We start from the raw sequence: 56,071 nt of genomic DNA, 5'->3' as shown, positions 1-56,071 counted from the left end.
GCACCATCGACGGTTGCCGACTTCAGCAGCTGCGCTGCCGGGAGCGTTGTCAGAGAATGCCCTGAATCACAGCAGTGCTGCTTATGCATACCCATTACTCGCTGCAGATAGAACGCCACGCGCATTTCCATAAACATATCTGTGCTGTAAGACGTTTCGTTATCCACGCTCAGGCCAGGATTGATGCCATGGCGCTGCGCGGCCTCAATGGCAAACATCCCGCTTTCAATGCCATAGTGCGAATCTGAGCGCGGACAGACGTTCACTCGTACGCCGGCTTCACGCAGGATTTCCCAGCCCTCATCAGGCAGTGCTGTGCAGTGATTGAAGATATTGTCCGGGCCCAGCAGGCCCTGCTGATGCAGTGATTTAAGCTCTGAAGCCATTTCAGCGCCAAAGAATTCGGTCACGATTGGCAGCCCGAGCCGGCGGGCCTCGGCCCACAATTCCGGCTCCAGCTGGGCCATGACGCCCAGAGAAACCAGTCCCTCAGGATTGTCTTTGAAATATTTTTCCTGCAGACGCTGCCAGTTACCCGGCCAGTGCGCTCTGTCCCATTCGCCTGCTACCGGCGCGCCGGAAGCATGAATAGCGCGAATTCCGGCATCAAGCAGGGCTTCAACGGCGGCGTCTGCATGTGCTGCGGTACGGCTGTTGTGCGAGTTATCAATCATGGTAGTGATACCCGCATCAATCGCGCCCAGCGCCGTCAGGAGATTACCGACATAGATATCTGCGGGCCGATAGTATTTCGCAAACGAGAAGTGCGTGGCATTGCTATAGTCGTCCAGACAGGTGGCGTTTGGGTTGATGCGGCGCAGCTGGCCTTCCCAGGCGTGACGATGAGAATCGACCATCCCCGGCATGGCAATCATATTTGTGGCATCAATGACGTGAGCACCCTCGGCGTTCAGGTCCTTACCGATGGCGGTGATGGTTGACCCTGTGACAAGAATATCGCCACGTTCATGGTTACCAACATTCTCATCCATACTCAGTATGGTTGCACCGCTGATCAGCGTTACCGGAGCATTTGCCGTCTGATTGTTAACAATATTTCTGCAGTAATCGGTCATTTGAATTGTCTCTTTCAGGTTCAGAAGGAAAACAATACGCCTCCTGTTTAAGCTGAAAAAGATGACTAACGTGTTTTCATCATTCAGAATTTGCGAATAATGATGGTTATCACCGTCACATGCTATTCAGGAGCGCAATCAGGTGGATCGTATTCAGGCTATGCAGGTTTTTATAAGGGTGGCTGAGGCCGGAAGCTTTGTCCGGGCAGCGGAAACACTGTCCCTGCCTTCTTCTACTGTTACCAGCACCATCAAAAACCTGGAGAAATATCTGCAGGTGCGTCTGCTGAACCGGACCACAAGACGTGTCAGCCTGACTCCGGAAGGTATGCAGTATCTGGCGCAGTGCCGGGAAATTCTGGCCTTAATTGAACATACGGAAGCCAGTCTGGCCGATTCGAACAGGCGCCCCCGTGGTCGTTTACGCGTTGATATGCCCGGCGGTATAGCGCACTTCCTCGTGATGCCAAACCTGAAAGAGTTCTACAGCCGTTATCCTGATATTTACCTGATGATCGGCGTCAGCGACCGGCAGGTTGACCTGGTTCAGGAGGGCGTGGACTGCGTGATCAGAACCGGAGAGTTACTTAACTCCACGCTTGTAGCCCGTCCGCTCGGAGAATTTCGCTGGATCACCTGCGCCTCTCCCGATTATCTCAGGGAGTACGGTATTCCGCAGTCACCTGAAGATTTATCTCATCACCGGGCTATTCATTATTTTTCCGGACAAAGCCGGCGTACAGACGAATTGCGTTTTGTAAAGGGAACAGAAACGCTGTCCGTACCCGTCAGGGGGCAGGCAGCCGTCAACGAGACGGGACTCTATATAAAAATGTGCCTCGAAGGATTCGGGCTGGCGCAGCTTGCTGAGAACGTTGTAGCAGAACACCTTCAGAAAGGAACGCTGGTTGAAGTCCTGGCCGACTGGCAGCCGTCGTCTGTTCCTGTCGCATTGCTTTATCCCCATCAGCGTTTTCTTTCACCCGCCGTACGTGCATTTGCAGACTGGATAGATGAAATATTCAGTTGATACGTCTGTCACAGCTCCCCGTTGCATACTAAAAGTCAGCAGTATTCAGGGGACCTGAAAGAACGGCAGACTTTATTTCGCGGATATGAGCATCCCGGAGCAGCGACTTCCCGGAGAAAGGCTGTACCCAGAAATTCACATCTCCGGTTTACGGGGGGACGCCGGCTAAGAGCGCCAGCCACATCCGGGCCCTCTTTTAACTAAAGTGTCTGAGTAAAATATTTTCAAGGATGTGAAAAACGGTCCTGATGCGCTGTGGTACCAGGGTCTGATAGGGCCGGTAAAGATAAAGCTGCCAGGTTTCCAGTTTCAGTTCCGGCAGGACATTCACCAGCCTGCCGTCTTCAAGGTATTCCCTGCAGGCCAGATTACTCGACTGAATCACGGCTTTACCGGTTAACGCAGCCTGAATCTCAGACTGGGAGTCGGTGGTAAAAAACTCCAGGTGCCGGGGAATAAAGGTATTGACGCCGTCGAGCATAAATTCAAACACCTTGCCGGTTTCAGGGTTAAGCAGACCGCTGAAAGGGTAACGCTGACGCAGGTCTTCAAAATTTTTCGGTGCGCCCAGCCTGTCAATGAGCCGGGGAGAAGTCATCAGGGCATGATGAACCAGCGTAATGGGCCTGACGATAAAATTCGGGTTTGGCTCCCGCTCTATACGGATCCCCATATCAATACGGTTCTGGACAGTATCCAGCTTCATCATGTCTAACCGCCAGTCAATAAACAGCTCAGGATAGGGATCGAGAGCGGTCAGAAGCTCATATAACACCTGCTCGTGGCCGGGAAACCGGAATAGCGTGATCCTCACAACACCCTTCATCTCATTGTCATCTCTGGCCGTCTGGAAAAGGGCCTCTGAGTCTTCAAGCAGCCGCATGGCACGGGGCAAGAAAAACTCACCAAAGCTGGTCAGCACAATGGATCGGGTATTGCGCTTAAAAAGCGGTTCGCCAAGCTGATGTTCCAGATCAGCAATCGTGCGTGTCACCACGGATGGAGAAATGGCCAGCCTGACTGCCGCTTCGCGAAAATTCATTGTTTCTGCAGCAGTAACAAAAAATCTCAGGGCATCGAGTTTATTCATAATAATTGTGATTTTAGCAATTCTGATTTTCTAAATTAACAATTTTTCAGCAATAAATCCAACCGTATACTTAGCATCTAAGAATAGTTAATACCTTAAAGAAGGGTGAAATAATCGTGAAAATTAGAAGGTTAGGTAGCCAGGGGCTTCATGTCTCGGAAATGGGGCTGGGGTGCATGGGCATGGACCATGGCTATGGCTATTCAGTTGAGATCCGGGAAAGGACAAAGCTGATAGACAAGGCTGTAGAGCTGGGCTGCAACCTTTTCGACACTGCCCCCATTTACGGATTTGAAAACGAAAAACTGCTGGGGGTAGCGCTCAGCAAACACAGGGACAACGTTGTCATCGCGACCAAATTCGGCGTGACAGGAATGGAAAATAGTGATGGACAGCTGGTGCCGGTATTAGACAGCCGTCCGGCATCTGTCAGAGAGCAACTGGAAGGTTCCCTCAGGCGCCTGAAGACCGACCATATCGACCTGTTTTATCAGCATCGTGTCGACCCAAAAGTTGAGCCGGAAGTGGTGGCAGGATTAATGAAAGAGCTGATCGCGGAGGGCAAAATAAAGTACTGGGGCTTATCCAATGCGCCCGTATCTTACATACGCCGGGCTCATGCCATCTGCCCGGTCACTGCGGTTGAAGACCAGTATTCAATGATGTGGCGTAAACCTGAACAGGATCTGTTTAAGGTCTGCGATGAACTTGATATTGGTTTTATGGCCTACAGCCCGCTGGGTAATGGATTCCTGAGTGGTCAGGTCACAGCTAATACAACCTACGGGGAAGGCGATTACCGGGGCATGATGGGGCGCTTCAAACCAGAGGTGATGGAAAATAACCAGACGCTTCTTAAGCTAATCGCTGAAATTGCAGAAAGAAACAACGCAACTTCAGCACAGATTGTTCTTGCCTGGGAGCTGGCTCAGAAGCCTTACATTGTGCCGATCCCGGGAACAACAAAACTACACCGGCTGGAAGAGAATTTTCACGCCGCAAATGTTCAGCTCAGTGACGCCGAATTAAATGATATCAACGAAGCCTTATCCCGGCTTGAAATTGACGAAACATTCTTCTGAAAAAATAAGAGATCGCTATGAAAACAACAGTATTTGTTACCCATCCCAACATTAATCAGTCCCGGGTAAACTCAGCCCTGGCAAAAGGTGCAGCATCACTGACAGGCGTTGAAGTGCGTTATCTCTATGACCTGTATCCGGATGGCAAAATCGACGTGGCCGCTGAACAGGCTGCCCTGGAGAAGACGGATCGTGTCGTGCTGCAGTTCCCTATGCAGTGGTACAGCACGCCGCCACTTCTGAAACAGTGGCTTGACGATGTACTGACGTACGGCTGGTCACATGGTGGAGAAACACAGGCGCTGCACGACAAGCAACTCATGCTGGCAGTTTCGCTTGGAGGTGCTGAGTCTGCCTATCAGCCTGATGGCGCTGCCGGACATACGGTAGGAGAGTACCTGCTGTCTTTTGAAACCATCTCCGGGTATCTGGGTATGAACTACATCAAGCCGTTCATTACAGGCGGAAGCGCGACGATAACTGACGAAGAAATCGCAGCTCAGGCCGGACGATACAAAACGGTATTAGCCTGATTATCTTCAGGCGATCATCAGTGTATTAAAACGCCTTCAAATGTGCCGTTGCTGATAACGGCACATTTTTCATTTATGGGAAGGAGAAATCGTGTGTCTTTACAGCCAGTCGAACTGAACAAAGCATATCGATTATTGCAGGTCGGCCCAACTACAATGATTTCCGCTAAGCATAATGGTAATGCCAATGTGATGGCCGCTGCCTGGGTGAGTCTGGTGGGGATCAATAAAGTCATGGCGTATATCGGTCCGCAGGCTTATACCCGTGGATTGGTGGAAGAAAGTGGTCTGTTTGCCGTACAGATCCCCGTAGTCAGCCAGATGGAAACCGTTTTGTACGCAGGTGAGCACAGCTACCGTGACAGGCCTGACAAGAATCATAAAATACCGACGTTCTACCTGAAAGAGTTCGATGTTCCGCTGGTAGAGGGTTGTGCTGGCTGGCTTGTATGTAAGGTAATACCCAACGCGGCATATGAGCTGGAACATAATCTGTTTATGGGAGAAATTGCCGGCGCGTGGAGTGACGATCGGGTTTTTCGCAATGGACACTGGATATTTGATGAAGCACCTGACGAATTACGAACCATACATTATGTCGCCGGGGGGCAGTTTTATGCCATCGGCAAAGGAACCCGGTTTGACCATGGGCCGGGCAAAGACTGAGACGCGAGTGCTTTTTGTACTGATACAACAAACTGCAGGGACTTGTTGTTAAAATGCCTTGCTGTTCCCTCATGGCCAGCAGGCGATACCGCCTCTGAGCCAGCAAGGGAAGTCGCTTTTCGGCGCCTGCAGCCTGCCTTCTTATATGCTCCTGTTAGCCCGCAGCACTCATAAATGAACAATGGCATGTCACATGGAAGGATCAGTGTCTTTAATCAGAAAGTGACAGTTTTGTTCTACCCACCGGTTGAGTTCATTCGCTGCCTGCCAGAGGGACGTTCCCAGTTCCGTGAGTGCATATTCGACTTTGGGCGGTACTTCACGAAAGACAGTGCGCGTAACAAGATTCCTGCTTTCAAGTTCCTTAAGATTCTGTGACAGCACCTTTTCTGATATACCCTGAATTTTTCTTCGCAAATCACCCGGCCTTGATGCACCGTCAGAAAGGGCATGAATAATGAGCAATGTCCATTTGCTCACCAGAACCTCGAGAACTTCACGGGCAGGACATGCCTCCCGCAAAACATTACCGGGTTCTTTGTTGTCCAGTGTAAAACAGTCGTTGAATTTTTCCATACTTACCTTGAGGTGGGTACTTGAAGATAAGTTAGTCTAAATCTACTATAGCGCTGAAATCAAGAGATTTGCATGTGCCATGCTGCTGCGGCTTAACCATCGTAATTATTGAAATAACCAGATAATGAGTTGGTAATGCTGAGTTTGTGACACGATAATGTCATACGTTACGAACACTGATAGCCATTAGCCGCCAGCACGAACAAATAATTTTTTTGTGTAATAACGAAAATTTTATCAAATAATCCGGCTTGCTATATAAGCGCCTGCGCTAATAACAATCAATCCTTATGAATCGGGTTATATCAATGAAATATCATGTACTTTCTGCTTCACTGTTATTTTCACTTCTCTTTACTACTGCTGCACAGGCGAAAACAGCGAGTTATAAACTTGATGAATCGCATACGTCTGTGGTTATTAGCTGGAACCACCTAGGTTTTTCGAACCCGACGGCATCCCTTCATCATGTAGATGGCACAGTTAAGTTCGATCCGGCAACAAAAATTTTATCACTGGTTGATATCAACATTCCTGTAGCCAGTATTGATACCGGCGTTCCAGCACTGAATAAAGAGTTTGGTCAGCCAGATTATTTTGATGCGGAGAAATATCCGGTCGCAAATTTTAAAAGCACCAGCATTGAAATGAATGGTGATAAGTATGACGTACGGGGAAATTTAACCATTAAATCCATAACCCGGCCGGTTATTCTTCATGCAACCCTGAACAAAGCAGGTTTTCAGGCTATGGAGAAGAAAAATGCGGTAGGTTTTAACGCCACCGGTGTGATTAAGAGATCAGACTTTAAAATTGATAAATACGTTCCTTATGTAAGCGATAATATCACACTGACCGTGTCTTCGGAGGCGTATTCAGATTAATAAGATGCGGAGCCGTTAATGCTTCAGAAGCGTGGGCTGATGAAGCATCTTTACTTCCAGTCCAAACTTTTAACAATGTCGCATCCTGTCCGTAATCCTTCGGAAAGCATGCACTAATGAGTCAGCGTGTATTATTGCATGCTGACCCTATCAGTCCAGTCAGAGGGCAAGACGGGGCAAATTACGATGTCAAACAATTCATCTGAGGGCTAATTCATGACAGGTAACTTTTTAGAGCTTGCCAGAAAACGACGCACCATTTATGTACTTGGAAAAGATATTCCTGTCCCGGAGAACGAGCTGATCGGCACTGTCATTGAGGCAGTGAAGCAGGCTCCTTCTGCTTTTAACTCGCAAAGCTCAAGGCTTCTGATTTTACTGGGTGAGCAGCACGCTCGCTTATGGGAACTCACGCGTGAACAGTTACGCAAAATCGTGCCTGCAGAAAGTTTCTCCGGCACCTCAGATAAAATAGACGGGTTTGCAGCGGCTGCCGGCTCAATACTTTTTTTCGAGGATCAGGATGTTGTCAAGTCACTACAGGAGCAGTTTGCGGCCTATGCGGACAATTTCCCGGTATGGTCTGAGCACAGCACAGGTATTGCACAGTATGCTGTCTGGCTGGCGCTGGCTGAAAAAGGAATTGGTGCCAACCTGCAGCATTATAATCCTCTGATCGATGAAGATATTCGCACTGAGTGGAATGTTCCTCCATCATGGAAACTCCGCGCGCATATGAATTTCGGTGCCATCCTTTCACCCGCCAGTGAAAAAGCCTTTATGAGTGATGAAAAGCGATTCATCGTTGCCAAACAGTCATAAGGCTTGTTTATTATATTATTACTGACCGCGATCGCCCTGAGCTTCAGGGCGGCCGCTGAATGTTACGCTCGCCCTGAGCGGCCTTTTCACCGAAAAGTCCGCTCATCGGGATAGTACAGATGGCTCCGGTACCATTAAGACGCTTCAGAACCTCGATGGAAAGCATCCGCCGCAGAGGATCAGCTGGTACCTTGCTGTGTAAACCCATTCAGCCCGGCTGCTGTACAGGTTCCAGGTGCGCATCTCGTCCGGCAGCCATTCCGGTGCAGGCTCCTGCAACTGAGATTGCTGTGGTCATCAGTAATGGCACCGTCCAACCTCCGGACAACTCCTGTACTTTACCCAGCAACAGCGGTCCCATCGCCGCCATCAGATAACCGATACTCTGCGCCATACCTGACAGCGCGGCAGCATCACCAGCGTTTGTAGTGCGCAACCCGATGAAGGTCAGACCCAGCATCATGCTGGCACCCGAGCCGAAGCCGAGGAGTGCAGCCCACAGCATCGCCAGATTTGGCAAATAAAGGATGCCAATAAAGGACACTGCGGTTAACAGGCTGACGCCAGCAGCGGCTAATTTCTGATCGTTAAGACGACGCAGCGTGGCTGCCAGAATCAGGCCGGGAATGGCGGTGGTGAGCTGAAGGATGCCATGTACCTCACCAGCCTGAGCTGAGGAGAGCCCACTGTCTGTCAGAATGGCTGGCAGCCAGCCGACCGCAACATAAAACGGCATCGCATTCAGGCCCATAAACAAGGTGACCTGCCACGCCAGAGACGAGCGCCAGACCGCAACGGTCGCTGCTTTTTTCTCACCTGCTACTGGCAGTTGATGCTTTTTCTTCAACTGCGGCAACCATAAAAGCAACGCAAGGAGCGGTGCAATAACCAACATGGCTAACGCGATGTTCCAGCCCCAGCTCTGCGTCAGAGGAATGACAATGGCAGATCCAATGGCGCCAGCGGCGCCCATGGTGATGGAATATGCTCCCGTCACGGAAGCCACGTTGCCGGAAAAGTCACGTTTGATCAGGCCAGGCAGCAGGACATTGCCCAGGGCAATCCCGATACCAATTAACACTGTTCCGCCATAAAGCGCCCAGACGCTGTCTGTTGAGCGAAGCAGAATCCCCGCTGAAATCACGACCAGGGCACCAAAAAGGGTGCGTTCCAGGCCGTACTTGCGGGAAATCGATGCGCTCAGTGGAGAAAAGGCGGCAAAGGCCAGTAAAGGAAGCGAGTTAAGCAACCCAACGGCTGTGATACTTAGCCCAAAATCATGGCGAATGGACTCTAAAACGGGTGCTATAGCGGTAAAAGGAACACGCAGGTTAATGGCGATAAAAAGGATGCCGGTCACAAGTATGATTGAAGACCACTTGTTCGTAGTGTGGGACATAAGTTTTGCTTTCTCTGAAAAAAGAAAGACTTTAAAGGACGCATGAGTTACAGAATATAGATAACCTGACAACATATAGCTAAATCATGCCAGTTAATAAAAAATCTGTGACCTCGCCGGAAGAGTTTAATGCCGATGATTTCAGTCAGGCCGCTATCGCCCTGCATGTATCATCGTCAGGTGAGTATGCCGGGCAAAGTCCGCACGCTCATCGCAAGGGGCAACTTATTCTCTCTTTGCGCGGTGCAGTGCGCTGTGAGGTTGAGGATGCGCTGTGGCTTGTTCCACCAGGACATGCCGTCTGGGTTCCGGGAGAAATCCCCCACCGTTGCCGGATCACGAAGAATGCAGACACGTGCCTTTTATTCATCGAGCCCGGCACGGCAGCGATGCCGAAAATCTGCTGTACCATAGCGATTACACCTCTGGTTCGCGAGCTTGTTCTGTATCTTGCAGAGCAGGAACATGCTTATTCTCCTGACAGTAAAACCGCCAGGCTTGCAGCGGTGCTGCTGGAGCATATTCCGGATGTGCCGGTTGAAGCACTCCATCTTCCTGTATCAGATCATCCTAAAATCCGGATTATGGCTGAGGCACTTTTTAATGAGCCAGATGACCGGCGAACGTTAAAGCATTGGGCTGCTCATCTGGCCATCAGCGAACGATCTCTGGCCAGGCTGATAAAAGAGGCGACAGGAATGAGCTTTGGTCGCTGGCGTCAGCAGCTGCATTTGATGATTGCCCTGAGCCATCTGTCTGAAGGTCAGCCCGTGCAGCGCGTAGCCGGAACGCTGGGATATGATTCGGTCAGTGCGTTTATTACGATGTTCAGAAAAGCGCTGGGTAAATCACCGACGCAATATTTTTCTTCCCTGGATTAGTGCACAAGCACAGAAGCCGGATTTATTCAAAGAACACCAGCGTCCGCTTCACGCCCTGAGACATTCAACAAGCTTTTTATGGCTTCAGTAAGGGCGAGTGTCGCGCTTCGAGAGCCAGCAAATACTTCGCTTCATCGTACCGAGTTTGGTCTTCCAGCAGCGGTAAATGATCGTTATCCATTTGAAAGCAAGAGCCCGGATTGCAGATTGGTGCGATTTCTCTTTTTCTCGCAGTCCCTGATAATAAAGTCTGGCCCAGTATGATGAGTTAACCGTCTTGGCAGCCCATTCAACAAAAGTCTGCCTGACGAACTTAGCACACTGCCATCGCCAGTGAACCCAGGATTTCTGGCCACTTCGTTCTGTCACCGGTGCAATACCTGCGTAGTTTTGAATTTCTTCAGCGCTGTTGAAGCGGTTGCGGTTATCACCCAGTGCGGCAAGCATCCTTGGACCCATGCACGGTCCCATTCCAGGAAGTGATTTGAACAGTTCTGCATCCGGAAGCGTACCGAATAAGGATTCAATACGTTCGTCGTAGGTTCTGATTAGGTCGCCTGCCAGTTTGATTTGAGATGCGAGTGCTGTTGCCATCAATGCATTTGCCTCTATTACACTTTTATCTGTGGTCAGTGGAATAGCATTGGCAATACTTGCAACCCGCTGTTCGGTATATGCAACAGCAGGACCACCTTTAGCGTTCATAAAATGACGAACAGTATCGCTGCGAGCCCGTTTGAGTTGTTGCAGGCTGGGCCAGCGAATGATTAGCTCGCAGAACAGTGAATTGTCCCGATGGGAGAACCATTCCAGGGGCAGGGGGTAATACTGCTTAAGCGTGTTGATGAGCCGATTTACAAAGCGACGCTTGTCTTCGACCAGCAGTCGGCGCTGCTCAACTAATTGCTGGAGTAACCGGATATCTGCGTTGTCGGGTTCAATGGCTTTTATCTTTTGGGGATAGCGTAGCATTAACTCTAATGCTAGCTCGGCATCCTGCGGGTCATTTTTAGCGCCGCTGGGTGAGAAGGCTTGCCGGTAACGAGCCAGGGACAAAGCGTGGACGGAGAAAACGGTGATAAAGGGATATTTTTGAAGAGCATATACCACGGGGCCCTTCTTCAGCTCGAGAGCTATTGCGATTCTGCCTTTTACCTTCTGGTGTAACTCAGTAAGCCAGATATCAAGCGCTTCTGCCGTATGTTCAATCACATGGAATACGCGTTCACCGTTTTTGAACTGAACACAGACATCGTGTTTTTTATCTGCCCAGTCCAGACCAACATGTGCAGCAAATTGATTAGTCGCAGTCATCACCAACTCCTTTCATCGGGGATTGGTATGCATTCCACGCTCTTCGAAAGAAATATAGTCAGCAGTGTATCTGCATGCCCTGAGTATTCGTTAGCGAACGCGGAGCACCTACTGGTTCGAAAGAGAAGCGGCGATCATCACATGATTCTCGCTCAATATTCGTAACCAGTAAGCGCATACCCTGAATCACTCAAAAGTGTAATTCTCAGGGTTAGAATGACTATAGTTCGCTCATAACTGACCCAATCCGTTTCCGTGGATAGATCTAAATGATAAGCGGACCTCACACTTTCGATTCACGCAGGTCAATTCGGTTAAAGATGCTCATAAACGGCTTAACAATTTCTCCGAGTTGAAGCCAGAAAAATGCCCTACCAGTACAGACTGATACGGCTTTTTTTTGTGGCTTATTCTGTCAGAGGGGTTATCCCATTGTGTAACTGATTTCCTTCCCACAAATATAAGGTGGGGCATACGCTTTCCTGCACATATCCAGATAATCCGACCACCATTGCATCATCGCTTTACGGGAATCGAGATATTCTGCTTTATGGATGTAAGCCGCTCGAACGCTGTTACGCTCCTGATGACTCATCTGCCGTTCAACCGCATCCTGTGCCCACAGGCCAGACTCCATCAGGGCACTACAGGCCATTGCCCGTAATCCGTGGCCGCAGATTTCATTTTTTGTGTCATATCTCATCAGGCGCAACGCCTTGTTGACGGTGTTTTCACACATTGGCTTATACGGATTATGGTCACCGGGGAATATCAGCACGCGATGCCCGGATATTTCCCGTATCTGTTTCAGAATAGCGATGGACTGACGGGAGAGTGGAACGATATGTGGAGTGCGCATTTTTGCACCACGCCCAGAGTAGCGGACACCGGAGATGGCCTCGCGAGTGGCAGGAATGGTCCAGATTCTATTTTTGAAATCGATCTCAGACCAACGGGCGAAACGAAGCTCGCTGGAACGGATGAATAGGTGAAGGGTGAGTAATACGGCCAGGCGGGTTAACTCTCGTCCTTGCTTGTAGTCCTCAATGCGAGCCAACAGTTCCGGTAGCCGCTCCAACTGAAGGGCGGGGTAGTGACGTTTAACGGGCGGGGAGATGATACCCTCCAGATTTGCTGCCGGATTGTTCTCTATCAACTCCTGATGTATGGCATGACGCATGATGTTGCACATATGCTGCCGGGTGCGTGCTGCGACTTCCAGCAGACCTTTTTGCTCAATGCCTTTTAGCAGGTCAATAAAGTGACGAGGTTTTAGTTCTGCTACGGGCAAGTGTCCAATCACAGGGAATATATGATTGTTCATGCTGGCAAGCAGACGGGAGGCGTGGTTCTCTGACCATGTTCGGTTGCTTTTATGCCAGTCCAGTGCCACATACTTGAAAGTTTTGTCTGGCGAGGAAGTGGATCTTTCCGCAGAGCGCTGTTGTGCAGGATTGATATTATGCGCCAGCAATTTACGGATACCATCACGCTGTTGACGAGCATCAGCCAAAGACACATCAGGGTATGCGCCTAAGCCAAGGCGAGATTCTTTTCTATTGATACGATATTTGAGATACCAGAGACGTGAACCGCCTGGATTAACCAGCAGATACAGACCATGGGAATCGGAGACTTTAAAGGGTTTTGCGGATGGTTTTAAGTTGCGGATTTTTGAGTCGTTAAGAGACATTTGGGGGTCACTCCGTCATCGAACCAACTTGACCCCAAATCTGACCACCAAATTCTCCCGATGCGGAGGGAAAACTAAAAATACATCGGGAAGACTTTTCACGCTAACTTATTGAATCTAAATTACATAAGGATTCGCAGAGCGGCATGAAAACAAGAGTTTGGCTCCTCTGACTGGACTCGAACCAGTGACATACGGATTAACAGTCCGCCGTTCTACCGACTGAACTACAGAGGAATCGTGTGAACGGGGCGAATAATAGCGAGGCGCCGTCGGCATGTCAAAGGCGGATTACACATTCTGTGACTGTTTGCTTACAGAATGCGCAACCCGTTGAGTTTTTTGGCAGATTTAGCCCTTGGGCGCCCGCTGCAGGCGCAGCTGATAGCGGTAAACGCCGGCGGTGAGCAGGTAATCCCGGTGCACGCTCGGGCTCCAGGAATCGTCGCCGCCCACCCCCATATGGAAGCCGTCCAGATGCAGCCAGGTGCCTGCTTCCGGCTGCAGCAGATGCTGGTGGCTGCAGGCCATCAGCTGTTGCAGGCCGTAGCGGCTGAGCGAGAAGTGGAAGCGGCCGTCGATGCGCCAGCCGCCGTAGCGCAGGCTGCGGGTGTCGCAGCGCAGGCCGTTCTCGCCGGGGAAAATATACGGCGTGTGCAGATCCGCCAGCGGCAGGCGCCAGCGCCCGTGCTGCGCGGCCAGGCATCGATCCGGGTAGTTCTCGTGCGGGCCCAGGCCCAGCCATTCCGCCTGCGGCTGCACCGTCGCCAGTTGGCAGTGCAGGCCGATGCGCGCCGGCGGCGGCAGGGCGTCGGCCACCTCGACCTCCACGTTCGCGCTCACCGCGCCCAGCGCGTCGAACAGCCACTGTTTGCGGCTGATCAGCAAAATCTCCCCGTCCACGCCGAACTGGTGTTCGCTCACCACCTGCACGCCGTTTTGCAACATATCCGCCTGCAGCCGCGTGCAGCGCTCCTCCAGCCGGTACAGGCCCGCCAGCTTCCAGCGTTCGACCCAGGCGTTGGGATCGATATGGTCCGCTTCGCTGACGCCGATGTCGTTATCGATCGGCGCGCGCGCAAAGCCGTCGCGCAGCGGCGTCAGCAGCTGCGGCTGCTCATTCTGCCACCACTGCGTCAGGTGGCCGCTGCTGCGCTCGAAGCGCCAGCGCTGGTCGCCGTGGGTGAGCGTCAGTCCCTGAGCGTCTTCAATCAGCATGGGTGGCACGCCCTGCGCCGGCGGCGGCGCGGGATGCAGCGCGCGCGGCACCCGCCACTGATCCCAGGCGCTGCGGTGATGCGCTTCGGACCAGTCGGTGGCCTGCGGCTGCACCACCTCCACGTTCAGCCACAGCTCGCCGGGCTGATGCAGCATCGGCAGGCGATCGAGCAGGGTGAAGCGAGTGCTGCCCTGCGGCGGCAGCGCCAGATCGAAGCTGCCGCTGGCGCGCTCCACGCCGTCCAGCTCCAGCCGCCAGTTGAGCTGTTCGTTGTCGGTGTGGCGGAACAGGTAATCGCTGGTGACGGTCAGCGTCAGCGAGGCGGCGTCGAAGGCGAAGCGGAACAGCTGCTGCGCCCGCTGCGCTTCGAACAGCGCCGGGTGAGGGGTGCGATCCGCGAACACCAGCCCGTTCAGGCAGAATTGGCGATCGTTGGGGGTGTCGCCGAAGTCGCCGCCGTAGGCCCAGAACTCTTCGCCGCGCTCGTCGCGTTTGATCAACGCCTGATCGACCCAGTCCCAGACAAAGCCGCCCTGCAGGCGCGGATAGTGGTGGAATGCGCGCCAGTAGCGCTCGAAACCGCCGAAGCTGTTGCCCATTGCATGGGCGTATTCACACAGGATCAGCGGGCGCTGTTCCTCCGGTAGGCCGATCCACTTGCCGATCGCCCATTTGGGCACCGCCGGGAACGGCTGATCCTGATCCACTCGCGCATACATCGGGCAGATGATGTCGGTAGCGGCGGTGTCGGCGCCGCCGCCTTCATATTGCACCGGGCGGGTCGGATCCTGGCTTTTCACCCAGCGGTACAGCGCGTCGTGGTTTACGCCGTGGCCGGACTCGTTGCCCAGCGACCAGATAATGATGCAAGGGTGGTTGCGATCGCGTTGCACCATGCGGGTGACGCGCTCGCTCATCGCCGGCAGCCACAGCGGATCGTCAGCCAACCGGTTCATCGGCTGCATGCCGTGGGTCTCGATATTGGCTTCGTCCACCACGTACAGCCCGTAACGGTCGCACAGCCGGTACCACAGCGGGTGATTGGGGTAATGCGAGCAGCGCACCGCGTTGAAGTTGTGCTGCTTCATCAGCAGGATGTCGTGGCGCATCGTCGCCTCGTCCATCACCTGGCCGTGGCGCGGATGATGCTCGTGGCGGTTAACGCCGCGGATCAGCAGCGGCTGTCCGTTGAGCTTCAGCAACCCGCCGCTGATTTCTACCTGACGGAAGCCGACGTCATAGGCCTCCACCTCGATAATCTCCCCCTCGGGCGAGAGCAGGGCGACGGTGGCGCGATACAGCGCGGGCGTTTCGGCGCTCCACAGCGCCGGGCGTTCCACCGGCAGGCGCAGCGTGGCGCGATCGTCATAGGCGCCGCGCTCGTCCACGATCTCGCTGCCGAGCGGCTGGGTGCGTTCGGCCACCCGCGCGCCATCGCGCCACAGCTGAACCTGCACCTGCAGCGGGCCGGGCCGGTTGGCGCGCGCCGTCACCACCAGTTCGCCGCGGGTAAAGCTGTCATGCAGCGGCGTGGTGATGCGCACATCGCTCAGGTGCGCGGCGGGTTTGTGCAGCAGGCTGACGTCGCGGAAGATGCCGCTCATGCGCCACATGTCCTGATCTTCCAGATAGCTGCCGTCGCACCAGCGCAGCACCATCACCGCCAGCCGGTTTTCACCCGGCCGCAGCCACGGGCTGAGATCGAACTCCGCCGGCAGGCGGCTGTCCTGCGAATAGCCGACCCAGTGGCCGTTGCACCATAAATAGAACGCCGAGTTGACGCCGTCGAAGATAACGCGCGTCTGGCCGGCGGCCAGCCAGGCCGGATCGACGCTGAAGGTGCGCGAGTAGCAGCCGGTCGGGTTGTCTTCCGGCACGCGCGGCGGATCGACCGGGAACGGGTAGCGCACGTTGGTGTAGATCGGCGCATCGTAGCCGGCGAGCTGCCAGTTGCCTGGCACCGTCAGCGGGGCGGCGTCCGGCAGATCCTGCTGCAGCCAGCCTTCCAGTGCCGCCTCTGGGCGCGGGAAATAGCTGAAGCGCCACTCGCCGTTCAGCGACCGGCGGCTGGCGCTGGGGGCATCGTCGCGCGCGTCTTCCACCGTGCGCCAGCTGGCGAACGGCGGGTGAGCGTCCAGCCGGCGGTAGTGGGTGCAGGCCGGGTTTTGCCAGTCACGGCGGGCGAGGATCTCGGTCAGGGAAGCAAGGGGCGCAGCGGGCATCGGCGATCGTCCTGTCGGCTAGGTGATGCTCACCAAGATGCTGACCGGCGCATAAAAAGTAAAGCGGTTACACGCAACCTTGCAAGGGCGATCAAATAACCGTTAATGCGGTTCGCCGGCGCGGTAGATCCGCTGCGGACGGCCGACCTTGCCGTAAATGATCTCGGCGCGCAGCTGCTGCGCGGCGGTGCAAAACTCCAGATAACGGCGCGCGGTGGTGCGGCTGAGCCCCATTTTTTGCGCAACGCTTTCAGCGGTGTGGCGCGCGGCGGGTTCGGCAAACAGCGCGCGGACCTTGCCCAGCGTCAGCTCGTCGATGCCGGCGGGCAGCGCCGCCTGCTGCTCGCCGCGGGCATAGGTGTTGAACATCTCGTCGATGCGGCGCTGGTTGAGGCGCGCTTTGTCCTTCAGCGCTTCGCGGCGTTGGCTGAAGCGCTGCAGGGTCTGGCTCAGCCGGTCATAGGCCAGCGGTTTGATCAGGTAGTCGAACACGCCGTAACGCAACGCCTCGGCCACGGTGGCCATGTCGCTGGCGGCGGTGATGAACACGATGCCGCCGCGATACCCGCTCAGCGTCAGTTCGCGCAGCAGGGTGATGCCCTGGCCGTCCGGCAGAAAGTTGTCCAGCAGAATCAGGTCCGGCTTGAAGCGCTCGGTCATGGCGCGCGCCTGCGCCAGGGTGCCGGCCAGCCAAATCTGGCGGCAGCCGCCGTTCTGGCGGATAAACTCCGCGTGCATTTCCGCCAGCGGCGTTTCGTCTTCAACGATCAGGATGTTCAGCCATTCCATAATGAAACCTACTATTGCAATCAAGATGCTAAATGAATGTAAGTAAACTGCGGCGCCAAATAAAGATTATCTCAATAATAAACACCATAAGATTAATTAAGCAAATAAAGAACATTAAATAACTTATTAACCGGGAACGGTTTGTGAAATAGGTCAATAATCGGCGTTTTTTTTCTGTTTACCATTGCTTTATCGAACGCGAAGCGGCGTTTATCTCCATGGTTTTTAAGGTTTTAATTATCCTTATTGATGTTAATTAAAATGCCTTTTTGTATTTAACTTGTTGTTTGCTAGTTAACCCAGAGAGCGTGTTATGTTAGGCGATGCCGTATTTAATCGGGTAAAGCGATCGGATCATAAAGCGATTTCGGAAATAAGCGCATTCTTGCGCAGTAACGATCTGAATATCGACACCACGGTTGAAATATTTATTACCGTTACCCAGCACGACAAATTGGTCGCCTGCGGCGGCATCGCCGACAATATTATCAAATGCGTCGCCATCAGCCCGCTGATGCGCGGCGAAGGGTTGGCGCTGGCGCTGGCGACCGAGCTGGTGAACCTGGCCTACGAGCGCCATCACACTCAGCTGTTTATCTACACCAAGGTGCAGAACGAGCCGCTGTTCCGCCAGTGCGGTTTCTACCCGATCGCCACCGTGCCGGGCATCGTGGTGCTGATGGAAAACAGCCCGTGCCGCCTGAAGCGCTACGCCGCCCAACTGGCGAGCCAACGTCGGCCGGGCGATACCATCGGCAGCATCGTGATGAACGCCAACCCCTTCACCCGCGGGCATCAGTATCTGGTGCGTCAGGCGGCCAAACGCTGCGACTGGCTGCACCTGTTTCTGGTAAAGGAAAACACCTCGCGCTTCAGCTATGAAGACCGGCGCCGGCTGGTGCTGGCCGGCACCGCCGATATTCCCAACCTCACGGTACACGAAGGCTCGCAGTACGTGATCTCGCGCGCCACCTTCCCCTGTTACTTCATCAAGGATCAGGGCGTGGCCGACGACTGTTACACCGAAATCGATCTGAAGATCTTCCGCCAGTATCTGGCGCCCGCGCTGGGCATTACCCACCGCTTTGTCGGCAACGAGCCGTTCTGCGCGGTGACCGCGAAATACAACCGCGACATGCGCTACTGGCTGGAAACGCCGGCGCTGCCCAGCCCGCCGATCGCGCTGGTGGAAATCGAGCGTTTGCAATATCAGGGCACGGCGATCTCCGCCTCCTGGGTGCGCAAGCTGCTGGCGGCGGGGGACTTCCACGCCGCCGCGCCGCTGGTGCCGCCGGACACCCTGTACTACCTGCAGGATCTGCAAACGCAGCGCCGGGCCAAGGCGGCCCCGCATCCTTTTGAGTCCGCACAATCAGGTGAATGATGAAAATTATCCGAGAAGCAATGGCCGGCACGCTGGAATCCAGCGATGTCATGGTGCGCATCGCGCCCGCCGAGGGGCCGCAGCACGATCTGTTGATCGCCAGCAGCGTGGAAAAACAGTTCGGCACGGCGATCCGCCGCACCCTGCTGGAGGTGCTGCAGCGCTATGAGGTGGAGCCGGTGCAGGTGATCGTCGACGACAAGGGGGCGCTGGACTGCGTGCTGCGCGCCCGGCTGGAAACCGCGCTGATGCGCGCCTGCGAGGGCGGCCAACTGCCGTGGGAGGCGAAAGATGAAAACGCTGAATAAAACCCGGCTGCGCCGCAGCATGCTGTTCGTTCCCGGCGCCAACGCGGCGATGGTCAGCAACGCCTTTATCTACCAGGCCGACGCCCTGATGTTCGATCTGGAAGACTCGGTGATCCTGCGTGAAAAAGACGCGGCGCGCCGGCTGGTGTACCACGCGCTGCAGCATCCGCTGTATCAGGAGGTGGAAACCATCGTGCGCGTCAATGCGCTCGACTCCGCCTACGGCCTGGCGGACCTGCAGGCCGTGGTACGCGGCGGCGCGGACATCGTGCGCCTGCCGAAGACCGACAGCGCGCAGGACGTGGTCGACATGGAGCGCGAGATTGCCGCCATCGAAGCGGCCTGCGGCCGGCCGGTCGGCAGCACCGGGCTGCTGGCGGCGATCGAATCGGCGCAGGGCATCACCCACGCGGTGGCGATCGCGCACGCTTCGCCGCGCCTTATCGGCATCGCGCTGGGGGCGGAAGACTATGTGCGCAACCTGCGCACCGAACGCTCGCCGGAGGGCATCGAGCTGCTGTTCGCCCGCTGCTCGCTGCTGCAGGCGGCGCGCGCCGCCGGCATTCAGGCGTTCGACACCGTGTATTCCGACGCCAACAACGAGGCCGGCTTCCTGCAGGAAGCGGCGCTGATCAAACAGCTCGGCTTCGACGGCAAATCGCTGATCAACCCGCGCCAGATTGAGCTGCTGCACAACCTGTACGCGCCGACCGCCAAAGAGGTGGCGCACGCGCAGCGGGTGGTGGACGCCGCTGAAGCAGCGGAGCGGGAAGGGCGCGGCGTGGTGTCGCTCAACGGAAAAATGGTCGACAGCCCGGTGATTGAACGCGCCCGGCTGGTGCTGGAGCGCGCCGCGCTGTCCGGCTTGCGGGAAGAACCGGCGCAGCACGGGGAGGAAGCATGATGAACCGCCAACAACGATTGATGACCTTCGCCAACCCGGCGGATCTGCCGGGCTATCAGGACGTGTCCAAAGCCAACCTGCAGGCGCGCAAACCGCGCGATCTCAAGCTGTGCGATTCCTTGCAGGAAGCGGTGCGCCGCAGCGGGCTGCAGGACGGCATGACCATCTCCTTCCACCATGCGTTTCGCGGCGGCGATTTGACCCTCAATCAGGTGATGGAGACGCTGGCGGCGATGGGGTTCCGCAACCTGACGCTGGCCTCCAGCTCGCTGACCGACTGCCATGCGCCGCTGGTTGAGCATATCCGCCACGGCGTGGTGAGCCGCATTTACACCTCCGGGCTGCGCGGCCCGCTGGCGGACGCGGTTTCGCGCGGCCTGCTGGCGGAACCGGTGCAAATTCACTCGCACGGCGGCCGGGTCAACCTGATCGAATCCGGCGAGCTGAAGATAGACGTGGCCTTCCTCGGCGTGCCGGCCTGCGATGAGTTCGGCAACGCCAACGGCTACAGCGGTGAAGCCTGCTGCGGCTCGCTCGGCTATGCGCGGGTGGACGCCGAGGCGGCGGGCACCGTGGTGTTGCTGACCGAGCAGCTGGTGCCGTATCCGCATCATCCCGCCAGCCTGGCGCAGGATCGGGTGGATCTGATCGTGCAGTTGGAGCGGGTGGGCGATGCCGACAAGATCGGTGCCGACGCCACGCGCATGACCTCGAACCCGCGCGAGCTGCTGATCGCCCGCCGCGCCGCCGAGGTGATCGCCGGTTCCGGCTACTTCACCGAAGGGTTCTCGCTGCAAACCGGCACCGGCGGCGCCTCGTTGGCGGTGACCCGGTTCCTGGAGGACAAGATGCGCGCCCGTGGCATTCGCGCCGCGTTCGCCCTCGGCGGCATCACTTCGACCATGGTGGATCTGCACGAGAAAGGGCTGATCGGCAAGCTGCTGGACGTGCAGAGCTTCGATCGGGCGGCGGCGATCTCGCTGGCGCGCAACCCGCGCCATATCGAAATCAGCGCCAACCAGTACGCCAACTTCAGCTCCAAGGGCGCGTCGGTCGATCGGCTCGACGTGGTGGTGCTGAGCGCGCTGGAAATCGACACCGGCTTCAACGTTAACGTGCTAACCGGCTCCGACGGCGTGCTGCGCGGCGCATCCGGCGGCCACTGCGACACCGCCGCCGCCGCGCGGCTGGCGATCATCGTTGCGCCGTTGGTGCGCGGGCGCATCCCGACGCTGGTGGAGCAGGTGACTACCTGCGTCACGCCGGGCTCCAGCATCGACATTCTGGTGACCGACCACGGCATCGCCGTCAACCCGGCGCGGCCGGAGCTGGCGCAGCGCCTGCGGGAGGCCGGCCTCGAGGTGGTGAGCATCGACTGGCTGCGCGCCCGTGCGCTGCAGCTGACCGGCGAACCGCAGCCGATCGCCTTTACCGACAAGGTGGTGGCGGTGGTGCGCTACCGCGACGGCTCGGTGATCGACGTGGTGCATCAGGTGGCGGAGTAAACGATGGCCGCCGTCGATCCCCAACTGGCCGCCGAACGTGCGGTCAGCCTGCCGGAGCTGCTCACCAGCCGCGAATGCCGCCAGGCGCGCCAGCAGGCGTGGCTGGCGCAGCACGAGTGCACGCTGCTGGTGCTGACGCTGGTGGTGCCCGGTCCGGTGAAGGACAGCGCGTTGACGCGCGGCATCTTTAACCTGGGGTGGGCGGCGCTGCTGCGGCTGTGCGCCGAACAGGGTTGGCCCAGCCCGCAGGCCGAGGCGCTGGCGCTCGCCACCGGTTGCGAAGGGTTTGTGGCTCTGCGCGCCGATGCCCAGCGGGTGAAAGACTGCGCCATGCAGTTGGAGGTGAGCCGCCCGATCGGCCGACTGTGGGATATCGACGTGCTGGATACGCAGGGGCGCATTTTGTCGCGCCGCGACATCGGCCTGCCGGAACGGCGCTGCCTGTTGTGCGGCCAACCGGCCAAGATCTGCGCCCGCCAGCGGCGGCATAGCAGCGAGCTGCTGCTGCAAGAAATGGAAAGGATGTTCAACGATGCGATCTCTGCCGATTAATCCACCCGCCCGTCACACCGAGCCGGCCTGCGGCTTCGCCCGCGCCGCTTTCCGCGCGCTGCTGGTGGAGGTCAACCTCACGCCCAAACCGGGGCTGGTGGATCGCCATAACACCGGCGCTCACCGCGACATGGATCTTGGGCATTTCTACCGCAGCGCCCGCGCCATCGGCGTGTGGCTGCCGCGCTTTATCCAACGCGGACGGGAAGACGCGGCTTTGCCGGCAGAGCAGCAGCTGGCGCGGCTGCGGCCGCTCGGCATGGCCTGCGAAAACCAGATGTTTCGCGCCACCGGCGGCATTAACACCCACAAGGGCAGCGTGTTCTCACTCGGGTTGCTGTGCACCGCCTTCGGCCGCCTGCAGCAGCAAGGGCAAGCCATCGGCGCGGAGGCGCTGTGCGCCGAGGTGGCGGCGATGTGCAGGGGGCTGGTGGAGCGTGAGCTGCGGCGCAACAACGCCGGGCAGACCGCCGGCCAGCGGCTGTTCGCCGCGCACGGGCTGAGCGGCGCACGCGGCGAGGCGGAGGCGGGTTTCCGGCTGGTCATTGACGGCGCGCTGCCGCTGTATCGGCAACGGCTGGCCGCCGATGGCGACGAACAGCGGGCGCTGCTGGACAGCCTGCTGTGGCTGATGGCCCACAACGACGACACCAACGTCGCCTCGCGCGGCGGCCTGCACGGGCTGCGCTGGTTGCGGCGCCGGGCGGCCTGGCTGCTGGCGCAGGGCGGCTCGGCCGGGGAGGCGGGCCTGGCGCGCCTGCAACGCTTCGATGCCGACTGCATCGCCCGTAACCTCAGCCCCGGCGGCAGCGCCGACCTGTTGATAGTGACCTGGCTGCTGGCGCAGCTGGGTGCCCAAGAATAATAACCAAGCCTTCAGGAGAGTCCCAATGTCCCAAACCCAGGAAAAGATCTGGAAAGCGATAGCGCCGCTGGCGGTGCTCGCGATCCTGTTATTGATACCGGTGCCCGACGGCATGCCGCCGCAGGCCTGGCACTACTTCGCCATCTTCGTGGCGATGATCGTCGGCATGATTTTGGAGCCGATCCCGGCCACCGCCATCAGCTTTATTGCGGTGACCGTCAGCGTGCTCAGCGCCAACTGGGTGCTGTTCGGCGCGCAGGAGCTGGCGGAGCCGGGCTTCAAGGCCGGTAAAGAGGCGCTGAAATGGGGGCTGGCGGGCTTCTCCAGCACCACCGTCTGGCTGGTGTTCGGCGCCTTTATCTTCGCGCTGGGCTACGAGGCCACCGGGCTGGGGCGGCGCATTGCGCTGTTCCTGGTGAAGTTCATGGGCAAGCGCACGCTGACGCTGGGCTATGCGGTGGTGATCATCGATATCCTGCTGGCGCCGTTCACGCCGTCCAACACCGCGCGCACCGGCGGCACGGTGTTCCCGGTGGTGAAAAACCTGCCGCCGCTGTTCGATTCTTTCCCTAACGACCCCTCCTCGCGCCGCATCGGCGGTTACCTGATGTGGATGATGGTGGTCGGCACCAGCATCAGCTCCTCGATGTTCGTCACCGGCGCCGCGCCGAACGTTTTGGGCATCGAGTTCGTCGGCAAGATTGCCGGGGTGCACATCAGCTGGATGCAGTGGTTCCTGGCGTTCCTGCCGGTCGGCCTGCTGCTGCTGATCATCGCGCCGCTGATCTCCTACTACCTGTACAAACCGGGCGTGACCCACAGCAGCGAAGTGGCCGCCTGGGCGGATACCGCGCTGGGGGAAATGGGCAAGCTGACGCGCAAGGAGTACACCCTGATCGGCCTGGTGCTGCTCAGCCTGTGTCTGTGGGTGTTCGGCGGCAAAATGCTGGACGCCACCGCGGTATGCCTGCTGGCGGTGTCGCTGATGCTGGCGCTGCACGTGGTGTCGTGGAAAGAGATCACCAAATACTCCAGCGCCTGGAACACGCTGGTTAACCTGGCGACGCTGGTGGTGATGGCCAACGGCCTAACGCGCTCCGGCTTTATCGACTGGTTCGCCCAGACCATGAGCACCCACCTGGACGGCTTCTCGCCGAACATGACGGTGGTGGCGCTGGTGCTGGTGTTCTACTTCGCCCACTATCTGTTCGCCAGCCTGTCGGCGCATACCGCCACCATGCTGCCGGTGATCCTGGCGGTCGGCAAAGGGCTGCCGGGCGTGCCGATGGAACAGCTGTCGATGCTGCTGGTGCTGTCGATCGGTATCATGGGCGTGCTGACGCCGTACGCCACCGGGCCGGGGGTGATCATCTACGGCTGTGGTTACGTGAAATCGAAAGACTACTGGCGCCTGGGCGGCATTCTCGGCGTGGTGTACATCGCCGCGCTGCTGCTGATCGGCTGGCCGATCATGAGCCTGTGGTACTGAGTTGAAGCCACGCGGCCACCGCCCGGTGGCCGCGGTTACGATCCTTTCCCGTGAACCCTGTCACACACTTGTCACACTAACCCCGCCATCATACGCAGGCAAACGCTAACACCTTAAAAATAATCATTTTCCGGGAGCCTCTGCGGATGAGAAAAAAAACGTTATTGCTGTGCCTGCCTTTGTTATTCACCGGGAACGCGCTGGCGGACGCCGGCGGTTATCAATTGGAACAGGTGCTGGTGATGAGCCGCCATAACCTGCGCGCGCCGCTGGCCAACAACGGCAGCGTGCTGGCGCAGTCCACGCCGAAGGCTTGGCCGGCCTGGGAAACGCCGGGCGGCCAACTGACCACCAAGGGCGGGGTGCTGGAAGTGTATATGGGGCACTACTTCAACGCCTGGCTGAAGCAGACCGGCCTGTTGCCGCAAGAGGGCTGCCCGACCGCCGGCAGCGTGTACGTCTACGCCAACAGCCTGCAGCGCACGGTGGCCACCGCGCAGTTCTTCAGCAACGGTGCGTTCCCTGGCTGCGACGTCAGCGTGCATCATCAGGACAAGATGGGCGAGATGGATCCGACCTTCAACCCGATCATCACTGATACCAGCGAAGCCTTCAACCAGCAGGCGCTGGCGGCGATGAACGCCGCGCTGGGATCGCTGAAGCTGGACGCCTCTTACCAACAGCTGGCGAAGATCATCGACTACAAGGATTCCGCCGCCTGCAAGACCGACAAACACTGTGACCTGACCAAAGAAGCCAGCGTGATGAGCGCGGTGCCGGGCAAAGAGCCGGGCGTCTCCGGCCCGCTGCGGGTGGGCAACTCGCTGGTGGACGCCTTTATGCTGCAGTATTACGAAGGTTTCCCGATGAAAGAGGTGGCCTGGGGCAAAATCGCCACCCCGCATCAGTGGCAGCAGCTGGCGCAGTTGAAAGACGGCTATCAGGATTCGCTGTTCACCTCGCCGGTGGTGGCGCAAAACGTCGCCAAACCGCTGCTGACCTACATCAACAACGCGCTGCTGGGCGAGCGCAAACCGGACGCGCCGAAGTTGACGGTGTTGGTCGGCCACGACTCCAATATCGCCTCGCTGCTGTCGGCCATGCAGTTCCAGCCGTATCAGCTGCCGCAGCAGTACGAGAAAACGCCGATCGGCGGCAAACTGGTGTTCCAGCGCTGGCGCGACGCGCAGAACGACCGTGAATTGCTGAAGATTGAGTACGTCTATCAGTCCACCGAACAGCTGCGCAAGGCGACGCCGCTGACGCTGCAAACCCCGCCGCAGCGCGTGACGCTGGCGCTGAAAGGCTGCCCGATCGACAAAGACGGTTTCTGTGCCTGGAGCGATTTCGAAAAGACCATGAAAGGCATCTTGTAATGCCCGGCCTCTCTTCCGATCGCGGGGGAGAGGTTTCTCCCCATCCCGGCTAACGCGCCGCCATGCCGGCCTTAACGCCATTTATTTTGCCCAGGGTCATTGTTGCAGGCCGGTTCGGGGGCTAACATCATCAGCCTGCCTGCTTATCATGGATATCGCCGTTGCCCACTTTTATCCGCAATATCGAATTTTTCACGCCGGACGGCTATCCGGGCCAGGTGGCGCGCTGCCATTTTGCGCTGGCGGAGTATCGCGACGAGCGTTTTTCCGAGGCAGGCTTTGCGCTGCCGGATCATCTGGCGCGTGCGGTGCCGAAGCGCCGTGCGGAGTATCTGGCCGGGCGTGTTCTGGCGCGGCAACTGTTGGCGCCGCTCGGTTTTGCCGATTTCACCCTGGCGCGCGGCGAAGATCGCGCGCCGCAGTGGCCGCCGGGTATCGCCGGGGCGCTGAGCCATAATTCGGATACCGCGTTGTGCGCCGTACACCGCGAGAGCGGGCTGGGTGGCGTTGGGTTGGATGTGGAGACGCTGCTCTCCGACGTGCGGGCGGAGGAGCTGTGGGGGGCGATCGTTTCGGCGGGGGAGCGCGAGGCGTTACTGCGCGAGGCGCTGCCGTTCAACGAACTGCTGACGCTGACGTTTTCCGCCAAAGAGAGCCTGTTCAAGGCGCTTTATCCGCAGGTGCGCTGTTACTTCGATTTTCTCGATGCGCGCATGGTCGCCGTGGATACGCAGCGGCAGACGTTTGTATTAGCGTTGCTTAAGACCTTGACGCCAAATTGCCCCGCCGGCCGCCGGTTTAACGGGCGTTTTTGGCGTGAAGGTGACGATGTCACGACTTTTATTTTTTGCTAAAACATAATAATAACAGTGTGTTATTTCTTGCGGCGCCGTAACGCGGATGTGCCGCGGCGGGCGGAAAGATTCATTCATCGGAGATTGACCCACGGTGGGGTTCCGGTGTAGTTTATTCTCCTTTTATGGCTAATGATAATTATTCGCATAAACATTATCATTGGTAAGGCGCAACAAAGGAGTGGTCTTGTGGCGACACTGACGACAGAAAACCAAACCTTCCCCGGGTTTGTGTACGCCGAACAATCGACCTTTTTGTACCGGTCCGAATTCCGGTCCCTCTCCGCCGACGGCGTGTTTGAGCGTATCGAAACGCCGGCGTTCGGCGGCGAGCAGGAAGGCAGCGCGCTGGCGCAGCATATTCGCCAGGCGCTGGCGCGCGCCAAAGCCGCCGGCCAAGAGACGCCGGTGGTGGTGGGCGCCATTCCGTTCGATACGCGCCGGCCTTCCTGCCTGTACGTGCCTGAAAACTGCCAGTTTGTCGCCAACGACAGCTTTACCCGCGCCGCGCGCCCGATGCTGCAACAGCCGCATCGCCTGGCCGCCTGCACCAGCATTCCGGACGAACCGCGCTTCAAGCACGCGGTGGCGGAAGCGGTCAGCCGTTTTAAACAAGGCAAGCTGGACAAGGCGGTGCTGTCGCGCATCCTCGACATCGAGCTGGAGCAGCCGGTGGCGGGCCACCAGATCCTCAATAACCTGATGGTGCAGAACCCGACCGGTTATCACTTTTCCCTGCCGCTGGCCGATGGCGGCGTGCTGATCGGCGCCAGCCCGGAGCTGCTGATCCGCAAGCAGGGCGGCGAGATCCACACCAACCCGCTGGCGGGCTCGGCGCGCCGTCAGGACGATCCGCAACAGGATCGCCTCGGCAGCGAGCGCCTGATGCGCTCGACCAAAGACAAATACGAACACAAGCTGGTGATCGACGACATCCGTCGGCACCTGGCGCCGCTGTGCGCCAGCCTGAGCGTGCCCAGCGGCCCGTCGCTGCTCAGTACCGGCACCATGTGGCATTTGTCCACCCGCATTTGCGGCGAGCTGCTGAACCCGAATCTCAACGTGATGCAGCTGGCCTGTCTGCTGCATCCGACGCCGGCGCTGTGCGGCTTCCCGACCGAGAGCGCCCGCCAACTGATCGCCGATCTGGAACCGCACGATCGCGGCCTGTTCAGCGGCATCGTCGGCTGGTGCGACGCCAACGGCGACGGCGAGTGGGCGATCGTCATCCGCAGCGGCCTGCTGCGCGGCAACCGGGTGCGGCTGTTCGCCGGCGCGGGTATCGTCGCCGCCTCGACGCCGCAGTCCGAGTGGCTGGAAACCGCCGCCAAACTGGGCACCATGCTCAACGCTTTCGGCCTGAACAGCGGCGCGCTGTAGGGCCACTTTGCGGCGCAGCGCGCGCCGCATCCTATCCTTTTCGCAGGAGACAACGATGAACAACAATATGACCCGGCTGTGCGCCCGGATGGCGGTGCGCGCATGAGCATTCAGATGGATTTCACCGGCAAACGCGTGTGGGTGACCGGCGCGGCGCGCGGCATCGGCGAGCAGATCACCCGGCATTTTTTGACGCAGGGCGCCGAGGTGGTGGGGTTTGACCGCGAGTTCGCCAACCCGGATTTGCCTTACCCTTGCGTGACGCTGGACATCAGCCGGCCGGAGCAGGTGGAGGCGGTGTGCCGCCAACAGCTGGCGGAGAACCCGCAACTGGACGTGTTGGTCAACGCCGCCGGCATTCTGCGCATGGGCAATACCGAAGATCTGAGCGTGGATGACTGGCATCAGTGCATCAACGTCAATGCCTCGGGGGCGTTTTACCTGTTCCGTGCCGTGCTGCCGCACTTCAAGGCGCAGCGCAGCGGGGCGATCGTCAGCATCGGCTCCAACGCCGCGCACGTACCGCGCGCGCAGATGGCGGCCTACTGCGCTTCCAAGGCGGCGCTGACCAGCCTGAACCACTGCGTGGGGCTGGAAATGGCGCCGTTCGGCGTGCGGTGCAATCTGGTGTCGCCGGGCTCGACCGACACGCCGATGCAGCGCGGCATGTGGCAAACCGACGATGCACAGCAACGCACCATCGCCGGCTTCCCCGAGATGTTCAAGCTGGGGATCCCGCTGGGTAAAATCGCTCGCCCGGACGAGATCGCCAACGCGGTGTTGTTCCTGGCCTCCGACCTGGCCAGCCACATCACCATGCAGGACATCGTGATCGACGGCGGCGCCACGCTGGCCGCCTGAGTCAGACCCGCTGGCGGCGCAGCAGGTGCTGCGCGCCTTCCGCCGCCAGCAGCAGCACCGCCAGCCAGATCGCCAGATAGGTTGGCCATTCGCTTTGGCTGATGCTCTCGCCGAGCAGCAGCGCGACGATCACCAGCAGCACCGGTTCCACATAGCTCAGCAGGCCGAACAGGCTGAACGGCAGCAGGCGGCTGGCGAGGATATAACACACCAATGCCACGGCGCTGATGACGCCGAGTAGCGGAATGCGCCAATACAGCTCGGCATTGATCGACAGCGCCGCCGCGCCGCCGTCGCCGAAGGCGAACCAGGCCGCCGCCGGCAGCATCAGCGCCAGCTCGCACCACAGCCCGCCGAGATTATCGGTGCCGAAACGCCGCCGCAAAATAAAGTAGAGCGGATAGCCCAGCGCCACCACCAGCGTCGGCCATGATACGCCGCCCGCCTGATACAGCTCATTGCCCACCCCCACCATGGCGCACGCCACCGCCAGCTTTTGCAGCAGCGACAGCCGATCGCGGTAGATCAAACGGCCCGCCAGCACCATGGTCAGCGGCAGCAGAAAATAGCCGAGCGATACGTCGAGCGCCTTGCCGTGCAGCGGCGCCCACAGGAACAGCCACAGCTGCACCCCCAGCAGCGCCGAGGTGAGCAGCAGCCCCAGCAGGCGTTGCGGCCGTTGGCCGATCCCGACCAGCGTGTCGCTCACCCTGCGCCAATCGCCGGACAGCGCCATGAACAGCGTCAGGAACGGCAGCGTCAGCAGCGTGCGCCAGCCGTAGACCTGTTCGCCGTTCAGCGGGGTGAGGGTAGAGGTGAAGTAATACATCGCGCCGAACAAGATGGAGGCGACGACCGAAAGAGTGATGCCCTTAATCACACGCATTCCTGGTGAGTGATTGATTTTATGGCGGCTACTGTAGAGAAATTTGCCGCCAACGACAATGGCGTTGCCGGGCGCTGGACAATCGGCGGCGGCGGGTTACAATGACTACTGTGTATTCATACAGGATATGGCGATGACAATCGATCTTTTTGAAGACGCGCTGCCGCCGCCGTGGCGCGAAGAGATCGCCCCCGGCGCGGTGGTGATGCACGGTTTTGTGCGCGATCACGGGCCGGAACTGCTGGCGGCGGTGCAGGGCGTGGTGGCCCAGGTGCCGTGGCAGCACTTGACCACGCCCGGCGGGCACGTGATGTCGGTGGCGATGAGCTGGTGCGGCAACGGCTGGACCAGCGACAGCCGCGGCTACCGCTATTCGGAACGCGACGCGCGCAGCGGCAAACGCTGGCCGGCTATTCCGCCCATCCTGATGGCGCTGGCGGACGAAGCCGCGCAGCTGGCGGGCTTTGGCCCCTTCGTACCGGACTCTTGCCTGATGAACCGTTACGATCCGGGCAGCAAGCTGTCGCTGCATCAGGATAAAGACGAACACGACTTCGGTGCGCCGATCGTCTCGGTGTCGCTCGGGCTGCCGGCGGTGTTTCAGTTCGGCGGCCTGCAACGCAGCGACCGGGCGCAGCGCATCCCATTGGCGCACGGCGACGTGGTGGTGTGGGGCGGCCCATCGCGGCTCTGTTTTCACGGCATTCTGCCGGTCAAGGAAGGCTACCACTCGCTGGTGGGGCCGCACCGCATCAACATCACGCTACGCAAGGCGCTTTAACTGCGGCTCCTGCGCCAGGCAGGCGACGAGATAGTCGATAAACACCCGCAGTTTGGGCGGCAGATACTGGTTGGGCGCGTAAAGCAACCACAGGCCGCCGTGATAGCTGCTGAGGAAATCCCATTCCGGCAATACCTGCACGATCTCGCCGCCGTCAAGCGCCTGGCGGGCGGTAAAATACGGCAGGCTGCCGATGCCGATATGCCGTTTCACCGCGTCCAGCCGCACGCCGGTGTGGTTGGCGGCGTAGCGGCCGCGCACGTTGACCGTCACGGTTTTGCCGCTGCGGCGGAACTTCCATTGCGCATCGCTCGGCGTCTCTCCCAGATAGATGCAGCTGTGCGCCGCCAGATCGTGCGGGTGCTGCGGCGTGCCGTGCTGCGCCAGGTAGTGCGGCGTGGCGCACAGCAGATGGTCTATTCTCATCAACTGGCGGCCGATCAACCCGGGCGACGGGCGATCGGTAATGCGCAGCGCCAGATCCACCCGATCGTCGATCAAATCCATGTAGCGATCTTCCAGCCGCAGCCTCACGTCCACCTTTGGGTAGCGGCGCAGGAACTCCGGCATGTGCGGATGCAGCACAAAGCGGCCCACCGCTTTGGGTACGCTGACGCTGACCAGCCCTTCGGGCTCCACGGCGCCGCGCCCGCCGATCGCCATGACCGCGTCGGCCGCCGCTAGCAGGGTGCGGCAGTGCGCAAACGCCTCTTCGCCGCTTTCGCTCAGCCGCAGTTTGCGGGTGGTGCGGTGCAGCAGCTGCAGCGCCAGCGCCTGCTCGAGCTTCGCCACGCTGCGGCTGACGGCGGAAGGCGAAGTGCCCAGCTTGCGGGCGGCGGCAGAAAAACTGCCGCTCTCTACCACCTGAACGAAAATGGCCATTTCGGGCAACAGCGCGTAAGAAAGATTTGTGCTCATGACGCAAAGGTCCATTGTGATGGCGGCGGATTATGCTCCGATTATGACATGAATATAATGGCTCTTCGAACCGAGGAGAAAAATGATGACCGAACGACGTTATTACTACAGCGACGATTTACAGGGCCAGGCACAGGTGTTGAGCTGCGCGCCGGCCGAGGCGGGCGCTTACGCCGTGGAGCTGGACGCCACGCTGTTCCACCCGCAGGGCGGCGGCCAGCCGTCCGATGTGGGAGCGTTAGACGGCGTCGCCGTGCTGCGAGTGCAACAGCAGGGGGATTCCGTGGTGCACTTTACCGCCGCGCCGCTGCCGATCGGGCCGGTCACGATGCAAATCGATGAAGCGCAGCGTCGGCTGCACGCCCGTTGGCACTCCGGCGGGCATCTGATCGGCTGGCTGGGGGAAACCCGGGGGTGGCGGCCGGTCAAGGCGCATCATTGGCCGGGGGAAGGGCGCATCACTTTCGCGCCGGGACCGGATGCACAGACGATAGAAGCGGACTTTTTGCAGGCGGAGCTGGCGCGCTTGATTGCTGCCGATTTACCGCGCCGCCAACAGGCGGTGGCCGGTTTGCGCCAGATCGGTTTCGGCGAGCTGCCCGCCTACGGCTGTGGCGGCACCCATGTCGCCGCGCTGGGCGAGGTGGGCGCGATCGCGATCACCGGCATAAAGATGAAGAAAGGGCAGTTGAATGTGCAGTATGAGCTGGGTTGAATAAGGGAGAGCGGCTCAACGCCCGGCCTGCCGCAGCTGGGTGCAGAATGCGCATTGACATCCCGCTACCGGCACTGCCGCGCAGCTGCCGATGTTCACCGGCTGGGCGTCCATGGCGTGAAAGCCGTAAAACAGATTTTCGATGTTTTGTTCCGCCGCGCGCGCCTGTTCCGGGCGCGGTTCGGGCACTTTTGACTGAAACGCCGCGGCCTTGCCGGCCAACAGGCTGAGAAACAGCAGCGACAGCTGGATTTTCATCGTCGTCTTCCTTTGGCTGAGATTTTGATACTTTATAACAAAATGCATTCGTCGCCAAGCGACGCGTCTTGTGCGATTTACACCATTGGTTAGCGAAATTAGTTCGTTCAATTCCCCACCGATTTGGTTTGTTATCTAACCCATAACTTTCAGAAATAATATGGGTGCGGCGCGAATGTTTAAGTTTTCTTTCAAGGTATTAACCGGTGGAATAGCGGTGGCGTTAGGAGGGGCGGCGGCGATGAGCCCGGCGTTGGCGGCGGTGCAGGGCGGCACGCTGATCTACCTCGAACAGCAGGCGCACACCAATCTTTATCCGCCTTCCGGTGGGTTTTACCCCAACGGCGGTATTCTCAATCAGATCACCGATAAGCTGACTTACCAGAACCCCAAGACGCTGGAAATTGAACCCTGGATCGCCGAGTCCTGGAGCAGCAACGCCGACAAAACCGAATATACCTTCAAGCTGCGCCCCGGCGTGACTTTCTCCGACGGCACGCCACTGGACGCCAACGCAGTGGCGAAGAACTTCGACACTTACGGGCTGGGCAACAAGGAGAAACGCCTGCCGGTTTCCGAGGTAATCAATAACTACCAGCGCAGCGAAGTGGTGGATCCGCTGACGGTTAAATTCTACTTCACGCGGTCGTCGCCGGGTTTCCTGCAGGGCACCGCCACTATTGGCTCCGGGCTGGTATCGCTCGGCACGTTGAACCGCAGCTACGACGAACTGGGCGATGCGCGCCATATCATCGGTTCCGGTCCGTTTGTGGTCAGCGGCGAAACGCTGGGGCGTGAGGTCGAGCTCAGCGCCCGCAAGGATTATGACTGGGGGCCGGCCAAATCGCCCCAACAAGGGCGAGCCAATCTGGACGGCATCAAGGTGATCGTCACCGGTGAGGACAGCGTGCGCATCGGTGCGCTGCAGGCCGGGCAGGCGGATTTTATCCGCCAGATCCAGGCCTATGACGAGAAGCAAACGCAGGATCAGGGCTTTATCATTTATGCCGCACCGACGCGCGGCGTCAACGACAGCATCGCTTTCCGGCCGGATAACCCGCTGGTGGCCGATCTGCGCGTGCGTCAGGCGCTGCTGCATGCCACCGACAGCAAACAGATCGTCGATACGCTGTTCTCCGCCAACTACCCGCAGGCCAAATCGGTGATCGCCTCCTCGGCCGCCGGCTTTGTCGATCTGTCCGACAAGCTGAAATTTGACCCGCAGCAGGCTAACCGGCTGTTGGATGAAGCGGGTTGGAAAAAGGGCGGCGACGGGCTGCGGGAAAAGGACGGCAAGAAGCTGGTGCTGACGGTGTATGAATCGTTGCCGCAGCCGCAGAACAAGGCGGTGTTGCAGCTGGTTTCTCAGCAGTGGGGGAAGGTCGGCGCGCGGCTGAACATTCTGGCGGGCGACGCCGGCAGCCGGGTGGCGGATAATCTCGACCCACAGAAAACCCCGGCGACGGTGGTGGAGGTGGGGCGCGCCGATCCGGACGTGATCAAAAGTCAGTTTTATCCAACCAATCGCGATGGGCTGCTGCAGAAGGGCGGTACCAGCAGCAACAGCAATTTTAGCGATGACAAGCTGAACGCCCTGCTGCTCGGCATTGCCTCCGAGGTTGACGTGCAAAAGCGCCTGCAGACAGCCGGCGAGGCGCAAAACTACCTGATTGACCAGGCCTACGTGATCCCGTTTTTTGAGGAGCCGCAGGTGTTCGCCGGCGCGCCTTATTTGAAGGGGGTGAGCTTCGAAGCGGTCGGCCGCCCGAGCTTCTACGGCGCCTGGTTAGAGAAACATTAAGGGGGCGCAATGAAGCGATATCTGGCGGGGCGCATCGGGCAGGCGGCATTGGTGCTGTGGGCGGCCTTTACCCTGTCGTTCCTCCTGCTGCAGGTGCTGCCGGGCGATGCGATCCTGATCAAATTCCAGAACCCGGACATGGGGCTGAGCCCGGCGCAGATCGCCGACATGCGCGCGGCCTATGGCGCGGATGTCCCCTTGTGGCGGCAGTATCTGCATTCCCTGGGCAGCGTGCTGCATGGCGATTTGGGCTTCTCAATGCAGGCCGGGGTGCCGGTTACCGCGCTGCTGGCGGCTAATCTGCCCGCCACGCTGCAGTTGGCGGTACTGGGCTTTGCGGTGGCGTTGCTGCTGGCGCTGATTATCGCTTTTGCTTCCAACCTGACCGGCTTCGGCTGGCTGCGTTCGGCGCTGCAGATGCTGCCGTCGCTGTTCGTTTCAGTGCCCACCTTCTGGCTGGGCATTGTGCTGATTCAGCTTTTTTCGTTCCGCCTGAAGCTGATCCCGATCATTAACCCCGGCGAGTGGCAGGGGTTGATTTTGCCGATCGCGACGCTGGCGCTGCCGATCTCTGCGCCGTTGGCGCAAATTCTGATCCGCAGCATCGATGCGGTGCAAACCCAGCCGTTCGTCGTGGTAGCGCGGGCCAAGGGCGCCAGCCGCAGCGGGGTGCTATGGCGGCATGTGGCGCGCAACGCCATGCTGCCGGCGCTGACCATCGCCGGCATGCTGTTCGGCGAACTGATCGCCGGGGCGCTGATCACCGAAACCGTGTTTGGCCGCAGCGGCCTGGGGCAATTGACCCAGCAAGCGGTGGTCAACCAGGACGTGGCGGTGCTGCAGGCGATAGTGCTGATCTCGGCCACCGCTTTCGTCATCATCAATTTGCTGGTGGATCTGCTGTTCCCACTGCTGGATCCGCGGCTGAAAACCCAGGCAGGAGCATCCCTATGAGCAGTATCTCCTTTGAAAAAGCCACGGTTCCTGAGCGCGATCTGTCCGGCGCTGAAAGTGAAGGCGCGCTGCCCGCCAGTCGCCCCAGCCGCCGCCGTGTCCCCCTGACGCTTTTGCTGGCCTGGGCGGTCATTGCGCTGGTGGTGCTGTGGGCGTTGGCGCCGCAGCTGTTTACCGCCTACAGCGGCACCGAAGGCATTGCCGGCGCGCAGCGGCTGGCGCCCGGCGGTGACCATTGGCTTGGCACCGATCAGCTGGGACGCGACCTGTATGCGCGCATGGTGTACGGCGCTGCGCAAACCTTGGCCGGCGCGGTAGTGGCGGTGGCGCTGGGGTTGGTGTTCGGCACCGCGCTCGGCCTGATCGCCGGTGCGTTGGGCGGCGTGGCGGACGACGCGGTGATGCGCGTCGTCGATGTGCTGTTGTCGATCCCCGGCCTGCTGCTGTCGCTGAGCATTATCATCCTGCTTGGTTTCGGTACGGTCAACGCCGCCATCGCGGTGGGTGTCACTTCAGTTGCCAACTTTGCCCGTCTGGCACGGGCGGAAGTGGTGCGAGTGCGGCACAGCGATTACGTTGAAGCGGCCTACGGCAGCGGCGGTAGCTTTTGGACGGTGCTGTGGCGGCATATCCTGCCGAACTCGCTGACTTCGGTGATCGCCTTCTCGGCGCTGCAGTTCGGCAGCGCGATCCTGGCGATAGCCACCCTGAGTTTCCTCGGTTACGGCACTCCGCCGCCAACCCCGGAATGGGGGCTGCTGATCGCCGAAGGGCGCAACTACATTTCCACCGCCTGGTGGCTGACCACCTTCCCGGGCATTGTGGTAGTGGCGGTAGTGTTGGCGGCTAACCACATCAGCCGTTCGCTGGGAGGAAAAGTGCGATGAGCATGCAAGCGGCATGGCAACGGGCGGCGCGGCCGCCGGTACTGGCGCTGGACAAGGTTTCCATCGCCTATGAGGGCAACGAAGGCAGGCGAAGGGTGGTGCATGAGGTGTCGTTCACGATTGAGCCGGGCGAGGTGGTGGCGCTGGTTGGCGAATCCGGTTCCGGCAAAACCACCACGGCGCAGGCGATCATCGGCTTGCTGGCCGACAACGGCCACCTTGAACAGGGCACCATCCGGCTGCACGGTACCGATATCGCCGGCTGGTCATCGCGGCGGCTGGATGCGGTGAGAGGGGCGCAAATCAGCCTGATCCCGCAAGATCCCGCCAGCTCGCTCAACCCGGTAAAAACCATCGGCGAGCAGGTGGCGGAGATCGTCAATATTCACCGCCGGTTGCCGCGCGCGCAGGTACAACAGCGGGTGACGGAACTGTTGACTCGCGTCGGGCTGACGCACCCGGAACTGCGGGCGCGCCAGTTTCCGCATCAACTTTCCGGCGGCATGAAGCAGCGGGTATTGATCGCCATCGCTATTGCGCTGCAGCCGGCGTTGATCATTGCCGACGAACCGAGCAGCGCGCTGGACGTGACGGTGCAAAAACGCATTCTCGATCTGATCGACGAGCTGCGGCGCGAATCTGGCACTGCAGTGTTGCTGGTGACGCACGATTTGGGCGTGGCGGCGGAACGCGCCGATCGACTGCTGGTGTTCCGCCACGGCCGGGTGCAGGAACAGGGGGCTACCGCCGAGGTGCTGCGCGCGCCTGCCAGCGCATACACCCGCAAACTGTTTGCCGATGTGCCTTCATTGAGCGGCGCCGTTGCGCCGCCGCCGAAACGCAGCGGGCAGCCGCCGGCGATCGTGGTTCAGGCGCTGGTGAAGGATTTTCGGCTGTCCGGCGGCCAGGGGTTCCGCGCGCTGGATAGTGTGTCGTTTAGCGTGCCGCGCGGCACCACCCATGCGTTGGTAGGAGAGTCCGGGTCGGGCAAAAGCACGCTGGCGCGTTGCCTGCTGGGCTTCGAGCGGCCGGATGCCGGGCAGATCCTGATCGACGGCGTCAACGTTATCGGTCTCAGGGGCGAAGCGCTGCGTCAGTTTCGGCAGCGCATTCAGCTGGTTTATCAGAATCCGTTCAGCTCGCTCGATCCCAAACAGACTCTCTATCGGGTGATTGAAGAACCGCTGCTGAATTTCGCGCCGATCGGCAAACCGGAGCGCGATCGGCGGGTGCGTGAGCTGTTCGAACGGGTTGCGCTGCCGCCCGATTTGCTGAACCGCAGGCCGCACGAGTTGTCCGGCGGCCAGCGTCAGCGGGTGGCGATTGCCCGCGCGCTGGTGCTGCAACCGCGAATATTGGTATTGGATGAGGCCACGTCGGCGCTCGACGTCACGGTGCAGGCGCAGATCTTGCATTTGTTGCAAGAGTTGCAGCAGGAGCGGGACCTGACCTACCTGTTTATTTCTCACGATCTGGCGACGGTGCGGCGGATTTCGCACAGCGTTTCGGTATTGCACCGCGGTGAACGGGTGGACGGCGGCGCCACCGCCGAGCTGTTCGCCATGCAGGGGAGCGATTACACCCGTCAATTGATCGCCGCCATTCCCGGCCGCGCATCGCATGCCGGACAGCCAAAATTCGAGGAGGCGATATGAGCGGAAAAAGACTCGGTTTCTTCACCCGATTGCTGGATCAGGGCAGCGCGCAGGAGCGCTACCGGCTGGCGATCGAACAGATCGTGCACGCCGAACGAGCCGGGTTCGACACCGCTTGGGTGGCGCAGCACCACTTTCATGCTGATGAGGGCGGTCTGCCATCACCGCTGGTGTTTTTGGCGCAGGCGGCGGCACGCACCCGCCGTATCCGGCTGGGCACCGGGGTGATCACGTTGCCGATGGAGTCGGCGCTGCGGGTGGCGGAAGACACTGCGGTGCTGGATCTGTTGTCCGACGGCAGACTGGAGGTGGGCGTGGCCGGCGGCGGCACGCCGTCTTCTTTCGCCGCTTTCGGTCTCGACGCCGGTCAGCGCAACACGGCATTCGCCGAGAATTTGCGCACGTTGCTGAGCGCCTGGCGCGCAGAGGCGTTGGGCGGCGAAGACAACCGGCTGTACCCGGCGGCGCCGCAGCTGGCGCAACGTGTCTGGCAGGCCACGTTCTCGGTGGAAGGGGGGGAACGGGCCGGCCGCGCCGGTGACGGCCTGATGCTGTCGCGCACGCAGCCGCGCCCCGCGGACGCGCCTGACCTGCCGCTGGACGAACTGCAGAATCCGATCATTGACGCTTATCTGGCGGCGCTGCCGCCAGGGGTGGCACCGCGCATCATGGGGTCGCGCACCGCGTTTGTCAGCGAGAACGGCCAGCAGGCGCGCGACTTCGCCACGGCCGGGTTGAGCCGTGGGCTGGAGCGTATGCGCGCCAGCGGCCACCGGTTGGCCGATACGTCGCTCGACGGCCTGATCCGCGCTTTCGACGTGCACTTGGGCACGCCAGATCAGGTGATAGCCTCGCTGCAACGGGACAGCGCGCTGGCGCGCGTCACCGATCTGGCGTTTCAGGTGCACTCTATCGATCCACCGCACGCCCATATTCTGCGTTCTATCGATCTTATCGCCCGCCACGTGGCCCCTGAACTGGGCTGGCGGCGCGGCACGCCTGCCGCTGCTTATGAATATCACGTTGAGGAAAAGCTATGACGACATTATCGCACCAGGTCGATCTGCTGGCCGAACTGGCCGAGATTGCGCCGGATTCCACGCTGGCGCAGGCCAGAGCCACCCGTCAGGCGGCGACCGATGCCGTTCAGTCCAGCTATCTGGCGCTGTTTGCGCCTGCGGACGCCGGCGATTTTCCGCTGGCGCAGCGGCTGCGCTTGGCTCAGCGCATCAGTGAATGGCACGGCGAGCCGCGCTTGGCCGCGCACTACGCTGCTCTGCTGGAACGTCAGGGCGACGCGCCGGAAGACGAGCGGCTGCCGCTGGCGTTGGCGCATGCAGAACGGTTGGCGTTTCAACCGGCCAACGCCAACGCCCAGCACTTGCAGGCGCTGCGGCAGGCCGGCTGGTCGCTGGACGCCATCGTCACATTGTCGCAGTTAATCGCCTTTGTCAGTTTCCAAAGCCGCTTGCTGCGGGGCTACCGGCTGTTGGGCGGCAAGACGGACGACGCTGCGGCGCATCAGCCGGTAACGGCCGGCCGCTGGCGTACGGAGCGCACGACGCGAGGCGGCCGTCACGCGCCGCCGGCGTTTACCCGGCAAGAACTGGGGTGGGAGCCGTGGATCGCCGCCAAACCGTTGGCGGAATTCGATGACGCCGGCCGGGCGTTGCTAGAGCGGTTTGGCCACGCCGATTCCGATTACTTCCGCCTGTTGGCGCGCAACCATCCGGTGCTGGAACAACGCACGCTGGCGGACCGGGCGATTTTTTATACCTCCGGCGGGTTGGCGCGGCAGGATCGCGAGCTGGCGGCAACGGTCGCCAGCAAGGTGAACGGCTGCATCTACTGTGCCTCGGTGCATGCGCGCAAGGCGGCGCAGCTGTCGAAGCGCGAAGCCGAGATAGATCGGTTGCTGGCGGTGGCGCCGGGCGGCGCGTTGAGCCAGGGGCAGGATGACGCCTGGCAAGCGCAGATAACCTTTGCCGCCGCACTATCCGCAACGCCGCCGCAGGCCGACGCCGGGCAGCTGGCGGCGTTGCGCGCTCAGGGCCTGGATGAGCTGGCGCTGTTGGATTTGGTGCAGGCGACGGCGTTTTTTGCCTGGGCCAACCGGTTGATGTTGACGCTGGGCGAACCTTATCTCTGATCCCTGCCATCTTTCAGGTGGCGGCATTGTCGGCTGCAACCTGGAATCCACCGGACATCTGGCGTTGGCGCTTTCGGCAGGGGATCACATCGGCCAAACCGCCTCGCGCACGGCGATCGCTCTGGGCAGCAGCCCGAGGGCGTAGAAGCGGTCGGCGATGCTTTGCTGCTGGCGGATCACCTGTAAATCCATGGCGCGAACCTCGTGGCTGCGGCGCGACAGCGCGAGTTCCAGTGAGGCGCTCGCCAGCCCCAGTTCGTTGGAAAGGTGACGAGCGGCTTCTCTCGGCTGCGCGGCGATGTAGCGGCCGGTGTGCTGCAGCGCCTGCATCAGCGGCCGCAACAGATCGTCCGAACGCTCGGCGAAGCCGCGGCGCGCCAGGTAGAATTGCTGATTGAGCACCCGCTGGGTGCCGTCGGCGATCACGCGCAGTTCCCCGTTGCGCTGCGCGTCGCTGAGCAGCGGATCCCACATCATCCAGGCGTCTACCGCCTGCAGGTCGGTCGCCGACAGCGGATACTTCGGCGGCGCGTAGACGATACGCACGTCGTTCAACGTCAATCCCTGTTCGTCCAGCATCTGCAACAATAAATAGTGCACGTTGGAGCCTTTGTTGAGCGCGATGCGTTTGCCGCGCAGATCGGCGGCGCTGCGTATTGGGCTGTCTTGCGGCACCACCATCGCCACGCTCTGCGGCGCAGGCGGCTCAAAACCGACGTACACCAGCGCATTGCCCTGTGCCTGGGCGAAGATCGGCGGCACTTCGCCGGTGGTGCCGAAGTCTATCTCATCGCCGTCGAGCGCGTGCAGCAGCTGCGGCCCGGCGGGAAACTCGCTCCACAACACGCTGATGCGCTGTGTGGCGAAGAGCTGTTCCAGGCTTTGCCGCGCCTTGAGCACCCCGAGGTTGCCGAACTTTTGATAGCCGATGCGCAGTTCGCGTTCGGGCAGAGACGCTGCGGCGATGGCCGGTGAATGTGCGGGTGCGCCGGCGCTGCGACGGCGCGGTTTGATCAGACCAAGATGTGCCAAATGGGTGCGCAGGGTATTGCGGCTGACGCCAAGCAACGACGCCGCTTGCAGCTGGTTGCCGCCGCTGCTTTCGAAGGCGTTGCGCACCAGCGCATCCAGCACCCGTTGGTAAAGCTGTGCGCTGTCGCCTTGCAACTGCCGCTGCACAAAGCGGTCGATGGCGTCGTCACTGCTGCCGTCGTTATCCGTCAGGCGATGGGTGAGCTGCAGTTGCTGCGGTGCGATCGCCCCCTCCTGGCTCAGCAAGACCACATTATGTAGCGTGTTCTCAAGCTCGCGCACGTTGCCAGGCCAAGGGTAGTCCAGCAGCGCCTGCTGCGCTTCCGCCGTCAACCGCGGCAGTGGCCGTTCCAGACGGCGGGCGTACAGCGCAAGAAAATGTCTGGCCAGCACCGGAATATCCTCCGGCCGCTGGCGCAAGGGCGGTAAAGTCACCGCCGCCACGTTCAGGCGGTAATAGAGATCTTCACGGAACCGCCGTTGGCGAATCGCGCCGGCCAGATCGACGTGGGTGGCGGCGATGACCCGCACATCGATCTTCAGCGGTTTGCGCGAACCGACGCGGGTGATCTCCCGTTCCTGCAGCACGCGCAGCAGCTTGACCTGCAGCGACAGGTTCAACTCGCCGATCTCGTCCAGCAGCAGGGTGCCGCCTTCCGCCGCTTCGAACCAGCCCTGATGAGTGCCGACGGCGCCGGTGAAGGCGCCTTTCTCATGGCCGAACAGTTCGGCTTCCGCCAGGCTTTCCGTCAGCGCGCCGCAGTTGACCGCCAGGAAAGGTTGATGGCGGCGCGCGCTGTGGTGGTGCAGATAGCGCGCCACCACTTCTTTGCCGGTGCCGGTTTCACCGACGATCAGCACGGTGGCGTCGGTGGGAGCCAGCCGATCGAGCACGCTTTGCAGAGCGAGCGACGCCGGATCGATCAGCACCGGCTTGTCGGCGGCGAACGGTTGGGGATCGTACATGGGCGTCTCCTGTCTACGACGATGGGAAAAAAATCTTATCCCAGCCAATGGGCAGCCGCGAGAGGATAAAAGGCGCACGGTGCTGCATTGGCAACAGCTTTCCGCCGCTGCCTGCTGCCAATGCAGCAGTGTTTTGACGTCGATATTTCATCAATATATTGATATTTATTGGTTTTTTAAAATCTGCAATGTGGCATGCATCCTGCTTTTCTTTTTATAACCAAGCAAAGTTTTTCTATCGATAAATACTGAAAATAGTTATATAGGAAAGGCATAAATGACTGAGTCAGTGAAAGAGCGCATCAACGTTTTCTGGTTTCTGCCGACCCACGGCGACGGCCGCTATCTGGGCACGGCGCAGGGCGGGCGCCCGGTGGACCTGCCTTATTTGCAGCAGGTGGCGCTGGCTGCCGACAACCTCGGCTATTACGGCGTGCTGATCCCAACCGGTAAAAGCTGCGAGGATTCCTGGCTGGTGGCGGCGGCGCTGGCGCCGATCACCCGCCGGTTGCGCTACCTGGTGGCGGTGCGCCCCGGGCTGCAGCCGCCGAGCCTGGCGGCGCGCATGGCGGCGACGCTGGATCGGCTGTCGGACGGACGCCTGCTGATCAACGTGGTGACCGGCGGCGATCCGGTGGAAAACAAAGGGGATGGCATCTTCCTCAGCCATGCCGAACGTTACGAAGTGACACAGGAATTTCTCACGGTGTATCAACGGCTGCTGCAAGGGGAGAAGGTGGATTTCAGCGGTAAGCATATTCGCGTCGAAGGCGCCGAATTGCTGTTCCCGCCGGTGCAGGAAAACGGCCCGCCGCTCTATTTCGGCGGCTCATCGCCGGAAGCGATCGACATCGCCGCTGGGCAGATCGACACCTACCTGACCTGGGGCGAACCGCTGGCTCAGGTGGCGGAAAAGCTGGCGGCGGTGCGCCAGCGCGCCGAGCGGCAGGGGCGTAAACTCAGCTATGGCATTCGCCTACATGTTATCGTGCGCGAAACTGAAGACGAAGCCTGGGCGGCGGCCGAGCGACTGATCGCGCATCTGGATGACGACACCATCGCGGCGGCGCAGCAGATCTTTGCGCGCATGGACTCCACCGGCCAGCGCCGCATGAGCGAGCTGCACGGCGGCTCGCGCGAGAGTCTGCGCATCGGCCCCAACCTGTGGGCCGGCGTCGGCCTGGTGCGCGGTGGCGCCGGCACCGCATTGGTGGGCAATCCGCAGCAGGTGGCGGCGCGCATACGCGAGTATCAGGCGCTGGGCATCGACAATTTCATCCTTTCCGGCTATCCGCATCTGGAAGAGGCTCACCGCTTCGCCGAGCTGGTGATGCCGCTGCTGCCGCTGGCGCAGTCGGCTCATCAGACGGCTCGCACGATCAATACCGGCCCGTTTGGCGAAACCATCGGCGGCGATCGTCGTCCCGGCCCGGCGCAGCGGGAGGGCTGATGGCGAAGCGTGCCCATATTATCGTTATTGGCGGCGGTTTCACCGGCGCGGCGCTGGCGATCCAGCTGGCGCGCGGAGCGGTGGATGTCACGGTGATCGAACCGCGCGCCGCGCCGGGCTATGGCGTGGCGTATTCGACCACCGAGCCGACCCACCGCATCAACGTCCCGGCCGATAGGATGCAGCTGGCGGATGAGCCCGCGGGGGATTTTGACCGCTGGTTCCGTCAGGGCGGCGGGCTGACGGCCGATCCGCAGGCGTTATGGCGCGACGGTAAGGCCTATCCGCAGCGCGGCGCCTTCGGCCGCTATGTCGAGGAACGTTTTCATCAGGCGGCGCAGTCGGGCCAGGCCCGCTTGCGGCACCTGCGCGATCGGGCGCAGTACCTGCAGCCGCAGGCGCAGGGCGCGTCTGTCATCACCGCCGGCGGCGAACGGCTGTGGGGCGATTATGTGGTGTTGGCGACCAGCCATCCGCCGCCCGCGCTGCCGCGGCAGATCGCCCCGGAACTGGCGCGCGACGCGCGGTTAATCGCCAATCCCTGGGCGGAGGGGGCGCTGGATGAGATTGAACCCGATGAATCATTGGCGATCGTCGGCAGCGGGCTGACGATGGCCGATGCGGTGGCGGCGTTGCACCGCCGCGGGCATCGTGGGCCGATTACCGCGTTCTCTCGTCATGGCTTGTTGCCGCGTGCCAATGCCGAAGGGGAGTACCCGACGTGGTCGTTTACCCCGCCATCCGGACTGCGTGACGGGGTGCGGCAGGTGCGCCTTGAGGTGGCGCGCGCCGCTGGGCAACGGGTGCCGTGGCAGGCGGTGTTGGACGAGGTGCGCGCCCAGGGCCAGCGTCTGTGGCAAGCATTGACGCCGACCGAACAGCAGCGCTTTCTGCGGCATCTGCGCGCCTATTGGGACGTGCACCGCTATCGCATTGCACCGCAGGTGAGCACGTTGCTGGCGGAGCAACAGGCGGCGGGCACGCTGCAGGTATTGGCCGCTCGTTTGCGGCGGGCAGAACCCACGCCGCAGGGCGTGCGTTTGACGATTCTGCCGCGCCAGGGCGCAGAGCGGGCGCTGCAGGCGCAGCGGCTGCTGATCGCTACGGGTCCGGCCCATGCTGGCCTGATCGCCGCCAGCCCGTTGCTCAGCTCGCTGGCGGAGCAGGGGGCGCTGCGCGCCGATCCGCTGGGATTGGGGCTGTGGGTCAATGCCGACAGCCAGGCGATCGGCGGCGACGGCCTTGCCAACCCGCGCCTGCTGGTGGCCGGCCCGGCGGCGCGTGGCCGCTTCGGCGAACTGATGGGGCTGCCGCAGGTGGCGGAACACGCCCAAAGCGTCGCGCAATATCTGCTGGCGCGATGTCCGGCTGCAAACTGATCGTCCATTCCCGTTTTTAACACCCTAAGACCCCCCATCCGGCCCGGCTCCGCCCGTGGCCGGCAGATAATTGTGGAGCTCGCTATGTCATCGCAACGTGAAATTCGTCTTAACGCTTTTGATATGAACTGCGTCGGCCATCAGTCGCCGGGGCTGTGGGCGCACCCGCGCGACCGTTCCTGGCAGTATAAGGATCTCGAATATTGGACCGATCTGGCGCGCCTGCTGGAACGCGGCAAGTTCGATGGATTGTTTATCGCCGACGTGCTGGGGATTTACGACGTGCTTAACGGCAGCGGCGACGCGGCGATCCGCCAGGCGACGCAGGTGCCGGTTAACGATCCGCTGGCGCTGGTGACGCCGATGGCGCTGGTTACCGAACATCTCGGCTTCGGGTTGACCGCCTCGCTGTCATTTGAGCACCCTTATCCTTTCGCCCGCAGATTGTCGACGCTTGATCACCTGACTAAGGGGCGTATCGGTTGGAATATCGTCACTTCTTACCTGGAGAGCGGCGCGCGCAATATTGGCCACCGGGCGCAGACCGATCACGATGCGCGCTACGACTACGCCGATGAATACCTACAGGTGGTTTACAAGCTGCTGGAGGGCAGTTGGGAAGACGGCGCGATTTTGCGCGATCGTCAGCGGCGCATCTTCAGCGATCCGGCGAAAATTCATCCGATCAACCACAAAGGCGAGTTCTTCCAGGTGCCGGGCATTCACCTGAGCGAGCCTTCGCCGCAGCGCACGCCAGTGTTGTATCAGGCCGGCGCTTCCAGCCGTGGCAAGCAATTTGCCGCGGAGCACGCCGAATGCGTGTTTGTCGCCTCTCCTTCGAAAATCTTGCTGAAAAAAACCGTGGCCGATATCCGCCGCCGCGCCGCCGAGGCCGGGCGCGACCCGCGCAGCATCCTGATCTTCAACCTGCAGACGGTGATCGTCGGTGAAACTGACCGGCAGGCGCAGGAAAAATGGCGGGAATACAAATCCTATACCAGCTACGAAGGCGCGCTGGCGCTGGTGTCCGGCTGGACCGGCATCGATTTCGGTCAGTATCAGCCGGATCAGGTGCTGAAGCATCTGCACACCAATGCCATTCAGTCGGCGGTGGAAACTTTCTCCAGCGCCGATCCCAGCCGTGAATGGACCGTACAGGGCATCGCCGAATGGGTCGGCATCGGCGGTTTCGGCCCGCTGTTGGTGGGCGGCCCGCAAACCGTGGCCGACGAACTGCAGGCGTGGGTGGAGGAAACGGATGTTGACGGTTTCAATTTGGCCTACGCCGTTACCCATGAAACCTTCACCGACGTGGTGGAACTGCTTATCCCCGAGCTGCAAAAACGCGGAGTGTATAAGCGCGACTACACAGCGGGCACTCTGCGAGAAAAATTGTTCAATCAGGGGTCGCGCCTGGCAGAGCCGCACCCGGCGGTGGGCTACCGCTGGCCGGCCGGCGCGCTCTTGGCCGATGCACTGAGCGTCAAGTGAGGATGCGATGATAGAGATTGAAGGATTGCACAAGGCTTACCGCGCGCCGGACGGGCGACGGATTGAGGTGCTGAAGGGCGTTTCGCTGCAGGTGCCGGCCGGATCGATTACCGCCGTGGTCGGCCCCAGCGGGGCGGGCAAATCGACGCTGGCGAAATGCATCAGCCTGCTGGAGCGGCCGAGCAGCGGCAGTATCCGGGTGAACGGCCAGGACTTGTCGCGGCTTGCGGGCGAGGCGCTGCGCAGGGAGCGGCGGGCGATAGGCACGGTGTTCCAGTCTTCCGCGCTGCTGCAGCGTAAAACCGCCTGGCAGAATGTGGCGCTGCCGTTGACCTATCTGGGCGTGGTGCCGCGCGATATCGACAAGCGGGTAAAGAGCCTGCTGGCAGCGGTAGGGTTGGCGGACAAGGCGGCGTTTTACCCGGCTCAACTGTCCGGCGGCCAGCGCCAAAGGGTCGGCATCGCCCGCGCGCTGGCGCTGAATCCGTCGGTGCTGCTGGCGGATGAGGCCACTTCCGGGCTGGATCCGGACGCCACCGGGGCCATTCTCAGCCTGCTTAAACAGCTGCGCGATCGGTATGGCCTGTCGATCATCCTGATCACCCACGAGATGGATGCGGTGCGCGACGCCGCCGACGCGGTGGCCGAGATCCGCGACGGCGTGATTGTGCAGCAAGGGCCGGTGCGCGAGCTGTTGGCGGCGCCCGATTCCTCGCTGGGCCGCCAGCTGTTCCCGCTGAAGACGCTGGCGTCCGACGCCGCGTTGCGGCTGCAGGTGACCTATTCCGCCCGTCAGCCGGCGGCCATCGACTGGATCAGCCGCATCAGCCGCCAACTCGACCTGCAGATCGATCTGCTGGGCGGCCACGTTGAAGTGGTGGGCGGCAGCCTGGCCGGGCGGTTAGAGATTGCGGTGCGTTTTGGCGGCGGTTCGCGTTCGGTCGCTGAACTGCAGGGCGAGCTGCGGCGGTTGGGCATTCTCGCCGAGGTGCTGGAACAGCCGGCGGCCTTGCAGGAGGCGGTATGAAAAATCTGTCTGACAGCGTGATGAGCCAGGACACACCCTGGCGCGAGATCCATCGGTTGATGCTGCCGGCCTACGGCGAAACCTGGCTGATGGTCGGCATCGTGATGCTGTTTGTGGTGGCGATCGGCGGCGCCGTCGGCGTGGTGTTGTTCAATACCTCATCGCGCGGCTTGTTTCCGCGTCCGGCGCTGAATCGCGCGCTAAGCTGGTTAGTGAACATGGGCCGTTCGCTGCCGTTTCTGGTGCTGATGGCGGCGATTATTCCGTTCACCTTCTGGTTGACCGGCACCACCATCGGCATTCCGGCGGCGGTGATCCCGATGATCGTCGCCGGCATTCCGTTCTTTGGCCGGCTGGTGGAGAACGCGCTGCGCGAACTGCCGCCGGAGGTGACGGCGGTGGGGCTGGTGTCCGGCGGTTCGATCTGGCAGATAGTCACACGCGCGCAGCTCAGCGAGGCGCTGCCGGCGATCGTCGCCGCCATCACGCTGAACGTCATCTCGATGATCGAGTATTCGGCCATCGCCGGCACCATTGGCGCGGGCGGCATCGGCTATCTGGCGGTGGTGTACGGTTACCAGCGTTTCGACAATCACATCATGATCGCCACCATTGTGGTGCTGATCGCCACGATTCAACTGATTCAGTTTATTGGTGACCGCCTGGTCGCCGCGTTGCGTCATCATCAGGAAACCTTTTAATCATGCCTAATCACGATTTTGAGATAGTGAAGAAGAAACGCTGGCCGTGGCCGGTGGGTATCGCGGCGGTGGCGATTGTCGCCGCCGCGGTTTGGCACTTCAGCGCCGGCCAGCAGCAGACGGTGCAGTTCGGCAGCACGCTGAAAGTGCACTTTGAGCCGGCGATGGCCGGAGAGCAGCGGGTGATCGAGTACGTCGGCGACCATATCGCGCCGGATTACGGCCTCAGGCTGGAGGCGGTTGGCCTGCAGGATCCGGTGCAGGCCGATCGTGCGGTGGCGCAGGGGCAGTACGCCGCCACGATCTACCAGCACCAATGGTGGCTAAAGCAGGTGGTAGATGCCAACGGTTTTAAGCTGACCCCGACGCTGCCGGTGTTTCAGTGGGCGTTTGGCATTTATTCCGACCGCTATAGGTCGATCGCGGAGTTGCCGGACGGCGCGGAGATCGTGGTGCCCAACGACGGCGCCAATCAGGGGCAGGCGTTGTGGCTGCTGCAGCGCATTGGACTGATTGGGCTGGATCCGGCGATTGAGGCGCGCACCGCCAGGCTGAAAGACATTCGCGGGAACAAACGCCATTTTAACTTCAAGGAGCTGGATTTGCTGACCATGCCGCGCGCGCTGAATTCGGTCGATGCGGCCATTGGCTATGTGTCGCAGTTCGACGCCGGCAAGGTGCCGCGTGAGAAGGGCATCTTGTTCCCACCGGCGCCGAAAACCTTCGCCTCGCAGCTGGTGATTGGCACGCCCTATCTGCAGGACGAAAATATTCGCAAGCTGCAGCGGGCGTTTGCCGATCCCAGGTTGCAGGCGTGGCTGAAAAGCACCGACGACCCGCTGGTGAAAGGCGTGCTGGTGCCGGTCTCGGCAGAATAATCCCCGCCCGAAATGACCGTGATAAAGACCGGATTAACGCGCGTTAATCCGGCGTTTTTGTTATGCTGTAACTGTGTTTAATTTATTGATATTAATGATATTTATAGAAGAAATTGTTGTTTGTCGGCGTAATTTTTTCACCCTATAAACGAGGTGTCACCTGCCAATTACAACGAGGAAGCTATGAGTACCTTAAATATCGATACCGCGCCGCCGTTATCTGCGCCCATCGGCTCGGCCAGCGATGTGGCGCGTTTGATTAACCAGCGCAGCGAGAAAAATACCCATGCGCGCATGATCGTGCTGTTGGCGCTGGGCGGTGTTTTTCTCGATGCCTATGACCTGACCACGCTGTCTTACGGCATCGATGACGTGGTGCGTGAATTCAGCCTCAGCCCGCTGCTGACCGGGGTGGTAACTTCTTCGATCATGGTCGGGACCATTCTCGGCAACCTGGTCGGCGGCTGGTTGACCGATAAGTACGGCCGCTATCAGGTGTTTATGGCCGATATGCTGTTTTTTGTGGTTTCCGCCATCGCCGCCGGGCTGGCGCCCAACGTCTGGGTGCTGATCGGCGCACGCTTTTTGATGGGTATCGGCGTCGGCATTGATTTGCCGGTGGCTATGGCCTATCTGGCCGAATTCTCCAAATTCACCGGCAAGGCCAACAAGGCGTCGCGCCTGGCGGCCTGGTGCCCGAGGTGGTACGCCGCTTCGTCGGTGTGTTTTCTGATCATCTTTGCGCTCTATTTTCTATTACCGGCCGAATATGCGAACTGGCTGTGGCGCGCCTCGTTGATTTTCGGCGCCGTGCCGGCGTTGCTGATCATCATGGTGCGCAGCAAGTTTATGAACGAGTCGCCGCTGTGGGCCGCTAACCAGGGCGATCTGAAAGAGGCGGCGCGCATCCTGCGCGAGTCATACGGCATTGCCGCCCATGAGGCGGAACCTGACGCCGCCCAACCGGCGGCGCCGCCGAAGGTCAGCTTCCGCGTGCTGTTCCGCAAGCCGTACCGCGAGCGCACGCTGGTCGCCAGCGTGATGAACGTTTGCATTTCCTTTGAATACACCGCCATCGCCTTCTTTCTGCCGTCGATTCTGGCGCAGTTTCTCGGCGCCGGGGTGTTTGAAACTATCTCCGCTTCGCTCGGGCTGAACGTGCTGTTCGCTTTTACCGGTGGCCTGCTCGGCATGCATCTGGCATGGAAGTATCCGTCGCGCCACGTGGCGATCGCCGGATTCGCGCTGCAGTTTATCGCGCTGATTGCCCTGGCGTTGATCGGACATCCGCAGGCGGCGTTCGGCGTTGGGCTGGCGATCCTGATGTTGGGCCTATGGCTGTTCGCTGAAGGATTCGGCCCCGGCGCGCAGATGATGATTTATCCGGCGCTCTCTTACCCGACGGCGATCCGCGCCACCGGCGTCGGTTTCGGCCGTTCGCTGTCCGGTATCGGCAGCGCGCTGGCGCTGTTTATTCTGCCGATTTTGCAGGCGCGCTTCGGCACCGACATGTTTTGGATTGTTTCACTGGCGGCGGCGATCCCCGTCGTCTTCCTGCTGATCATTCGCTTTGAACCGACGGCGCACGATATCGACGATCTGGCCGATCGCGCTTAACCACAGAGGACACTGACATGACGCAACACCTGTTATCCACCGGAGCAGACTACGCACAGCTGGCCGCGCGTTTTCGGCCGATCTTCGCCGAAATCGCCGCCGGGGCGGTGGAGCGAGAGCTGTCGCGCACGCTGCCGCATGAACCGATCCGTTGGCTGAAAGAGGCGGGGTTCGGCAGGGTGCGCCTCCCGCGTGAAAAGGGCGGCGACGGCGCTTCGTTGCCGCAGCTGTTCGAACTGCTGGCCGAACTGGCGGAGGCGGACTCTAACCTGCCGCAGGCGCTGCGGGCGCATTTCGCCTTCGTGGAAGATCGGCTGAACGCGCCGGACGGCCCGGAGCGCGATCGCTGGTTCGAACGCTTTCTCGACGGCGAGCTGGTCGGCAGCGGTTGGACCGAGATCGGCGGCGTGAAGCTGGGGCAGGTCAATACCCGGGTAACGCCGCAGGCTGACGGCTGGTCGCTCAACGGCGAGAAATTTTACAGCACCGGCAGTCTGTTTGCCGATTGGATCGACGTGTATGCCGAGCGCAGCGACAGCGGCGGCCCGGTGATCGCTTTGGTGAACGTCGCCCAGCCGGGCGTAGAGCGCGACGACGACTGGGACGGATTTGGCCAACGCACTACCGGCAGCGGCACCACGCGTTTTATTGATGCGCGGGTCGAGCAGGCGCACGTCTATGACTTTGCCGAGCGCTTCCGCTACCAAACTGCGTTCTATCAGCATGTGTTGTTGGCGACGCTGGCGGGGATCGGTCGCGCGGTGCTGCGAGACGTCGGCGAGGGCGTGAGGCAACGTAAAAGGATCTATAGCCACGGCAACGCCGGTTGGGTGAAGGACGACGTGCAGATCCAGCAGGTGGTGGGGCAAATCAGCGCCTGGGCCTATGCGGTTGAGGCGACGGTGCTAAAAGCGACTTCCTCGCTGCAGCAGGCTTACGAGGCGCATCGATCCGGCGATGAAGCGCTGCTGCAGGCGCTTAACGTGACGGCGGAACTGGACGCCGCCAGGGCGCAGGTCATCGCCGGGGAGTGGGTGCAGCGCGCCGCCGGTGAATTGTTCAATGCGCTCGGCGCTTCAGATACCCGTACCGGCAAGGCGTTGGATCGCCACTGGCGCAATGCGCGCACGCTCTCTTCACATAATCCGGTGATCTACAAGGCGCGCAATATCGGTGACTGGGAAATTAACCGCCATACGCCGACCTTTATCTGGCAAATCGGCAGTGGCGGTTGAGGCCGTGGCTATTCCGTCCAAACCTGCGTGCTGCGCGGGCTGTCCATCTGATAATCCGAGTAGGGGCGGGTGAAGAACTCGCGCCCCAACTCGCGGGCGGCCTGCAGCGGGTTGCGCGGATCGCGGGCGATCTCACCGCGCTGGTTGCCGGCGCCGTGCACCAGCCCGACGAAGGCGGAATGGGTGTAACGGCTGAACTCCTGGATCTGATGCACGATGCCCAGCGCCGCGCCAGGATAAGTTTCTTCCGACGCCACCGCCAGCCCGATGCGTTTGCCGCTCATGCGTTGGTGCACCTGTTCCGCCTGAGGGTAGGCGTTGGAATAGAAGCTGAACGAGCGATCGAAAAAGGCCTTGGTTTGCGCCGACATGCCGTACCAGTAAATCGGCGTGCAAAATACCGCGCCGTCGGCCGGCAGGAAGTGCTCCAGGAACAGCTCGGCGTAGCGATCGCCCGGCGGCGGCGTATGGCGTTCATCGCTCAGAAAACCGCTCAGGTAATCATCGAGAAAATGCAGGCTGGCGACGGTGCCGGCTTCGGCGGCGCCCACCAGGATCGCCTGCGCCAGCGTGGCGCTGTTGCCGTCACGGCGCGGGCTGCCGACCAGCACAACCAGACGTTTGGATTGATGAGTTGTATTCATGTCATGTTCCTCGGTATGAAGTGAATTCAACCCTACTTTAGAAACAAGTGACGGCAGGCGACAAATGACGGCTTTTCTGCCAGGATGAATTAAACTCACCTAGAGGGATTTCGCCATGTTCGCCACGCTGCCCGTCAACGCATTACGCACCTTTGAATCCGCCGCTCGCCTGCGCAGCTTCAAGCTGGCGGCGGCCGAGCTGGCGGTGACGCCGACGGCGATCTCGCACCAGATCAAAGCGCTCGAGCAGCAGTTGGGGTTTGCGCTGTTCGAGCGAGTGCCGCGCGGCGTGCGGCTGACGGCGAAGGGAGAAACGCTGTTCGCCGGGGTGCACGGCGCGCTGCTGGACGTCGCCGCCACGCTCGAAGGCCTGCGACCGCAGCCCAGCAGCGGCTCGCTGTGCGTCTCGGTGACGCACTCGTTCGCGGCGCTGTGGTTGGTGCCGCGCCTGGGGCGTTTCTACCAGGCGTACCCGCACTATCTGGTGCGCCTGGAGGCCTGCGCCGAGGTGATCGATCTGCAGCAGGACGCCAGCGTGGATGTGGCGGTGCGCTACAGCCGCGCACACTATCCCTCGCTGCATCAGACGGCGCGGCTGGAGGAGAGCTTTGGCGTTTACGCCGCGCCGGGGCTGGCTGCCGCCGAACCGGAAAATCCGGTGCTGATCACCGTGAAGTGGGGGGATTCTGCGCTGTACGACAGCGGTTGGCATGACTGGTGCCGGGCCGCCGGCGTGGACTGGTGGCAGCGCCATGCGGCGATGCGCAGCTATCACGAGGAACATTACGCCCTGCAGGCGGCGGTGGCCGGGCAGGGGTTGGTGCTCGCCAGCTCGGTGATGGTGTCCGAGATGGTGGACAACGGTCTGCTGGTGGCGTACCGGCCGGAGGTGCGCGTTCCGGGTGCCGCGTACAGCGTGTTGTGCGCGCCGGGACGCGAGCGGCACCCGCCGGTCAGGGCGTTTCTCGCCTGGCTGCAGCAGGAACTGCCGCAAGGCAATGGCACGAAATAAAAGTTTTACCGTCCTAAGCTGTGGGAATATCAGCGAACTTTTGTTTTTACTTCACTGCGAGAACCTATCATGAGCCAGCCAAGAACCTCCGATTACCCGATTGACGCGCAATTTATCGAGCGCTGGTCGCCGCGCGCGATGACCAACGACGCCATCGACGATCAAACGCTGCTGAGCTTCTTTGAAGCGGCGCGCTGGTCGCCTTCGGCCTACAACATTCAGCCGTGGCGCTTTGCCTACAGCAAGCACGGCTCCGACAGCTGGGAGAACTACCTGGAGTTCCTGATCGACTTCAACCGCGGCTGGGCGCAGCACGCCTCGGCGCTGGTGGTGATCGTCTCCAAAACCACCAGCCTGAACGGCGAGCGGCTGGTGGACAACCCGACCCACGCGTTCGACACCGGCGCCGCCTGGGCCAACCTGGCGCATCAGGCGCACCTGAAAGGCTGGCTGACCCACTGCATGAGCGGCATTCACCACGACAAGATCAAAGCGGCGTTGCAGCTGCCGGACGACTATGCGGTGCACGCCATGGTGGCGATCGGCAAACCGGGCGACAAAGCCCGCCTGCCGGATTTCCTGCAGGAAAAAGAGGCGCCGTCGGGCCGCCTGCCGCTGGGCAAGACCGTCAGCGAAGGGCTGAATTTCACGCTGTGATTGCCCGCGTTCTCGCCGAGGCCCGCTTTGCGGGCCTTTTTATGCGGCGAGTAAAACTTTGGGAGTATGTTCGCGTTCGCTTATTCGCTGTATATTTTGTTATATAGCGATTGCGTAATGAGGAGGAACCCGTGGGAGATCATTTTGGCAAAGGGTTGTTGGCGGGGTTAAAGGCAGAGAGCCTGAAGCCGGAGACGGAGCTGTCGCGCTTTTGCTCCGACTACAAGCGCGGCTTTGTGCTCGGTTATGCGCACCATTTGGCGCAGCGCTGCGGCGACGAAAACCGGGCGGCGTTCGAGGCCGGGCAGCTGAGCCGCGCCTATGGCCTCGGCAGTGAGCCGATGAGCGAGTTCTTTTCCGGCGGCGACAGCCGGCTGGCGGCGAAGTTTTTCCGCGCCGGCTATAACCGGCCGACGCAGGGCTAGCGCGGGCGGGGTGTCAGGCGGCGCTCAGCACCGCCACCATATACACGCACGGTTGGTCGCTCTGGTTTTCAAAGCGGCAGTCCGCCGGCGGGCCGAGCTCCAGGCAGTCTCCCTCGGCCATGTCATGGCGCGCGTCACCTTCCACAAAGACCAACTCACCGGATAAGACCCAGATCAGCTGGCGCTTGAAGGCATACACCGAAGCCGGCATAGGGATCGTCGCGCCGGCCGGCAGTTCGATACGCACCAGATCGAGCGGCAGATCGGTGCGCGGCGAAACGTGGCGCCGCACGTAGCCGCTCTCCGGATCGACCCAGACCGGTTGATCTTCCCGGCGTAGCAGCCGGCCTTCCTGCGTTTCCGCCCGGGCGATCAGCTTGGACATGCTGAGGCCGAACGCCCCCGCCAGCCTGGCCAGCAGCATCGCCGTCGGGCTGCTCTCGCCGCGCTCGATCTTATGAACCATCGCCCGTGAAACGCCCGCCTGCTCGGCCAGATCGGACAGCGACCAGTGGCGCGCCTCGCGTTCAATGCGAATGCGTGCGCCGATCAGCTGATTTAGATTGTCTAATTTAATATTCATATCGTAGTATTATAATGGACAATTGGCCGGGGTAAACCATGATTATACGAAATGCGACGCTTAACGATAGCGCGGCGATTGCCGCCATCTATAACGACGCGGTGTTGAACAGCACCGCCATCTGGAATGAACAAACGGTGGATGCGGCCAATCGCGCGGCGTGGATCGGCGAACGGCAGGCGGCGGGCTACCCGGTGCTGGTGGCGGTGAACGGCGCGGACGAGGCGATCGGCTACGCGTCGTTCGGTGACTGGCGCGCCTGGGACGGCTATCGCCATACCGTAGAACACTCGGTGTATGTCCATCAGGCGCATCGCGGTGAAGGGATTGGCAAAGCGCTGTTGATCGCCCTGATCGCACGGGCGCGGGAGATCGGCAAGCATGTGATGGTGGCCGGCATCGAATCCGGCAATCAGGCCTCCATTCAGCTGCACCTGGCGCTCGGGTTCCGCGAGGTGGGGCGCATGGAGCAGGTGGGTGCCAAATTTGGCCAATGGCTGGATCTGACTTTCCTGCAGCTGACGCTCGACGAGCGGGCGGAGCCGCCGGCGCGCTGATCCCGGGAGGCAGGGCGATGAATATGCTATTGCTGCTGATCGCGGCGGGAATGGGGCTGGTGGTGCAGAATCTGCTGATGGTGCGCATTACCGAAAGCGTCTCGACCATCCTTATCACGCTGGTGATCAACTCCAGCGTCGGTTTGCTGCTGCTGGTGGGGTTGCTGCTGGCCAAAAACGGCCTCGGCGCGGTGGCGGAAGTGACCGGCGCCGCCAGGTGGTGGATGCTGCTGCCGGGGCTGTTGGGATCGCTGTTCGTGTTCGCCGGTATCCTGGGCTACCAAAAACTGGGGGCGGCGGCCACCATCTCGATCCTGGTCGCCAGCCAGCTGTGCATGGGGCTGCTGGTGGACGTCTACCGCGCCGGCCCGGCGGCGCTGCGCGAGAATCTGCCGGCGCTGTTCGGCGCCTTGCTGCTGGTGGCGGGCGCCTATCTGGTGGCGAAACGCAGCTTTTGAGGGAACGGTTTGCCGCCGCCGGGATAGTTTCTGCGTCTTGAACTATGCCGCATGTTATCGGGGGAAATTATTCCCCCGATAACAATCTAGTAAACATAGTCATATTTTATTTCTGCAACGTGGTTGTAGACGTTATCCCGGTTTTTCTTCACGTCTTTAATTAAAATTGAAATGTTTTGCTGAGCATTAATGCATCTTCCA

At 60.5% G+C, this 56,071-nt stretch carries 53 protein-coding genes, 1 tRNA gene and 1 pseudogene (2 of these 55 cut by a window edge); 39 read left to right on the top strand and 16 right to left on the bottom strand.

Features of this window, described 5'->3' with window-relative positions:
- On the bottom strand, positions 1-1,076 hold the 5' portion of the coding sequence (locus FOT55_RS21340) for an amidohydrolase family protein (protein WP_087051067.1). 322 nt of this gene lie to the left of the window's left edge; the window shows 1,076 of its 1,398 coding nt (coding positions 1-1,076); its start codon is at positions 1,074-1,076; its stop codon lies off the left edge, out of view.
- A 142-nt stretch (positions 1,077-1,218) separates the two neighbouring features.
- On the opposite strand from FOT55_RS21340, the gene FOT55_RS21335 reads away from it, so the two are divergent.
- Entirely contained in the window at positions 1,219-2,106 is an 888-nt protein-coding gene (locus FOT55_RS21335) for a LysR family transcriptional regulator (RefSeq protein WP_048762594.1), read from the top strand.
- Positions 2,107-2,302: 196 nt separating this feature from the next.
- Here the strand turns inward: FOT55_RS21335 and FOT55_RS21330 are convergent, their stop codons facing one another.
- Complete coding sequence (locus FOT55_RS21330; protein ID WP_041165285.1) at positions 2,303-3,196, bottom strand: LysR family transcriptional regulator; 894 nt, start codon at positions 3,194-3,196, stop codon at positions 2,303-2,305.
- Between the two features lie 116 nt (positions 3,197-3,312).
- Here FOT55_RS21330 and FOT55_RS21325 point away from each other — a divergent pair, with 116 nt between their 5' ends.
- The 3 genes from FOT55_RS21325 to FOT55_RS21315 all read left to right on the top strand — a co-directional run bounded on the left by FOT55_RS21325 (position 3,313) and on the right by FOT55_RS21315 (position 5,477).
- Positions 3,313-4,278, top strand: coding sequence for an aldo/keto reductase (locus FOT55_RS21325; protein WP_082144865.1), 966 nt, complete (start codon positions 3,313-3,315; stop codon positions 4,276-4,278).
- A 17-nt stretch (positions 4,279-4,295) separates the two neighbouring features.
- Positions 4,296-4,811 (top strand): NAD(P)H-dependent oxidoreductase, encoded by a 516-nt coding sequence (locus FOT55_RS21320; RefSeq protein ID WP_014229928.1) that lies wholly within the window; start codon positions 4,296-4,298, stop codon positions 4,809-4,811.
- Between the two features lie 93 nt (positions 4,812-4,904).
- Positions 4,905-5,477, top strand: coding sequence for a flavin reductase family protein (locus tag FOT55_RS21315; RefSeq protein ID WP_014229927.1), 573 nt, complete (start codon positions 4,905-4,907; stop codon positions 5,475-5,477).
- A gap of 189 nt (positions 5,478-5,666) precedes the next feature.
- Here the strand turns inward: FOT55_RS21315 and FOT55_RS21305 are convergent, their stop codons facing one another.
- Positions 5,667-6,053 (bottom strand): winged helix-turn-helix transcriptional regulator, encoded by a 387-nt coding sequence (locus tag FOT55_RS21305; RefSeq protein ID WP_014229926.1) that lies wholly within the window; start codon positions 6,051-6,053, stop codon positions 5,667-5,669.
- Positions 6,054-6,361: 308 nt separating this feature from the next.
- Between FOT55_RS21305 and FOT55_RS21300 the strand changes: the two genes are divergently transcribed.
- Both FOT55_RS21300 and FOT55_RS21295 read left to right on the top strand, forming a co-directional pair.
- Complete coding sequence (locus tag FOT55_RS21300) at positions 6,362-6,937, top strand: YceI family protein (RefSeq protein WP_048762607.1); 576 nt, start codon at positions 6,362-6,364, stop codon at positions 6,935-6,937.
- 216 nt (positions 6,938-7,153) lie between these two features.
- A complete protein-coding gene (locus tag FOT55_RS21295; protein WP_048762596.1) occupies positions 7,154-7,759 on the top strand; it encodes a nitroreductase family protein in 606 nt (201 codons plus the stop codon).
- A 208-nt stretch (positions 7,760-7,967) separates the two neighbouring features.
- Here FOT55_RS21295 and FOT55_RS21290 read toward each other — a convergent pair whose 3' ends face one another.
- Positions 7,968-9,158 (bottom strand): CynX/NimT family MFS transporter, encoded by a 1,191-nt coding sequence (locus FOT55_RS21290; protein ID WP_014229922.1) that lies wholly within the window; start codon positions 9,156-9,158, stop codon positions 7,968-7,970.
- 86 nt (positions 9,159-9,244) lie between these two features.
- Between FOT55_RS21290 and FOT55_RS21285 the strand changes: the two genes are divergently transcribed.
- Complete coding sequence (locus tag FOT55_RS21285) at positions 9,245-10,039, top strand: AraC family transcriptional regulator (RefSeq protein ID WP_041165282.1); 795 nt, start codon at positions 9,245-9,247, stop codon at positions 10,037-10,039.
- Between the two features lie 76 nt (positions 10,040-10,115).
- Here the strand turns inward: FOT55_RS21285 and FOT55_RS21280 are convergent.
- The 5 genes and pseudogenes from FOT55_RS21280 to dpiA all read right to left on the bottom strand — a co-directional run bounded on the left by FOT55_RS21280 (position 10,116) and on the right by dpiA (position 17,276).
- Positions 10,116-11,353 (bottom strand): annotated as a pseudogene (locus FOT55_RS21280) (IS110 family RNA-guided transposase).
- Positions 11,354-11,777: 424 nt separating this feature from the next.
- The gene (locus FOT55_RS21275; RefSeq protein ID WP_014229917.1) at positions 11,778-13,046 is read right to left on the bottom strand and encodes a tyrosine-type recombinase/integrase; all 1,269 of its coding nucleotides are present in this window, start codon (positions 13,044-13,046) and stop codon (positions 11,778-11,780) included.
- Positions 13,047-13,207: 161 nt separating this feature from the next.
- Positions 13,208-13,283, bottom strand: a tRNA-Asn gene (locus FOT55_RS21270).
- Between the two features lie 114 nt (positions 13,284-13,397).
- Entirely contained in the window at positions 13,398-16,487 is a 3,090-nt protein-coding gene (locus FOT55_RS21265; protein ID WP_147823993.1) for a beta-galactosidase, read from the bottom strand.
- Positions 16,488-16,589: 102 nt separating this feature from the next.
- The gene (gene dpiA / locus FOT55_RS21260; protein WP_021505854.1) at positions 16,590-17,276 is read right to left on the bottom strand and encodes a two-component response regulator DpiA; all 687 of its coding nucleotides are present in this window, start codon (positions 17,274-17,276) and stop codon (positions 16,590-16,592) included.
- 313 nt (positions 17,277-17,589) lie between these two features.
- Between dpiA and citC the strand changes: the two genes are divergently transcribed.
- From citC to dhbA, 11 genes are all read left to right on the top strand, one after another.
- Entirely contained in the window at positions 17,590-18,660 is a 1,071-nt protein-coding gene (citC, locus tag FOT55_RS21255) for a [citrate (pro-3S)-lyase] ligase (protein ID WP_004940809.1), read from the top strand.
- Positions 18,660-18,968, top strand: a complete 309-nt coding sequence (gene citD / locus FOT55_RS21250; protein ID WP_060433540.1) for a citrate lyase acyl carrier protein — start codon at positions 18,660-18,662, stop codon at positions 18,966-18,968. Before citC ends, citD begins: the two co-directional genes overlap by 1 nt.
- On the top strand, positions 18,952-19,872 hold the full coding sequence (gene citE, locus FOT55_RS21245) for a citrate (pro-3S)-lyase subunit beta (protein WP_033651847.1): 921 nt from the start codon (positions 18,952-18,954) through the stop codon (positions 19,870-19,872). Before citD ends, citE begins: the two co-directional genes overlap by 17 nt.
- Positions 19,872-21,377, top strand: coding sequence for a citrate lyase subunit alpha (gene citF / locus FOT55_RS21240; RefSeq protein ID WP_147824225.1), 1,506 nt, complete (start codon positions 19,872-19,874; stop codon positions 21,375-21,377). Before citE ends, citF begins: the two co-directional genes overlap by 1 nt.
- 3 nt (positions 21,378-21,380) lie before the next feature.
- Positions 21,381-21,929, top strand: a complete 549-nt coding sequence (gene citX / locus FOT55_RS21235; protein ID WP_147823992.1) for a citrate lyase holo-[acyl-carrier protein] synthase — start codon at positions 21,381-21,383, stop codon at positions 21,927-21,929.
- Positions 21,910-22,794, top strand: coding sequence for a triphosphoribosyl-dephospho-CoA synthase CitG (gene citG / locus FOT55_RS21230; RefSeq protein ID WP_147823991.1), 885 nt, complete (start codon positions 21,910-21,912; stop codon positions 22,792-22,794). The genes citX and citG overlap by 20 nt, the downstream gene beginning before the upstream one ends.
- Positions 22,795-22,819: 25 nt before the next feature.
- The gene (locus FOT55_RS21225; RefSeq protein WP_004940821.1) at positions 22,820-24,283 is read left to right on the top strand and encodes an anion permease; all 1,464 of its coding nucleotides are present in this window, start codon (positions 22,820-22,822) and stop codon (positions 24,281-24,283) included.
- Positions 24,284-24,429: 146 nt separating this feature from the next.
- Positions 24,430-25,659 (top strand): bifunctional glucose-1-phosphatase/inositol phosphatase, encoded by a 1,230-nt coding sequence (agp, locus tag FOT55_RS21220; protein ID WP_043143150.1) that lies wholly within the window; start codon positions 24,430-24,432, stop codon positions 25,657-25,659.
- 161 nt (positions 25,660-25,820) lie between these two features.
- A complete protein-coding gene (locus FOT55_RS21215) occupies positions 25,821-26,513 on the top strand; it encodes a 4'-phosphopantetheinyl transferase family protein (RefSeq protein WP_147823990.1) in 693 nt (230 codons plus the stop codon).
- A 189-nt stretch (positions 26,514-26,702) separates the two neighbouring features.
- Positions 26,703-27,893, top strand: a complete 1,191-nt coding sequence (locus tag FOT55_RS21210) for an isochorismate synthase (protein WP_147823989.1) — start codon at positions 26,703-26,705, stop codon at positions 27,891-27,893.
- A 102-nt stretch (positions 27,894-27,995) separates the two neighbouring features.
- Positions 27,996-28,754: a 2,3-dihydro-2,3-dihydroxybenzoate dehydrogenase gene (dhbA, locus tag FOT55_RS21205; protein ID WP_147823988.1), complete on the top strand. Its 759-nt coding sequence runs from the start codon at positions 27,996-27,998 to the stop codon at positions 28,752-28,754.
- A 1-nt stretch (position 28,755) separates the two neighbouring features.
- Here dhbA and rarD read toward each other — a convergent pair whose 3' ends face one another.
- Entirely contained in the window at positions 28,756-29,634 is an 879-nt protein-coding gene (gene rarD / locus FOT55_RS21200) for an EamA family transporter RarD (protein WP_049295949.1), read from the bottom strand.
- Positions 29,635-29,773: 139 nt separating this feature from the next.
- On the opposite strand from rarD, the gene alkB reads away from it, so the two are divergent.
- Positions 29,774-30,421: a DNA oxidative demethylase AlkB gene (gene alkB / locus FOT55_RS21195; protein WP_147823987.1), complete on the top strand. Its 648-nt coding sequence runs from the start codon at positions 29,774-29,776 to the stop codon at positions 30,419-30,421.
- Here alkB and FOT55_RS21190 read toward each other — a convergent pair.
- On the bottom strand, positions 30,404-31,339 hold the full coding sequence (locus FOT55_RS21190) for a LysR family transcriptional regulator (RefSeq protein WP_147823986.1): 936 nt from the start codon (positions 31,337-31,339) through the stop codon (positions 30,404-30,406). The two genes, alkB and FOT55_RS21190, sit on opposite strands and share 18 nt — an antisense overlap.
- 85 nt (positions 31,340-31,424) lie before the next feature.
- Between FOT55_RS21190 and FOT55_RS21185 the strand changes: the two genes are divergently transcribed.
- Complete coding sequence (locus FOT55_RS21185) at positions 31,425-32,054, top strand: alanyl-tRNA editing protein (RefSeq protein ID WP_147824224.1); 630 nt, start codon at positions 31,425-31,427, stop codon at positions 32,052-32,054.
- Positions 32,055-32,069: 15 nt separating this feature from the next.
- Here the strand turns inward: FOT55_RS21185 and FOT55_RS21180 are convergent, their stop codons facing one another.
- Positions 32,070-32,312 (bottom strand): hypothetical protein, encoded by a 243-nt coding sequence (locus FOT55_RS21180; RefSeq protein WP_025303447.1) that lies wholly within the window; start codon positions 32,310-32,312, stop codon positions 32,070-32,072.
- A 241-nt stretch (positions 32,313-32,553) separates the two neighbouring features.
- Here FOT55_RS21180 and FOT55_RS21175 point away from each other — a divergent pair, with 241 nt between their 5' ends.
- From FOT55_RS21175 to FOT55_RS21150, 6 genes are read left to right on the top strand one after another with little or no spacing between them, the layout of a single operon-like run.
- On the top strand, positions 32,554-34,113 hold the full coding sequence (locus FOT55_RS21175) for a TIGR04028 family ABC transporter substrate-binding protein (RefSeq protein ID WP_236689695.1): 1,560 nt from the start codon (positions 32,554-32,556) through the stop codon (positions 34,111-34,113).
- Positions 34,114-34,122: 9 nt separating this feature from the next.
- The gene (locus tag FOT55_RS21170; protein ID WP_049203579.1) at positions 34,123-35,067 is read left to right on the top strand and encodes an ABC transporter permease; all 945 of its coding nucleotides are present in this window, start codon (positions 34,123-34,125) and stop codon (positions 35,065-35,067) included.
- Positions 35,064-35,954, top strand: a complete 891-nt coding sequence (locus FOT55_RS21165) for an ABC transporter permease (protein WP_147823985.1) — start codon at positions 35,064-35,066, stop codon at positions 35,952-35,954. The genes FOT55_RS21170 and FOT55_RS21165 overlap by 4 nt, the downstream gene beginning before the upstream one ends.
- Entirely contained in the window at positions 35,951-37,609 is a 1,659-nt protein-coding gene (locus tag FOT55_RS21160; RefSeq protein ID WP_147823984.1) for a dipeptide ABC transporter ATP-binding protein, read from the top strand. The genes FOT55_RS21165 and FOT55_RS21160 overlap by 4 nt, the downstream gene beginning before the upstream one ends.
- A complete protein-coding gene (locus tag FOT55_RS21155; RefSeq protein WP_043143170.1) occupies positions 37,606-38,649 on the top strand; it encodes a putative FMN-dependent luciferase-like monooxygenase in 1,044 nt (347 codons plus the stop codon). Before FOT55_RS21160 ends, FOT55_RS21155 begins: the two co-directional genes overlap by 4 nt.
- Positions 38,646-39,758, top strand: coding sequence for an alkylhydroperoxidase domain protein (locus tag FOT55_RS21150; RefSeq protein ID WP_049203570.1), 1,113 nt, complete (start codon positions 38,646-38,648; stop codon positions 39,756-39,758). Before FOT55_RS21155 ends, FOT55_RS21150 begins: the two co-directional genes overlap by 4 nt.
- A gap of 84 nt (positions 39,759-39,842) precedes the next feature.
- Here the strand turns inward: FOT55_RS21150 and FOT55_RS21145 are convergent, their stop codons facing one another.
- Positions 39,843-41,756, bottom strand: coding sequence for an aliphatic sulfonate ABC transporter substrate-binding protein (locus FOT55_RS21145; RefSeq protein ID WP_147823983.1), 1,914 nt, complete (start codon positions 41,754-41,756; stop codon positions 39,843-39,845).
- A gap of 277 nt (positions 41,757-42,033) precedes the next feature.
- Between FOT55_RS21145 and ssuD the strand changes: the two genes are divergently transcribed.
- The 8 genes from ssuD (at position 42,034) to FOT55_RS21105 (ending at position 51,534) form a co-directional block, all read left to right on the top strand.
- Positions 42,034-43,206, top strand: coding sequence for an FMNH2-dependent alkanesulfonate monooxygenase (gene ssuD, locus FOT55_RS21140; protein WP_043143175.1), 1,173 nt, complete (start codon positions 42,034-42,036; stop codon positions 43,204-43,206).
- Positions 43,206-44,585 carry an FAD/NAD(P)-binding protein gene (locus FOT55_RS21135; protein WP_060447880.1) on the top strand — a complete coding sequence of 460 codons (1,380 nt, stop codon included), beginning with the start codon at positions 43,206-43,208 and terminating at the stop codon, positions 44,583-44,585. Before ssuD ends, FOT55_RS21135 begins: the two co-directional genes overlap by 1 nt.
- 84 nt (positions 44,586-44,669) lie before the next feature.
- On the top strand, positions 44,670-46,076 hold the full coding sequence (locus FOT55_RS21130; protein WP_147823982.1) for an LLM class flavin-dependent oxidoreductase: 1,407 nt from the start codon (positions 44,670-44,672) through the stop codon (positions 46,074-46,076).
- A 7-nt stretch (positions 46,077-46,083) separates the two neighbouring features.
- The gene (locus tag FOT55_RS21125) at positions 46,084-47,103 is read left to right on the top strand and encodes a methionine ABC transporter ATP-binding protein (protein ID WP_147823981.1); all 1,020 of its coding nucleotides are present in this window, start codon (positions 46,084-46,086) and stop codon (positions 47,101-47,103) included.
- The gene (locus tag FOT55_RS21120; RefSeq protein ID WP_016927110.1) at positions 47,100-47,804 is read left to right on the top strand and encodes a methionine ABC transporter permease; all 705 of its coding nucleotides are present in this window, start codon (positions 47,100-47,102) and stop codon (positions 47,802-47,804) included. The genes FOT55_RS21125 and FOT55_RS21120 overlap by 4 nt, the downstream gene beginning before the upstream one ends.
- Before the next feature lie 2 nt (positions 47,805-47,806).
- Positions 47,807-48,682: a MetQ/NlpA family ABC transporter substrate-binding protein gene (locus FOT55_RS21115; RefSeq protein ID WP_147823980.1), complete on the top strand. Its 876-nt coding sequence runs from the start codon at positions 47,807-47,809 to the stop codon at positions 48,680-48,682.
- A gap of 183 nt (positions 48,683-48,865) precedes the next feature.
- On the top strand, positions 48,866-50,299 hold the full coding sequence (locus FOT55_RS21110; RefSeq protein ID WP_147823979.1) for an MFS transporter: 1,434 nt from the start codon (positions 48,866-48,868) through the stop codon (positions 50,297-50,299).
- A 17-nt stretch (positions 50,300-50,316) separates the two neighbouring features.
- Positions 50,317-51,534 carry an acyl-CoA dehydrogenase family protein gene (locus FOT55_RS21105; protein WP_033639920.1) on the top strand — a complete coding sequence of 406 codons (1,218 nt, stop codon included), beginning with the start codon at positions 50,317-50,319 and terminating at the stop codon, positions 51,532-51,534.
- 8 nt (positions 51,535-51,542) lie between these two features.
- On the opposite strand, the gene FOT55_RS21100 is transcribed toward FOT55_RS21105, so the two are convergent.
- Positions 51,543-52,178 carry a flavodoxin family protein gene (locus tag FOT55_RS21100; RefSeq protein WP_049203554.1) on the bottom strand — a complete coding sequence of 212 codons (636 nt, stop codon included), beginning with the start codon at positions 52,176-52,178 and terminating at the stop codon, positions 51,543-51,545.
- Positions 52,179-52,293: 115 nt separating this feature from the next.
- On the opposite strand from FOT55_RS21100, the gene FOT55_RS21095 reads away from it, so the two are divergent.
- The 3 genes from FOT55_RS21095 to FOT55_RS21085 all read left to right on the top strand — a co-directional run bounded on the left by FOT55_RS21095 (position 52,294) and on the right by FOT55_RS21085 (position 54,272).
- Entirely contained in the window at positions 52,294-53,190 is an 897-nt protein-coding gene (locus tag FOT55_RS21095) for a LysR substrate-binding domain-containing protein (RefSeq protein WP_049203552.1), read from the top strand.
- 69 nt (positions 53,191-53,259) lie between these two features.
- Positions 53,260-53,847, top strand: a complete 588-nt coding sequence (locus FOT55_RS21090; RefSeq protein WP_043143183.1) for a nitroreductase family protein — start codon at positions 53,260-53,262, stop codon at positions 53,845-53,847.
- A gap of 131 nt (positions 53,848-53,978) precedes the next feature.
- Positions 53,979-54,272, top strand: a complete 294-nt coding sequence (locus FOT55_RS21085) for a DUF2623 family protein (RefSeq protein ID WP_147823978.1) — start codon at positions 53,979-53,981, stop codon at positions 54,270-54,272.
- Positions 54,273-54,285: 13 nt separating this feature from the next.
- Here the strand turns inward: FOT55_RS21085 and FOT55_RS21080 are convergent, their stop codons facing one another.
- Positions 54,286-54,855: a helix-turn-helix domain-containing protein gene (locus FOT55_RS21080; RefSeq protein WP_102984420.1), complete on the bottom strand. Its 570-nt coding sequence runs from the start codon at positions 54,853-54,855 to the stop codon at positions 54,286-54,288.
- 38 nt (positions 54,856-54,893) lie between these two features.
- Here FOT55_RS21080 and FOT55_RS21075 point away from each other — a divergent pair, with 38 nt between their 5' ends.
- Both FOT55_RS21075 and FOT55_RS21070 read left to right on the top strand, forming a co-directional pair.
- A complete protein-coding gene (locus tag FOT55_RS21075) occupies positions 54,894-55,412 on the top strand; it encodes a GNAT family N-acetyltransferase (RefSeq protein WP_060433500.1) in 519 nt (172 codons plus the stop codon).
- 17 nt (positions 55,413-55,429) lie between these two features.
- Complete coding sequence (locus tag FOT55_RS21070; RefSeq protein ID WP_043143187.1) at positions 55,430-55,870, top strand: DMT family transporter; 441 nt, start codon at positions 55,430-55,432, stop codon at positions 55,868-55,870.
- 86 nt (positions 55,871-55,956) lie between these two features.
- On the opposite strand, the gene FOT55_RS21065 is transcribed toward FOT55_RS21070, so the two are convergent.
- A protein-coding gene (locus FOT55_RS21065; RefSeq protein ID WP_230201396.1) for a hypothetical protein crosses the window boundary here: on the bottom strand, positions 55,957-56,071 show its end. It continues 749 nt past the right edge of the window; the window shows 115 of its 864 coding nt (coding positions 750-864); its start codon lies off the right edge, out of view; it ends in the stop codon at positions 55,957-55,959.

Source organism: Serratia bockelmannii, assembly GCF_008011855.1.
Classification (GTDB): domain Bacteria; phylum Pseudomonadota; class Gammaproteobacteria; order Enterobacterales; family Enterobacteriaceae; genus Serratia; species Serratia bockelmannii.
This window is presented reverse-complemented; position numbering and strand designations above follow the sequence as displayed.

Excerpts from the sequence above, each read along its gene's own strand:
- FOT55_RS21330 (WP_041165285.1), bottom strand. The coding sequence starts at position 3,196 with ATGAATAAACTCGATGCCCTGAGATTTTTTGTTACTGCTGCAGAAACA.
- FOT55_RS21320 (WP_014229928.1), top strand. The coding sequence starts at position 4,296 with ATGAAAACAACAGTATTTGTTACCCATCCCAACATTAATCAGTCCCGG.
- FOT55_RS21305 (WP_014229926.1), bottom strand. The coding sequence starts at position 6,053 with ATGGAAAAATTCAACGACTGTTTTACACTGGACAACAAAGAACCCGGT.
- FOT55_RS21300 (WP_048762607.1), top strand. The coding sequence starts at position 6,362 with ATGAAATATCATGTACTTTCTGCTTCACTGTTATTTTCACTTCTCTTT.
- FOT55_RS21295 (WP_048762596.1), top strand. The coding sequence starts at position 7,154 with ATGACAGGTAACTTTTTAGAGCTTGCCAGAAAACGACGCACCATTTAT.
- FOT55_RS21290 (WP_014229922.1), bottom strand. The coding sequence starts at position 9,158 with ATGTCCCACACTACGAACAAGTGGTCTTCAATCATACTTGTGACCGGC.
- FOT55_RS21285 (WP_041165282.1), top strand. The coding sequence starts at position 9,245 with ATGCCAGTTAATAAAAAATCTGTGACCTCGCCGGAAGAGTTTAATGCC.
- FOT55_RS21275 (WP_014229917.1), bottom strand. The coding sequence starts at position 13,046 with ATGTCTCTTAACGACTCAAAAATCCGCAACTTAAAACCATCCGCAAAA.
- FOT55_RS21265 (WP_147823993.1), bottom strand. The coding sequence starts at position 16,487 with ATGCCCGCTGCGCCCCTTGCTTCCCTGACCGAGATCCTCGCCCGCCGT.
- dpiA (WP_021505854.1), bottom strand. The coding sequence starts at position 17,276 with ATGGAATGGCTGAACATCCTGATCGTTGAAGACGAAACGCCGCTGGCG.
- citC (WP_004940809.1), top strand. The coding sequence starts at position 17,590 with ATGTTAGGCGATGCCGTATTTAATCGGGTAAAGCGATCGGATCATAAA.
- citD (WP_060433540.1), top strand. The coding sequence starts at position 18,660 with ATGAAAATTATCCGAGAAGCAATGGCCGGCACGCTGGAATCCAGCGAT.
- citE (WP_033651847.1), top strand. The coding sequence starts at position 18,952 with ATGAAAACGCTGAATAAAACCCGGCTGCGCCGCAGCATGCTGTTCGTT.
- citF (WP_147824225.1), top strand. The coding sequence starts at position 19,872 with ATGAACCGCCAACAACGATTGATGACCTTCGCCAACCCGGCGGATCTG.
- citX (WP_147823992.1), top strand. The coding sequence starts at position 21,381 with ATGGCCGCCGTCGATCCCCAACTGGCCGCCGAACGTGCGGTCAGCCTG.
- citG (WP_147823991.1), top strand. The coding sequence starts at position 21,910 with ATGCGATCTCTGCCGATTAATCCACCCGCCCGTCACACCGAGCCGGCC.
- FOT55_RS21225 (WP_004940821.1), top strand. The coding sequence starts at position 22,820 with ATGTCCCAAACCCAGGAAAAGATCTGGAAAGCGATAGCGCCGCTGGCG.
- agp (WP_043143150.1), top strand. The coding sequence starts at position 24,430 with ATGAGAAAAAAAACGTTATTGCTGTGCCTGCCTTTGTTATTCACCGGG.
- dhbA (WP_147823988.1), top strand. The coding sequence starts at position 27,996 with ATGAGCATTCAGATGGATTTCACCGGCAAACGCGTGTGGGTGACCGGC.
- alkB (WP_147823987.1), top strand. The coding sequence starts at position 29,774 with ATGACAATCGATCTTTTTGAAGACGCGCTGCCGCCGCCGTGGCGCGAA.
- FOT55_RS21190 (WP_147823986.1), bottom strand. The coding sequence starts at position 31,339 with ATGAGCACAAATCTTTCTTACGCGCTGTTGCCCGAAATGGCCATTTTC.
- FOT55_RS21185 (WP_147824224.1), top strand. The coding sequence starts at position 31,425 with ATGACCGAACGACGTTATTACTACAGCGACGATTTACAGGGCCAGGCA.
- FOT55_RS21180 (WP_025303447.1), bottom strand. The coding sequence starts at position 32,312 with ATGAAAATCCAGCTGTCGCTGCTGTTTCTCAGCCTGTTGGCCGGCAAG.
- FOT55_RS21175 (WP_236689695.1), top strand. The coding sequence starts at position 32,554 with ATGAGCCCGGCGTTGGCGGCGGTGCAGGGCGGCACGCTGATCTACCTC.
- FOT55_RS21170 (WP_049203579.1), top strand. The coding sequence starts at position 34,123 with ATGAAGCGATATCTGGCGGGGCGCATCGGGCAGGCGGCATTGGTGCTG.
- FOT55_RS21165 (WP_147823985.1), top strand. The coding sequence starts at position 35,064 with ATGAGCAGTATCTCCTTTGAAAAAGCCACGGTTCCTGAGCGCGATCTG.
- FOT55_RS21160 (WP_147823984.1), top strand. The coding sequence starts at position 35,951 with ATGAGCATGCAAGCGGCATGGCAACGGGCGGCGCGGCCGCCGGTACTG.
- FOT55_RS21155 (WP_043143170.1), top strand. The coding sequence starts at position 37,606 with ATGAGCGGAAAAAGACTCGGTTTCTTCACCCGATTGCTGGATCAGGGC.
- FOT55_RS21150 (WP_049203570.1), top strand. The coding sequence starts at position 38,646 with ATGACGACATTATCGCACCAGGTCGATCTGCTGGCCGAACTGGCCGAG.
- FOT55_RS21145 (WP_147823983.1), bottom strand. The coding sequence starts at position 41,756 with ATGTACGATCCCCAACCGTTCGCCGCCGACAAGCCGGTGCTGATCGAT.
- ssuD (WP_043143175.1), top strand. The coding sequence starts at position 42,034 with ATGACTGAGTCAGTGAAAGAGCGCATCAACGTTTTCTGGTTTCTGCCG.
- FOT55_RS21135 (WP_060447880.1), top strand. The coding sequence starts at position 43,206 with ATGGCGAAGCGTGCCCATATTATCGTTATTGGCGGCGGTTTCACCGGC.
- FOT55_RS21130 (WP_147823982.1), top strand. The coding sequence starts at position 44,670 with ATGTCATCGCAACGTGAAATTCGTCTTAACGCTTTTGATATGAACTGC.
- FOT55_RS21125 (WP_147823981.1), top strand. The coding sequence starts at position 46,084 with ATGATAGAGATTGAAGGATTGCACAAGGCTTACCGCGCGCCGGACGGG.
- FOT55_RS21120 (WP_016927110.1), top strand. The coding sequence starts at position 47,100 with ATGAAAAATCTGTCTGACAGCGTGATGAGCCAGGACACACCCTGGCGC.
- FOT55_RS21115 (WP_147823980.1), top strand. The coding sequence starts at position 47,807 with ATGCCTAATCACGATTTTGAGATAGTGAAGAAGAAACGCTGGCCGTGG.
- FOT55_RS21110 (WP_147823979.1), top strand. The coding sequence starts at position 48,866 with ATGAGTACCTTAAATATCGATACCGCGCCGCCGTTATCTGCGCCCATC.
- FOT55_RS21105 (WP_033639920.1), top strand. The coding sequence starts at position 50,317 with ATGACGCAACACCTGTTATCCACCGGAGCAGACTACGCACAGCTGGCC.
- FOT55_RS21100 (WP_049203554.1), bottom strand. The coding sequence starts at position 52,178 with ATGAATACAACTCATCAATCCAAACGTCTGGTTGTGCTGGTCGGCAGC.
- FOT55_RS21095 (WP_049203552.1), top strand. The coding sequence starts at position 52,294 with ATGTTCGCCACGCTGCCCGTCAACGCATTACGCACCTTTGAATCCGCC.
- FOT55_RS21090 (WP_043143183.1), top strand. The coding sequence starts at position 53,260 with ATGAGCCAGCCAAGAACCTCCGATTACCCGATTGACGCGCAATTTATC.
- FOT55_RS21080 (WP_102984420.1), bottom strand. The coding sequence starts at position 54,855 with ATGAATATTAAATTAGACAATCTAAATCAGCTGATCGGCGCACGCATT.
- FOT55_RS21075 (WP_060433500.1), top strand. The coding sequence starts at position 54,894 with ATGATTATACGAAATGCGACGCTTAACGATAGCGCGGCGATTGCCGCC.
- FOT55_RS21070 (WP_043143187.1), top strand. The coding sequence starts at position 55,430 with ATGAATATGCTATTGCTGCTGATCGCGGCGGGAATGGGGCTGGTGGTG.